The sequence below is a fragment of the Paraburkholderia unamae genome (assembly GCF_003268775.1).
In the GTDB taxonomy this organism is placed as follows: Bacteria; Pseudomonadota; Gammaproteobacteria; order Burkholderiales; family Burkholderiaceae; genus Paraburkholderia; species Paraburkholderia unamae.
In genome coordinates this window covers 336881-394551 of record NZ_QLSU01000004.1, presented here as the reverse complement: position 1 = coordinate 394551, position 57671 = coordinate 336881, and the positions used below count along the sequence as shown (strand labels likewise).

General features: G+C 66.6%; 48 protein-coding genes and 1 pseudogene (1 of these 49 cut by a window edge). 33 read left to right on the top strand and 16 right to left on the bottom strand.

Features of this window, described 5'->3' with window-relative positions; genetic code table 11:
- The first annotated feature begins 191 nt into the window (after nucleotides 1-191).
- Nucleotides 192-1433: a PepSY-associated TM helix domain-containing protein gene (locus C7401_RS09230; protein WP_112171132.1), complete on the top strand. Its 1242-nt coding sequence runs from the start codon at nucleotides 192-194 to the stop codon at nucleotides 1431-1433.
- A 101-nt stretch (nucleotides 1434-1534) separates the two neighbouring features.
- Here the strand turns inward: C7401_RS09230 and C7401_RS09225 are convergent, their stop codons facing one another.
- Genes C7401_RS09225 through aepX form a run of 3 tightly spaced genes read right to left on the bottom strand, consistent with a single transcriptional unit; the run spans nucleotide 1535 to nucleotide 5488 of the window.
- Nucleotides 1535-2602, bottom strand: a complete 1068-nt coding sequence (locus C7401_RS09225; RefSeq protein ID WP_112171131.1) for a 2-aminoethylphosphonate aminotransferase — start codon at nucleotides 2600-2602, stop codon at nucleotides 1535-1537.
- A 10-nt stretch (nucleotides 2603-2612) separates the two neighbouring features.
- Nucleotides 2613-3800: a phosphonopyruvate decarboxylase gene (gene aepY / locus C7401_RS09220; protein ID WP_112171058.1), complete on the bottom strand. Its 1188-nt coding sequence runs from the start codon at nucleotides 3798-3800 to the stop codon at nucleotides 2613-2615.
- Nucleotides 3797-5488 (bottom strand): phosphoenolpyruvate mutase, encoded by a 1692-nt coding sequence (gene aepX, locus C7401_RS09215; RefSeq protein ID WP_112171057.1) that lies wholly within the window; start codon nucleotides 5486-5488, stop codon nucleotides 3797-3799. The genes aepY and aepX overlap by 4 nt, the downstream gene beginning before the upstream one ends.
- A gap of 466 nt (nucleotides 5489-5954) precedes the next feature.
- Here aepX and C7401_RS09210 point away from each other — a divergent pair, with 466 nt between their 5' ends.
- Both C7401_RS09210 and C7401_RS09205 read left to right on the top strand, forming a co-directional pair.
- Entirely contained in the window at nucleotides 5955-7502 is a 1548-nt protein-coding gene (locus C7401_RS09210; protein WP_112171056.1) for a methyl-accepting chemotaxis protein, read from the top strand.
- 248 nt (nucleotides 7503-7750) lie between these two features.
- Nucleotides 7751-9508 carry a peptidoglycan D,D-transpeptidase FtsI family protein gene (locus C7401_RS09205; RefSeq protein WP_112171055.1) on the top strand — a complete coding sequence of 586 codons (1758 nt, stop codon included), beginning with the start codon at nucleotides 7751-7753 and terminating at the stop codon, nucleotides 9506-9508.
- A 110-nt stretch (nucleotides 9509-9618) separates the two neighbouring features.
- On the opposite strand, the gene C7401_RS09200 is transcribed toward C7401_RS09205, so the two are convergent.
- A complete protein-coding gene (locus tag C7401_RS09200; protein WP_224038374.1) occupies nucleotides 9619-9972 on the bottom strand; it encodes a DUF4148 domain-containing protein in 354 nt (117 codons plus the stop codon).
- A 179-nt stretch (nucleotides 9973-10151) separates the two neighbouring features.
- Nucleotides 10152-10949 carry a Crp/Fnr family transcriptional regulator gene (locus C7401_RS09195; protein ID WP_181565529.1) on the bottom strand — a complete coding sequence of 266 codons (798 nt, stop codon included), beginning with the start codon at nucleotides 10947-10949 and terminating at the stop codon, nucleotides 10152-10154.
- A 168-nt stretch (nucleotides 10950-11117) separates the two neighbouring features.
- On the opposite strand from C7401_RS09195, the gene C7401_RS09190 reads away from it, so the two are divergent.
- From C7401_RS09190 to C7401_RS09170, 5 genes are all read left to right on the top strand, one after another.
- A complete protein-coding gene (locus tag C7401_RS09190) occupies nucleotides 11118-12788 on the top strand; it encodes an acyl-CoA synthetase (protein ID WP_112171053.1) in 1671 nt (556 codons plus the stop codon).
- 339 nt (nucleotides 12789-13127) lie between these two features.
- Nucleotides 13128-13445, top strand: coding sequence for a hypothetical protein (locus C7401_RS09185; protein WP_112171052.1), 318 nt, complete (start codon nucleotides 13128-13130; stop codon nucleotides 13443-13445).
- A gap of 889 nt (nucleotides 13446-14334) precedes the next feature.
- Nucleotides 14335-14928, top strand: coding sequence for an IMPACT family protein (locus tag C7401_RS09180; RefSeq protein ID WP_112171051.1), 594 nt, complete (start codon nucleotides 14335-14337; stop codon nucleotides 14926-14928).
- Between the two features lie 169 nt (nucleotides 14929-15097).
- Nucleotides 15098-16537: a flagellar filament capping protein FliD gene (gene fliD / locus C7401_RS09175; protein ID WP_112171050.1), complete on the top strand. Its 1440-nt coding sequence runs from the start codon at nucleotides 15098-15100 to the stop codon at nucleotides 16535-16537.
- A gap of 392 nt (nucleotides 16538-16929) precedes the next feature.
- Nucleotides 16930-17178, top strand: a complete 249-nt coding sequence (locus C7401_RS09170) for a DUF2964 family protein (protein ID WP_112171049.1) — start codon at nucleotides 16930-16932, stop codon at nucleotides 17176-17178.
- Between the two features lie 73 nt (nucleotides 17179-17251).
- On the opposite strand, the gene C7401_RS09165 is transcribed toward C7401_RS09170, so the two are convergent.
- Both C7401_RS09165 and C7401_RS09160 read right to left on the bottom strand, forming a co-directional pair.
- Nucleotides 17252-17866 (bottom strand): hypothetical protein, encoded by a 615-nt coding sequence (locus C7401_RS09165; protein ID WP_112171048.1) that lies wholly within the window; start codon nucleotides 17864-17866, stop codon nucleotides 17252-17254.
- A gap of 59 nt (nucleotides 17867-17925) precedes the next feature.
- Nucleotides 17926-18291: a hypothetical protein gene (locus C7401_RS09160; protein WP_112171047.1), complete on the bottom strand. Its 366-nt coding sequence runs from the start codon at nucleotides 18289-18291 to the stop codon at nucleotides 17926-17928.
- Between the two features lie 851 nt (nucleotides 18292-19142).
- On the opposite strand from C7401_RS09160, the gene C7401_RS09155 reads away from it, so the two are divergent.
- Complete coding sequence (locus C7401_RS09155; RefSeq protein ID WP_112171129.1) at nucleotides 19143-19547, top strand: helix-turn-helix domain-containing protein; 405 nt, start codon at nucleotides 19143-19145, stop codon at nucleotides 19545-19547.
- Between the two features lie 63 nt (nucleotides 19548-19610).
- Here the strand turns inward: C7401_RS09155 and C7401_RS09150 are convergent, their stop codons facing one another.
- Entirely contained in the window at nucleotides 19611-21230 is a 1620-nt protein-coding gene (locus C7401_RS09150) for a GGDEF domain-containing protein (protein ID WP_112171046.1), read from the bottom strand.
- A gap of 209 nt (nucleotides 21231-21439) precedes the next feature.
- On the opposite strand from C7401_RS09150, the gene C7401_RS09145 reads away from it, so the two are divergent.
- On the top strand, nucleotides 21440-23038 hold the full coding sequence (locus C7401_RS09145) for an inorganic phosphate transporter (RefSeq protein WP_112171045.1): 1599 nt from the start codon (nucleotides 21440-21442) through the stop codon (nucleotides 23036-23038).
- A gap of 70 nt (nucleotides 23039-23108) precedes the next feature.
- On the opposite strand, the gene C7401_RS09140 is transcribed toward C7401_RS09145, so the two are convergent.
- From C7401_RS09140 to C7401_RS09120, 6 genes and pseudogenes are all read right to left on the bottom strand, one after another.
- Nucleotides 23109-23378, bottom strand: coding sequence for a helix-turn-helix domain-containing protein (locus tag C7401_RS09140; protein WP_372460308.1), 270 nt, complete (start codon nucleotides 23376-23378; stop codon nucleotides 23109-23111).
- A 4-nt stretch (nucleotides 23379-23382) separates the two neighbouring features.
- A complete protein-coding gene (locus C7401_RS45510) occupies nucleotides 23383-23499 on the bottom strand; it encodes a type II toxin-antitoxin system RelE/ParE family toxin (protein ID WP_244315042.1) in 117 nt (38 codons plus the stop codon).
- Between the two features lie 57 nt (nucleotides 23500-23556).
- Nucleotides 23557-23715 (bottom strand): type II toxin-antitoxin system RelE/ParE family toxin, encoded by a 159-nt coding sequence (locus C7401_RS45505; RefSeq protein ID WP_244315043.1) that lies wholly within the window; start codon nucleotides 23713-23715, stop codon nucleotides 23557-23559.
- Nucleotides 23716-23815: 100 nt separating this feature from the next.
- Nucleotides 23816-24763 (bottom strand): polyphosphate kinase 2, encoded by a 948-nt coding sequence (gene ppk2, locus C7401_RS09130; protein ID WP_372460312.1) that lies wholly within the window; start codon nucleotides 24761-24763, stop codon nucleotides 23816-23818.
- A gap of 172 nt (nucleotides 24764-24935) precedes the next feature.
- Nucleotides 24936-25316, bottom strand: a complete 381-nt coding sequence (locus C7401_RS09125) for a VOC family protein (RefSeq protein ID WP_112171042.1) — start codon at nucleotides 25314-25316, stop codon at nucleotides 24936-24938.
- A gap of 351 nt (nucleotides 25317-25667) precedes the next feature.
- Nucleotides 25668-26321 (bottom strand): annotated as a pseudogene (locus C7401_RS09120) (FadR/GntR family transcriptional regulator); the annotation flags it as partial.
- Nucleotides 26322-26495: 174 nt separating this feature from the next.
- On the opposite strand from C7401_RS09120, the gene C7401_RS09115 reads away from it, so the two are divergent.
- From C7401_RS09115 to C7401_RS09040, 16 genes are all read left to right on the top strand, one after another.
- Nucleotides 26496-27293: a (Fe-S)-binding protein gene (locus C7401_RS09115; protein ID WP_112171041.1), complete on the top strand. Its 798-nt coding sequence runs from the start codon at nucleotides 26496-26498 to the stop codon at nucleotides 27291-27293.
- Nucleotides 27290-28051 carry a LutC/YkgG family protein gene (locus tag C7401_RS09110; protein WP_258396944.1) on the top strand — a complete coding sequence of 254 codons (762 nt, stop codon included), beginning with the start codon at nucleotides 27290-27292 and terminating at the stop codon, nucleotides 28049-28051. The genes C7401_RS09115 and C7401_RS09110 overlap by 4 nt, the downstream gene beginning before the upstream one ends.
- Nucleotides 28048-29526 (top strand): LutB/LldF family L-lactate oxidation iron-sulfur protein, encoded by a 1479-nt coding sequence (locus tag C7401_RS09105; protein WP_112171040.1) that lies wholly within the window; start codon nucleotides 28048-28050, stop codon nucleotides 29524-29526. Before C7401_RS09110 ends, C7401_RS09105 begins: the two co-directional genes overlap by 4 nt.
- Before the next feature lie 99 nt (nucleotides 29527-29625).
- Nucleotides 29626-31344, top strand: coding sequence for a lactate permease LctP family transporter (locus C7401_RS09100; RefSeq protein ID WP_112171039.1), 1719 nt, complete (start codon nucleotides 29626-29628; stop codon nucleotides 31342-31344).
- A gap of 218 nt (nucleotides 31345-31562) precedes the next feature.
- Nucleotides 31563-32042 (top strand): carboxypeptidase regulatory-like domain-containing protein, encoded by a 480-nt coding sequence (locus C7401_RS09095; RefSeq protein ID WP_165842101.1) that lies wholly within the window; start codon nucleotides 31563-31565, stop codon nucleotides 32040-32042.
- Between the two features lie 687 nt (nucleotides 32043-32729).
- Nucleotides 32730-34241: an efflux transporter outer membrane subunit gene (locus tag C7401_RS09090; RefSeq protein WP_112171038.1), complete on the top strand. Its 1512-nt coding sequence runs from the start codon at nucleotides 32730-32732 to the stop codon at nucleotides 34239-34241.
- A gap of 14 nt (nucleotides 34242-34255) precedes the next feature.
- On the top strand, nucleotides 34256-35323 hold the full coding sequence (locus C7401_RS09085) for an HlyD family secretion protein (RefSeq protein WP_112171037.1): 1068 nt from the start codon (nucleotides 34256-34258) through the stop codon (nucleotides 35321-35323).
- Nucleotides 35323-38076 (top strand): ribosome-associated ATPase/putative transporter RbbA, encoded by a 2754-nt coding sequence (rbbA, locus tag C7401_RS09080; RefSeq protein WP_112171036.1) that lies wholly within the window; start codon nucleotides 35323-35325, stop codon nucleotides 38074-38076. Before C7401_RS09085 ends, rbbA begins: the two co-directional genes overlap by 1 nt.
- Nucleotide 38077: 1 nt before the next feature.
- A complete protein-coding gene (locus C7401_RS09075; RefSeq protein WP_112171035.1) occupies nucleotides 38078-39205 on the top strand; it encodes an ABC transporter permease in 1128 nt (375 codons plus the stop codon).
- 186 nt (nucleotides 39206-39391) lie between these two features.
- Nucleotides 39392-42193: a monovalent cation/H+ antiporter subunit A gene (locus C7401_RS09070; RefSeq protein WP_112171034.1), complete on the top strand. Its 2802-nt coding sequence runs from the start codon at nucleotides 39392-39394 to the stop codon at nucleotides 42191-42193.
- Nucleotides 42193-42525, top strand: coding sequence for a Na+/H+ antiporter subunit C (locus C7401_RS09065; protein WP_112171033.1), 333 nt, complete (start codon nucleotides 42193-42195; stop codon nucleotides 42523-42525). Before C7401_RS09070 ends, C7401_RS09065 begins: the two co-directional genes overlap by 1 nt.
- The gene (locus tag C7401_RS09060; protein ID WP_112171032.1) at nucleotides 42522-44174 is read left to right on the top strand and encodes a monovalent cation/H+ antiporter subunit D; all 1653 of its coding nucleotides are present in this window, start codon (nucleotides 42522-42524) and stop codon (nucleotides 44172-44174) included. The genes C7401_RS09065 and C7401_RS09060 overlap by 4 nt, the downstream gene beginning before the upstream one ends.
- Before the next feature lies 1 nt (nucleotide 44175).
- Nucleotides 44176-44670 (top strand): Na+/H+ antiporter subunit E, encoded by a 495-nt coding sequence (locus tag C7401_RS09055; RefSeq protein WP_112171031.1) that lies wholly within the window; start codon nucleotides 44176-44178, stop codon nucleotides 44668-44670.
- Nucleotides 44664-44939 carry a K+/H+ antiporter subunit F gene (locus C7401_RS09050; RefSeq protein WP_112171030.1) on the top strand — a complete coding sequence of 92 codons (276 nt, stop codon included), beginning with the start codon at nucleotides 44664-44666 and terminating at the stop codon, nucleotides 44937-44939. Before C7401_RS09055 ends, C7401_RS09050 begins: the two co-directional genes overlap by 7 nt.
- A gap of 12 nt (nucleotides 44940-44951) precedes the next feature.
- On the top strand, nucleotides 44952-45350 hold the full coding sequence (locus C7401_RS09045; protein ID WP_112171029.1) for a Na+/H+ antiporter subunit G: 399 nt from the start codon (nucleotides 44952-44954) through the stop codon (nucleotides 45348-45350).
- 347 nt (nucleotides 45351-45697) lie between these two features.
- The gene (locus C7401_RS09040) at nucleotides 45698-46483 is read left to right on the top strand and encodes a DUF4397 domain-containing protein (protein WP_112171028.1); all 786 of its coding nucleotides are present in this window, start codon (nucleotides 45698-45700) and stop codon (nucleotides 46481-46483) included.
- A 46-nt stretch (nucleotides 46484-46529) separates the two neighbouring features.
- Here the strand turns inward: C7401_RS09040 and C7401_RS09035 are convergent, their stop codons facing one another.
- Nucleotides 46530-47438: a LysR family transcriptional regulator gene (locus tag C7401_RS09035; RefSeq protein WP_112171027.1), complete on the bottom strand. Its 909-nt coding sequence runs from the start codon at nucleotides 47436-47438 to the stop codon at nucleotides 46530-46532.
- A gap of 148 nt (nucleotides 47439-47586) precedes the next feature.
- Here C7401_RS09035 and C7401_RS09030 point away from each other — a divergent pair, with 148 nt between their 5' ends.
- The 7 genes from C7401_RS09030 to C7401_RS09000 all read left to right on the top strand — a co-directional run bounded on the left by C7401_RS09030 (nucleotide 47587) and on the right by C7401_RS09000 (nucleotide 57447).
- Nucleotides 47587-49710 carry a 3-hydroxyacyl-CoA dehydrogenase NAD-binding domain-containing protein gene (locus tag C7401_RS09030; RefSeq protein ID WP_112171026.1) on the top strand — a complete coding sequence of 708 codons (2124 nt, stop codon included), beginning with the start codon at nucleotides 47587-47589 and terminating at the stop codon, nucleotides 49708-49710.
- A gap of 34 nt (nucleotides 49711-49744) precedes the next feature.
- A complete protein-coding gene (locus C7401_RS09025; RefSeq protein ID WP_112171025.1) occupies nucleotides 49745-50953 on the top strand; it encodes an acyl-CoA dehydrogenase family protein in 1209 nt (402 codons plus the stop codon).
- A 10-nt stretch (nucleotides 50954-50963) separates the two neighbouring features.
- Nucleotides 50964-52100: an acyl-CoA dehydrogenase family protein gene (locus C7401_RS09020; RefSeq protein ID WP_112171024.1), complete on the top strand. Its 1137-nt coding sequence runs from the start codon at nucleotides 50964-50966 to the stop codon at nucleotides 52098-52100.
- A 59-nt stretch (nucleotides 52101-52159) separates the two neighbouring features.
- On the top strand, nucleotides 52160-53374 hold the full coding sequence (locus C7401_RS09015) for a CaiB/BaiF CoA transferase family protein (RefSeq protein ID WP_112171126.1): 1215 nt from the start codon (nucleotides 52160-52162) through the stop codon (nucleotides 53372-53374).
- 23 nt (nucleotides 53375-53397) lie between these two features.
- The gene (locus C7401_RS09010) at nucleotides 53398-54147 is read left to right on the top strand and encodes an electron transfer flavoprotein subunit beta/FixA family protein (RefSeq protein WP_112171023.1); all 750 of its coding nucleotides are present in this window, start codon (nucleotides 53398-53400) and stop codon (nucleotides 54145-54147) included.
- A gap of 15 nt (nucleotides 54148-54162) precedes the next feature.
- Complete coding sequence (locus C7401_RS09005; RefSeq protein ID WP_112171022.1) at nucleotides 54163-55098, top strand: electron transfer flavoprotein subunit alpha/FixB family protein; 936 nt, start codon at nucleotides 54163-54165, stop codon at nucleotides 55096-55098.
- 231 nt (nucleotides 55099-55329) lie between these two features.
- Nucleotides 55330-57447 carry a VTT domain-containing protein gene (locus C7401_RS09000; protein WP_112171021.1) on the top strand — a complete coding sequence of 706 codons (2118 nt, stop codon included), beginning with the start codon at nucleotides 55330-55332 and terminating at the stop codon, nucleotides 57445-57447.
- Nucleotides 57448-57469: 22 nt separating this feature from the next.
- Here C7401_RS09000 and C7401_RS08995 read toward each other — a convergent pair whose 3' ends face one another.
- Nucleotides 57470-57671, bottom strand: partial view of a hypothetical protein gene (locus C7401_RS08995; protein ID WP_112171020.1) — the 3' portion only. The gene runs 71 nt beyond the window's last position; only the last 202 of its 273 coding nucleotides appear in the window; the start codon falls outside the window, past its right edge; it ends in the stop codon at nucleotides 57470-57472.

The window sequence follows — 57671 nt, the reverse complement described above, 5'->3', positions numbered from 1 at the left end:
ACGCCGCGCCGCCTGCCGCGCGCGGCGTACTGTCTTCCGTCCCCCAATCGAAGCCTTTCGTAAACCTTGCGCCCTGCGCCACCGATCCGTAAAATGCAAACGATTCCTATTTGCAGTATTTTATAGATCGCCGTGAACCCAATCGAGATCGCGTTCGCCCCCGCATGCCGGCCGGCGTGCCGGGTTGTCGCATGAGACCGCTGCTGGTGCGTCTGCACCGCTGGTTCGGTCTTGGCATCGCCGCCTTCCTGTTCGTCGCCGGACTCACCGGCGCGGTGATCGCGTGGGACCATGAACTCGACGGGATGCTCAACCCGTCGTTCTTCCATAGCGCGACCGAGGGTGCGCCGTTGCCCGCCCTCGAACTCGCAACGCGCCTCGAAGCCAAAGAACCGCACGCGGTCGTCACCTTCATGCCGCTGTCGGTCGAGCCGGGCCACACGTGGATCGCGCGCGTGGCGCCGCGCATCGACCCGCACACCGCACAACCCTACCCGCTCGACTTCAACCAGGTCGCGCTCGACCCCGCGACCGGCGAGGAGCAAGGCCGCCGCATGTGGGGCAAGGCCTCGCTCGCGCGCCTGAACCTGATCCCGTTCCTCTACCAGCTTCACTACACGCTGTTCCTGCCGACGAAGATGGGCATCGACTTCGGCGTATGGACGATGGGCGTGGTGGGCATGGTCTGGCTGCTCGACGGCTTCATCGCCATCGTGCTCGCGTTTCCGAGCCTGAAAAGCTGGCGCAAGTCGCTCGCCTTCCGCGTGAAGCGCGGCGGTTATGCGCTGACCTTCGACCTGCATCGCTCGGGCGGCGTGTGGCTCTGGGGCCTGCTGATCGTGGTGGCCGTCACGTCGATTTCGATGAACCTGGGCGCGCAGGTCGTGCGCCCCGTGGTGTCGGTGTTCTCGACGCTCACGCCCGACCCGTTCCGCAGCGTCGCGCCCGGCCCGGCGCTCACGCCCGCCGAAACCACGGCGGCGCGCGCGCGCATCGTCAGCGAAGCCGCCGAAGTCGGCCGCCGCGAAGGCATCACCGCGCCGCCGGGCGGCCTGTTCGCGGTGCCCGCGTTCGGCGTGTTCGGCGTGGGCTACTACGGTGCGGGCAACGATCATGGCGACGCGGGCCTCGGCAATCCGTGGCTCGTGCTGAACGCGCGCACGGGCCAGGTGCTCGGCAAGCAGATTCCCGGTCAGGGCAGCGCGGGCGACATCTTCATCCAGGCGCAGTTTCCGCTGCATTCGGGCCGCATCGTGGGACTGCCGGGGCGTATCGCCATCAGCTTCACCGGCCTCGCCGTTGCGATGCTCAGCGTGACGGGCGTGCTCATCTGGCTCAAGAAGGCGCGCGCACGGCGCAAGCCCGCGAAGCAGGGCAAGCAGGCGAAAGCGGCGGCCGGCACGGTGCGGACACGCGAGCGCGCGACGGGCTGAATCGACGGGTTGAAAACAACGCGAGGTAAAGCAGAAAGCCCTTGCAGCGATCGCTCGCTGCAAGGGCTTTTCGTTGGCGTCAGCCTGGAAGCTTCGAGGCCTTAGCGCGTCACTTCATCGAACGCGGCCAGCAGGCGTTCGACATCGGCGGCGTGAATGTCGCCCATCGTCGAGATGCGGAACAGTTCCGCCGACAAGCCGCCCTGCCCCGCGTAGATCACAAAGCCGCGCGCCTTGAGCGCGTCTTGCAACTTCGGATAATCGACGCCTGCGGGCAAGCGGAACGCGCGCAGCACCACCGACGATTCGTCCTTCGGCAGCACGCTGTCCATGCCGCGCGCGGCGAGCCCCGCGCGCACCTGCTCGGAGAGCGCCGCATAGCGCGCGTGACGCGCCTGCCAGCCGCCCTCGTCGGCGAGTTCGCGCAGCGCTTCGACGAGCGCGTAATACGCGTGCACGGAAGGCGTGAACGGCGTGTTGCGCTGATCCTGCAACGTGGCGAGACGCTTGAGGTCGAGGTAGTACGTGCGGCTATGCGCCGGTGCCAGCGCCGCGCGGCGCACCACCACGAAGGCCGCGCCGGGCACGCCGTGCAGGCACTTGTTCGCCGTCGCGGCCACCGCCGCGATGCTCGTGTCGCCGAAGTCGATCGCTTCGGAACCGAAGCTGCTCACGCCGTCCACGAGCATCTGCACGCCGCGCGCGCGGCATGCCTCGCCCAGCGCGCGCAGGTCGTTCAGGCGGCCCGTGGTGGTTTCGTGATGGATGATCGCAACGTGCGTGATCGACTTGTCGGCATCCAGCGCGGCGGTGATGCGCGCGAGGTCCGGCGCCTGCATCCAGTCGTGCTTCACGACTTCATGCGCGATGCCGTACTGCTTCGCGATGGCCGTGATGCGCTCGCCGTACACGCCGTTTTCGACGATCAGCAGCTTGCCGTCGGCGGGCACGAGCGTCGAGATCATGCTTTCGACGGCGGCCGTGCCGGAACCCGTCATGAGCACGGCCTGCCACTGCGCGGGATCGAGTTCGTAGACGCCCACGAGACGCGTGCGCGCCTCTTCCTGCACGTCGAAGAACTCACTTTCGCGATGGCACAGGTCTTCCTGAAGCAGGCTCTGGCGCACGCGTTCGGTGAGCGTGACCGGGCCGGGATTGAGCAGCAGCATCGACATATCCTTATTGTGCGAGCGCGCCGATGTGGCGCATGAGACGCGTCTTCACTTCGGGCGGCGTGATCGTGGGGCGCGGCAGGCCATCGGGCGTGCCGCGACGAATCGTCAGGCGTACGAAGCGCGTGCCTTCGACACCCGAAGCGCCCTTTGCGCGTTCGCGCGCGGCGGCGAGCACGCTGTCGAGCGTGGCGAGATCGTCGCCTTCCACGGCGTCGGCGTAGCCGCAGGCGGCGGCCACGTTGGCGAACGACACTTGCGACGACACGGTGGCCTGGCCACCCGTCGAATCGTGCGCGCCGTTGTCGAGCAGCACGTGCGTGAGGTTCGCGGGGCCATAGGCGCCGAGCGTGGCGAACACGCCCATGCGCATGAGCGCCGCGCCGTCGCCGTCGAGCGCGACCACGTTCAGGTCGGGCCGCGCAAGCGCGAGGCCGAGCGCGAACGGCGTGACGCAGCCCATCGAGCCGACCATGTAGAGCTGGTTCGAGCGGTCGTCGAGCGCATAGAGTTCGCGGCCGCAGAAACCCGTCGAGGCGACGACCACGGTCGACTCTGCGGGCGTCGCCGCGATCACGCGTTCGAGCGCCTGCTGGCGCGTGGGCAGTTGATCAGGAGTCCGTCCAGTCCACTTTGCCTGCGCAACGGGCAGTGCGTGCTTTGCCGGCATCGCGCCGCCGCCCTTCAATTCGTACGGCGCGACGCTGCCCTTTTGCATCACGAGCGCATACGGGCGGCCCGTTTCGTCCATGTGCTTGACGGCGCGTTCGAGCGCCGCGGCGATCTGGTCGGCTTCCGTGGGGAACGTCTCCCACGGAATTTCCATCGTCTCCAGCATTTGCGGCGTGACCGGGCCCATGAGCGCGTGCTGCGGCTCGTCGGCCACGCCCGGCTGGCCGCGCCACGTCACGATCAGCAGTTGCGGCAGGCGGAACGTCCACGTGAGCGAGGTGAGCGGGCTTACGGCGTTGCCGAGGCCCGAGTTCTGCATCATCGTGATGCCGCGCTTGCCCGCGAGCGCCACGCCCGCGATCACCGCGACCGCGTCGCCTTCGTTCGCCGCGCTCACGTAGTGCAGCGAATCGTCTTGCAGCACGTAGTTGATGAACGGTGTGAGGTACGAACACGGCACGCCCGCGTACCACTCGAAGCCGCGCGCACGCGCCGCTTCGACAAACTGTGCGGCTTCGATCACGCGTTGCCCTCCGCGCCCAGCGGCGTTTGGGAATGCGCGAAATCCCCCGCGCGGCGGAAGTCTTCGAGGTCGTTCACACCGCGCCAGTGGCCATGCACGTATTGCACTTCGATCTTCTCGCCGTCCGCGATCAGCGCGTTGAGCAGCGCGGGCATGTCGAGCGTGTCGAAGTCGGCGCGCGTTTGCAGTTGCGCGAGCTTCTTCGCGAGCTTCGCTCGGCCCGCGCCCCGCACGTTCACGAGACCGATCCAGCGGCCGTGCGCCGCCACGCCGTTAGCGGCGGGTTCGCTCGCCACGCGCTCGAGGAACACCTTGCTGCCGAACAGATCGCGCTCGTCGGCGGCCGAGCACCATGCGAAGTCGCGCGTGCTGCTGTTCTCCGACTCGGGCGACGAATCCACCACCACGCTGAAGTCCGCTGCGCTTTCCACGAGATCGCGAAGAATGTAGCTGCGGAACACCAGGTCGCCGTACGAGATCACCGTGTCGTTGTCGAGCGCGCCAACCGCGCACGCGAGCGACGCGAGTTCGTTCGTTTGCGCGAAGCGCTCGTTGCGCACGAGCTTGATGCCCGCCGTGTCGATGGCTTCGGCCTTGTAGCCGCCCACCACGGTAATGTCGTTGACCGACTGCTTCTTGAACGCGTCGACGAGCCAGCGCAGGAGCGGCTTGCCCGCCACGGGCAGCATGACCTTGGGCTTGTCTTCGGTGTAGGCGTCGAGGCCCGAACCACGGGTCGCGGCCAGCACGATGGCCGAACCTGCTCCGCGCGACGTCGCGGAAAGGTAGCGGTCTTCGGCTTCCGAGTATTCGTCGGCGTCTTGCAGGCGGAAAATTTCGTTGACCGTAGCAATGCGGTCTTCGACGTCGACGAGCGTCTGCGTTTCGTAGATCGTCTTCGTCACGGCCTGCATGGCCGAAACGGCCGCGCGGATCTGGTGGTTCGCCCAGATCACCGTGCTGATGCCCGCCTTGCGGAACACGTCGGTCGGCGTGCTGTAGTACTTGGTCGGCACGATCACGAGCGGGCCGCGGCCGGCCCATTCGCGCGCGAACGTGAGGATCTCGTCAGCTTTCGAGAGCTTGCTGTGGATGAGGATCGCGTCCGCGCCCGCCTGGCGATACGCCTCGGCGCGCTTGAGCGCTTCGTCCATGCCCCAGCCCGCGATCAGCGCCTCCACGCGCGCGACGATCGAGAAGTGCTCGTCGGTCTGCGAGTCCTTGCCCGCCTTGATCTTGCCGCAGAATTCGTCGATGTCGGCGAGCGGTTGCGCTTCGCCGCCGATGAAGCTGTTGGTCTTCGGGAACACCTTGTCTTCGATGCAGACGCCCGCAATGCCGCGCTGCTCCAGCTTGCGCACGAGACGGCGCACGTTGTTGAAGTTGCCGTAGCCGGTGTCGCCGTCGAGCAGGATGGGCAGGTCGCTCGCGTCGGCCATGAATTCGAGGTTGTCGACCACCTGGGTCCAGCTCGCCTCGTTGTTGTCGCGCACGCCGAACTGCGCGGAGATCGAGAGGCCCGAGCCCCAGATCGCCTTGAAGCCCGCTTCGCGCGCAATGCGTGCGGAGAGGCCGTTGTGCGCTTCCATCAGGAATTCGAGTTCGTTGCTGGTCAGCATCTGGCGCAGCCGCGCGCTGCGCGACGTGGCAACAGCGGCGGGGATCAGAGCGGGTTCGCGTGCGTTCATTCTTCTTCACTCCAGTGGACGTCGCGAAGGCGGCAGCACCTGCTGCGCCGCGCGCGTCGCATCGTTGGGAAATCCATCGGGACCCCGGGGCCAGCGGCCTTTGTGGGGCCGTGAGAGAAAGGCCTCGGAAAAAAACAGGCGCTCAAAACTGGGCGCCGGCGGGGCCGAAGCCGCGACTATAACGGAAACGATTCTTATCCGCAGTCGATCACCGCAAATAGTGGCAAATCATGGAGTTGCAGTGAAAATTGTGGCTTTTATCGGTGGTTTCGCGTGCATTTCAGCGCGGCGTCATACGCGCCGCCGTAGTGCCACGCGTGGTCGTCGCTTTTGTCTGACGAATACTTGCCTGGGCAGGGTTCCTCCTGGGTCTCGCGCACGTTTGCGCACGCCGTAAACACAGGCTGGCGGCAACGTTTCGCCAGCCGTACAGCCCCTGTGAAATACCCGACCGACCATGCAGACGATGACACTCAACAAGAAGCTCCGCTCGATGATCGCGATCCTCTGGATCGGCCTGCTGCTCATCGTCGCCTTTGGCGCCTGGCAAAGCCGCGACGCCATGATCCGCGAACGACGCGCGCAGCTCACCTCGCTCGTCGAGGAAGCGATGAGCATCACGAACTACTACTACGGTCTCTCGCAACGTAACGCCCTCACCGAAGCCGACGCGCAGAAGCAGGCGCTCGCCGTGATCGGTTCGATCCGCTACGGCGCCGACGGCTATCTGAGCGTCAACAACTCGCAGTCGGTCATGCTCATGCATCCGATCAAGCCCGAGCTCGACGGCAAGAAGCTCACCGATTTCACCGATCCCGCCGGCACCCACGTGTTCAGCGAGCTCGTGAACGCCGCGAGCGGCCCGAACGGCGGCTTCCTCGACTACCTGTGGGCCAAGCCCGGCCACAGCGAGCCCGTGCCCAAGACGAGCTACGGCCGCCGCTTCGCGCCGTGGGACTGGGTCATCGTGACGGGCATGTACATGGACGACGTGCGCGCCGAGTTCTACGACAGCCTGTTGCGCTGGCTGGGCGTGACCTTCCTGCTGGGCGCGGCGGCCACGGCCGTGATGGTGCTCGTGGTGCGCAGCGTGCGCCGGAGCATCGGCGGCGAACTGGAAGGCGCGGTGGACGCGGCCAACCGCATCGCCGAGGGCGACCTCACGCTGCGCGTGCAGGTGGAGGGTCCGAGCGAGCACAGCCTCATGCGCGCGCTCGCGACGATGCAGGGTGCGCTCGTGCAGACCGTCTCGCGCGTGCGCAGCGGCGCGGAGAACATCAACGTGGGCGCAAACGAGATCGCGGCGGGCAACACCGACCTGTCGCAGCGCACCGAGCAGCAGGCGGCGGCGCTCGTGCAAACCGCGTCGAGCATGGACCAGATGACGGCCAACGTCCGCCAGAACGCGGACAGCGCGCAGCACGCCGCTACGCTCGCGAGCCAGGCCGCCGACGTCGCCACGCGCGGCAGCGCCGTCGTGGACGACGTGGTGCGCACCATGGGCGACATCACGACGAGTTCGCAGCAGATCGGCGACATCATCGGCGTGATCGACGGCATCGCGTTCCAGACCAATATCCTCGCGCTGAACGCGGCCGTGGAAGCGGCACGCGCGGGCGAGCAGGGCCGTGGGTTCGCGGTGGTGGCCGCCGAGGTGCGCAGCCTCGCGCAGCGCTCCGCCACCGCCGCCAAGGAGATCAAGGCGCTGATCGAAAAATCGACGGGCACGGTGAGCGAAGGCCAGCAACTCGTGACCAATGCGGGCACGACGATGACCGAGATCGTGCAGTCGGTGCGCCGCGTGCACGAGATCCTCGAAGAGATCAGCCACGCCTCGCGCGAGCAGAGCGCGGGCATCGAGCAGGTCAACCGCGCCGTGGGCGAGATGGACCAGGTGACGCAGCAGAATGCGGCGCTCGTGGAAGAAGCCGCCGCCGCCGCGCACTCGCTCAAGGATCAGGTGAGCGTGCTGCGCGACTCGATTGCGAGCTTCCAGTTGCCGGCGCACGCATAAGGGCTCGTAAAAGCGGACCCTCGCCGGCTGCGCGCCGGCTTCGCTTCATCCCTGCCGGGCCGCATTCGCGGCCCGGTTCGCTTTGCGGCCGTTCTTCCCCTCGGCCGGACCTCCCCTCCTGGCACCGCTCGCGGTGCATGACCACGCGCAACGCGCGCCCAATCGACGTGCCGTCCCGCGCACCCATCATTTCAATTCAATTACATCATGTTTACAATATAACTCTGCCAAGCCACCCCGCCTTGCTCATGATCCGCTCCAGGAAACCGCCGCGCGACCCGCACGCGGCCGCGACCCGTCACCCGATGCTCGCCCCGAGCCTGCCCGCATGGCGTTCGAAATTCATCGTGTTCGTCACCTTCGCGGCCTTCGCGGCGCTCGCCGGACGCGCGTTCTGGGTTCAGGTCGCCAATCACGGCTTCTACGTGAAGCAGGGGCAAAAGCGCTACCAGCGCACGCTGGAGCTCGACGCCATGCGCGGGCGCATCGTCGATCGCAACGGCGCCCTGCTCGCCGTGAGCCTCGCGACCTTCGAAGTCTGGGCCAACCCCAAGGTGCTCGACGCCGCCGCGCACGCGCCGCTCGCGCGCCTGCTCGACATGCCGCTCGCGGAACTGGACCGGCGGCTCGCGGGCAACCGCAGCTTCGTGCTGCTCAAGCGTCAGGTGGATGCCGAAAGCGCCGCGCACATCGACGAAATGGCCACGGGCGGCATCACCCTCATCGCCGACTCCAAGCGCTACTACCCGGAAGGCGAATCGGCCGCGCACGTGGTCGGCTTCACCGACGTCGAAGACGCGGGCCAGGAAGGCGTGGAGCTCGCCGCGAACACGCGCCTGCGCGGCACACCGGGCCAGCGCGAAGTGATCCGCGACCGGCTCGGGCGCGTCGTCTCGGAGCCGAGCGAGCGCGTGCAGCCGCGCAACGGCGACACCGTGCAGCTCACCATCGACCGCCGCGTGCAACAGCTCGCCTATACGCAGCTCAAGGCGGCGGTCGCCAGGCACCATGCTGAAGCGGGCAGCGTTGTGGTGCTCGACGCGCACAACGGCGAAATCCTCGCGCTCGCGAACTGGCCGTCGTTCGATCCGAACGATCGCGCGCGGCTAACGGGCAAGCAGTTGCGCAACCGCGCCGTGGTCGACACGTTCGAGCCCGGCTCGACCATCAAGCCGGTGGTCGTCTCGCTCGCGATGGACCTGCGCAAGGTCAACGCCAACTCGATCATCGACACGTCGCCGGGCACGTACCGCATCGGCCCGGCGACGATCCACGACACCTCGAACCACGGCCGCATGACCGTGGCCGAGGCCATCCAGAAGTCGAGCAACATCGCGCTTGCGAAGCTGGCGCTGAATCTTCCCGCGCAAACCATCTGGGACAAGTATCAGGAGTACGGGCTCGGGCAGAAGCCCGGCGTCACGTTCCCGGGCGTGGCGCCGGGCCGTGTGCGGCCGTGGGCGCGCTGGCGGCCCATCGAGCAGGCGACGATGGCGTACGGCTACGGTCTTTCGACATCGCTCCTGCAAATGGCGCAGATCTATACGGCCTACGCGGGCGACGGCATGCTGCACCCGGTCACGCTGCTGCGCGATGCCCAGGGAAACACAGGCGCCGCCGCGGCCGCGCCGCGCGCGGTCACCACGCCGGCCACGGCCGCGGCCATGCGCAAGATGCTGGAAATGGCGACGAGCGAAGGCGGCACGGGCCGCGCGGCCAACGTGGACGGCTATCGCATAGGAGGGAAAACGGGCACCGCGCGCAAGCAGGTCGGCGCGGGATACGCGAAGAACCGCTATCGCGCGCTGTTCGTGGGCATGGCGCCGATGAGCGAGCCGCGCGTGATCGTGGCGGTGATGATCGACGACCCGGCGGGCAAGGCGTTCTATGGCGGGACCGTTGCAGGGCCGGTGTTTTCGGGCGTGACGGCCGGCACGCTACAGTTGCTCGGCGTGCCGCCGGACAGCGTTCAGGTTGTGGCCGATGGACGGGCCAAGGGCACTTGAACGCGCTGTTGGTGTCGCTTGCGCCTTTTGTGCGGCTCGCACGTTCTCTCAATCACTGAGCGGCGCGAGCCCACACGTCACCATGCGTCACCACACGGCACAAGCGATGCTTAATTGCTGCCGCCCGACACGGCGGCCGGCGCCCCCGCTTCGCCGTTCGCCGCAGGCGGCGCGCCATAACCCGATTGCGCAACCTGCCCCTGCTGCTGACGCTCCTGCGCAAGGCGCGCTTCCTTCGCGCGCTTTTCGGCGAGCAGACGCATGGCTCTTTGCGCGTCTTCCGGATACGTGACATCGTTCGCCGATGCCGGGTTATAGCCCACCGACTCCAGATCGACCAGCTCCTGCACGACCTGCGCGCGCGTGACCGGGCCATTGTTGTTGCTCACGGACTGGGCAAACGACATCGCCGGGACGATCGCCATCATCGAAACCAGCGCCGTGCGTACCATTGCGTTCTTCACTGTGCTCTCCATTCAGGACTCGCGGCCATGCGCCAGGCGAGTCGATGGGGAAAGTTTACGCAGCGAAGCGGCGCTAAAAAACGGGCGCAATCGGTAGGGACTCTTCTATTCCTCGCAAGATTGATAAGGACTTCTGCTGGCCCGTCCTGCACGGCAGCACGGCCGAGGGGCCGGGCACCTCAAATCTGGTCGCGGCCGAACGCGCGCAGGCCGTTGAGATCGAGCACATCCACGCGGTTGTACGAAAGCGCGACCAGGCCGTGGCGCTCGAGCGTCTGGAGCGCCTGATTGATCCGCTGCCGCGACGCGCCCGCCAGCATGCCGATCTCTTCCTGCGAGATGTCGAGCGCGTGGCCCGACTCGGGATAGAGATCGGGATTGAACATCTGCGCGAGCGACTGCGCAACGCGCGCGTCCACGTCGAGCAGACGGCTGTTCTGGATCAGCGCGATGAACTCGCCCATGCGGTTGTTGAGCTGATGGATCACGAAACGATTGAACGGCAGGCTGCAATCCATGAGCCGGTGGAACGTGTCGGCGGGCACCGCCATCACGAGCGACGGTTGCAGCGCGATCACGTCGTAGCGGCGCGGTTCGCGCTTGATGACGCTGCCCTCGCCGAACCAGCCGCCGTGCGGCACGCCCGAAAACGTGCAGCCGCGCCCCGAGGCGTTGAAGATCGCGAGCTTCACGAGCCCCTTGCTCACGCCGAGCCACCAGTCCGAGGGCGCCTCGCGCGCGGCGACGATCGCACCCGCCGCATAGCCTTGCGCATGCGAGGAAGCCAGCACCCACTCGCGATGCTCGGGCGCAAGCGCGCGAAACCAGGCGCAGCGCTCGAACAGCGCCGCAAGGCGCGGCGCGTTCGTGGCGTCGATACGCTCGCCCTCGCGCCACGCGTCGCGCAGGGTCGTGGGAGAGCCGGCCGGAGCGTGCTCGGGCCGGGCCCCGTGCGGGGGCATAATGGACTGCGACATCGCGCTTTCCTGGGTTAAATCAAGGGTTTCGCTCGGGATCGTTCGCGGCGGCCCGCTCTGTCGCGCCGGCGACAGACTGGCGCACGCGGTCCTGCTACGGTAGCGCGAATCATACCTATAAATGGATAACCGGCCGCCACGGCCCTGCGATCGTCTGGAGACACCGCCATGTTGCACCCGTACGAAGAAGGTCTCGCGCAACGCGAAGCCAATTATGTGCCGCTCACGCCCATCGACTTCATCGCCCGCGCCGCCGAGGTCTACGGCGACCGGCTCGCGATGGTCCACGGCGACGTGCGCCGCAACTGGCGCGAAACGTATGCGCGCACGCGGCGGCTCGCGAGCGCGCTCGCCCAGGCGGGCATCGGCCGCGGCGACACGGTCGCGGTGCTGCTGCCCAACATCCCCGCGATGGTCGAGGCGCATTTCGGCGTGCCCATGCTCGGCGCGGTGCTCAACACGCTCAATACGCGGCTCGATGTCGCGACGATGTTGTTCATGCTGCGTCACGGCGAGGCCAGGGCGCTGATCGTCGACACCGAATACGCGGCGCTCGCGCAGCGCGCGGCGCTGGAATTTCCGCAACTGAAGATCATCAGCGTGGCCGACGTCGCGCCCGCCGACCCCGAGTTCTTCCCGCGCGCAACCGATTACGAAACCTTCCTCGAACAGGGCGACCCCGAGTTCGCCTGGGCGCCGCCGCGCGACGAGTGGGACGCCATCGCGCTCAACTACACCTCGGGCACGACGGGCGACCCGAAGGGCGTGGTCTATCACCATCGCGGCGCGTACATGAACGCGGTGAGCAACATCCTCGAATGGGATCTGCCCAAGCACGCCGTCTACCTCTGGACGCTGCCGCTCTTTCACTGCAACGGCTGGTGCTTCGCGTGGACCATCGCCGCGCGCGCGGGCGTGAACGTCTGCCTGCGCAAGTTCGACGCGAAGCTCGTGTTCGACCTGATTCGCAACGAGCGCGTCACGCACTACTGCGGCGCGCCGATCGTGCAGGGTGCGCTCGCCGACGCGCCGGCGGAGTATCGCGAGGGCATCTCGCACACGGTGCGCACGATGGTGGCCGGCGCGCCGCCGCCGCCCGCCGTGATCGCGAAGATGAAGGTGATCGGCATCGAGCTCACGCACGTCTACGGCCTCACCGAGGTGTATGGCCCCGCCGCCGTGTGCGCGGTGCAGGAGCGCTGGAAGACGCTGCCCGACGAGGAGCAGGCGCGCCTCGCCGCGCGCCAGGGCGTGCGCTATCACCTGCAAAGCGGCGTGAGCGTGCGCAACGCCCAGACCATGGAGCCTGTGCCTGCCGACGGCGAAACGCTCGGCGAGATCATGTTCCGCGGCAACATCTGCATGAAGGGCTACCTGAAGAACGAGCGCGCGACCGAAGAGGCGTTCCGCGGCGGCTGGTTCCACACGGGCGACCTCGGCGTGATGACGCCCGACGGCTATGTGCGCATCACCGACCGCAGCAAGGACATCATCATTTCAGGCGGCGAGAACATCTCCAGCATCGAAGTCGAGGACACGCTGTATCGCCACCCGGCCGTGGCGCTCGCCGCCGTCGTGGCGATGCCCGACCCGAAGTGGGGCGAAGTGCCTTGCGCATTCGTCGAGCTGCGGCCCGGTGCGAGCGCGACCGCGGAGGAGATCATGGCGCACTGCCGCCTCTTCCTCGCGCACTACAAGGTGCCGCGCGCCGTGAGGTTCGGCGAGCTGCCGCGCACGGCCACGGGCAAGATCCAGAAGTATGAGTTGCGCACGCAGGTCGGCTCGCAAAGCGCCATCGACCTGAGCAGCGCGCAAACGCCGCCGAAACCGGCGCAGTAAGGCCGGCGAAAGGCCGTTGCGTGACGTGGCATGAACGCAGCGGCCTTGAATGCGCCTCGAATTGCACCTCGAATTGCGCCTCGATCGCCCCCGAATGTAACGCCAATTGACAACCCGACCCTCCCGGGCATGTGGACAACTGTCATGCGCCCCGTTTAATCCGTTCTCCATCAAGGGCCAACTGTCAGATCGGCCTCTTTCGTGTGACGGATGCTGTGAAACGAAAGCTTACAAGTGCTCACGTATTCCTTTCCTCACGGCCGATAAGCTTTGAACCGTGGTCGCAACACAAGGCACTCCGATGCCGCGTGACGACGAAACCGAAGAGGAGGTAACCACATGAATACGAAGAGCTGGAAGACCCCCGCCCGCGCTCTCGCTGCCGCGCTTATCGCAGGCGGCGCATTGCTGGGCGCGACGAGCGCCTTCGCGCAATCCTCGCCGTACGGGCTGCGCGCCAACTCGGCGCCGCAATATGGCGAGCCGCACATGATGCCGGTGGATGCGCGTATTTCGATCGGCTGGCACGACAACCGTTACTACGACGGCCACCGTTACTGGGAACACGACGAGTGGATGCATCACCATCCGCACGATCCGGGTCCCCCGCACTACCGTGACGACGACCGTCGTCCGCCGCCCCCGCCGCGTTACTGATCCGGGCGTGCTTCACATGTGACCCGCATGTGACCCACCTGTGATCGACAGGGCAAACAGGGCAACACCGAGGCCGGTCCTCCCCCACGGGGAGACCGGCCTCGGCGCATTTCCACGTCTTACTTCGCGCGCTTTCGATCCTTTCGCCAACTTCCTCAGCAATCCGAATCAAAATGGCGACAAGGCCCGCCACACGGCGTGTCCGGCGCAGCGGCGCCCGGCTCCGGCAGGCTTCGAAAGCCGGACGTCAGTAATCGCAGGTAATGTGCAAGCGTTGCCCGTGGCGCGTCGCGCGGGTAACGTTATTGGGCGTTTCGTTCCCCGGAGCGCACGGTGTATTCTCATTGCCCGGCCAGCGATGGCCGGGATTTTTTTGGGCGCGACGAAACGAATGCGCCCGTAAGTGCCGGGCAAACGATCGGCCCGAACCTGGTTTTTTTTCCGATTGCCGAGTCAATTTTGCGGACGTAAGGTGGTGTCGCCTCTTGAGAACAGGCGAGCCTTGTGACCCCCGGTCGTGAGATCTTGCGACCGGGGATTTTTTTGCCCCTGATTTGCGTGGGACCGCGGCGGTCTGCCGGGATTCGCGTATGCCGGAACGGCGCCGCGAGGGAATGCGAGGGGAGGAAGAGAAGGCGGAAAACATGACGGATCACCGAATGAGGAGTTCGGCGTCGCTCCAGCCAGAGCTAGATCCGTCATGTGATGCATTATCAGGCCTGGCAGACTGGGCGTCACTAGCATCTGACGCAAGAAACCGTTACGTAATTTGTGAGGATATGGGGACGGACGTCGAAGGCGCCCCGCCCGCATCGGTTAACATGACGGTTTCCCCCGGCGGCGCCGCGCGCCGAGCCGCCCCGCTTTGCCCACCGCGTCGCCCACTGTTTTGGCCACCTTTACGCTCGCCCACACTGTCAGCGCGGATCTGGAGATCCGCAAGAGCCGCTTCATCGCGCATGCGATTCCCGTCGCCGACCGCGAAGCGGCCATGGCCGAACTGCGCCGCCTGCGCGAAGAACACCCTGCCGCCACGCACGTCTGCTGGGCGCTGCTCGCGGGCGGCCAGTCGGGCATGTCCGACGACGGAGAACCCTCCGGCACCGCCGGACGCCCGATCCTCGAAGTGCTGCGCCATCACGACCTGGACGGCGTGCTCGCCGCCGTGGTGCGCTACTACGGCGGCGTGAAGCTCGGCGCGGGCGGCCTCGTGCGCGCCTACACCGACGCCATCGCGAGCGCCCTGCAAGGCGCCACGCGCATCGAGCGCATCGCGCAGGCGCGCCTCACCGTCGAAATGGGCTACCCCGACGAAACACGCGTGCGCCACTGGATCGAGCAGGCGCAGTTCACGCTCGTGGACAGCCAGTACACGATGACCGTGCGCCTCACGGTGCAGATGCCCGCCAGCAACGTGGAAAACGCGCGTGAGGAACTGCGCGACCTCACGCAGGGCCGCGCGGGCTTCCCCGAGCACGTGTGAAAGCGTCGAAAAGCAACTGAAAGCGGCGGCCGGCGCCATGTCGGCCAAACTTTTCAATTTCTTTTCGATTCTTACATAAAGTTTCATGAAAGCTTGCCGTAATGAAAGAAAGTCCACGCTTTAAGCGTGTCCTGTCGATCCGACGCACCAGAACGAACGGACTTCTTTCATGGCAAGCACGATCACGAACACCACAGCCAGCGCGAACAGCGTCCTGAGCGACGCCGCGCAATCGATCATCAGCGGGGCGACCAACTCCGCGCTCGACGTCAACCAGCTCGTCAAGGCGCTCGTCAACGCGAAGATGGCGGGACCGAGCGCCGCCCTCGCCGCGAGGCAAACGGCCAGCAACACGACGCTTTCGGCGTTCGGCACGCTCAAGTCGTCGCTCGCCTCGCTGCAAACCGCGCTCGAACCGTTCAAGGACGGCGCCGCGCTCCAGCGCTTCACGGTCACCGCCAGCGAAAAGGACAAAGGCCTGAGCGCCGTGGCCGGCAAGAGCGCCGTGGCCGGCAGCTACACGGTCGAGGTGGATCACCTCGCAACCGCCCACAAGCTCGCCTCCGACGGCTTCGACACGGGCGCGACGCTCGGCACGGGCGCGCTCGACATCTCGATGGGCGGCAAGTCGATGCACCTGACGATCGCTGCGGGCAGCAACAAGCTCTCCGACATCGCGGCGGCCATCAACCGCGCGGCGGACAATCCTGGCGTCACGGCCTCGATCGTGAACGGCACCGACGGCCAGCACCTCGTGCTCAGCTCGACCAAGACGGGCGCGGCCAATGCGATCGAAGTGAGCGCAGACGCGGGCCTCGACGCACGCCTTGGCTCCGCGCAGATGCGCGAAGTCGTGCCGGCCGGCGACGCCGAACTGCATATCGACGGCACCCGCGTGACGAGCGCGAGCAACACGCTCGAAGGCGTGGTGAGCGACCTCACGATCAAGCTCGAGAGCGCCTCGGTCGGAACGAAGCAGACGCTCACCATCGCGCCGGACATGACGGCGACGGGCACGGCCATCCGCGACTTCGTGAAGGCCTACAACAGCTACGTGGACGCAATGAGCGGGCTCACCTCGTTCACGGCCGGCACCGACTCGTCCAGCTCGCACTCGGGCGCGCTGCTCGGCGACTCGGTCGCGCGCATGCTCTCCGAGGCGCTGCCGGCCGTCATCGCGAACGGCGTGAAGGGCGGCGACGGCGTGCGCCATTCGCTGGGCGAGATCGGCATCAAGCTGGACAAGACCGGCAAGCTGGAGATCGACGACAAGACCTTCGACAAGGCGCTCCAGCCGGATAACCGCGCGATCGCCACGCTGTTCGGCAGCGGCGGCATCCCCGCGAAGCTCGATGCCGCCATCAAGCCTTATGTGCAGTCGAGCGGCATCATCGAGCGGCGCACCGACGCGCTCAACAAGGAACTCAACGACATCAAGCAGCAGTCGACCACGCTCGAAGCGCGCGCGGCGCTGCTCACCACCAAGTTCAATCGCCAGTTCACGGCGCTCAACACGCTCATGACGACGATGAACAACAACGCGCAATACCTCACGCAACTCTTCGGCGGCGCGAACAGCGCGGGCGCACTCGCGACCAACCACAAATAAGCCGTGTCGAAGACGTGAACCGGCGCGCCTGCACGAAACAGGCGCGCCGGTTTTACGTTGGCGTGGCGATGCGCGGGAATGAATGCCCGATCGATAATCGCAGGCAAAAAAAAGCCGCCGAACGCATCGGCGGCCAACAGGGGACGTGAAGAACAACCGCGAATCGAACTATCGAATCGACCCGACGCACCCATCATGGCGACGCAAAATTAAGCCAGACTTAAACGCGCGCAAAAAACGGTGAAGAATTCCGCGAAGACCGCGTTGGGCAGTGAAAGAACGCGCAATAATGGGCTCGCTATAATGAATTCGGGCTAGGTGCTCGCTGTATTGTGTTCGCGTGACCGCCTTTCCAGTTCTTTCCGTCCTTTACTCAACCCGGAAGAGCCACCATGTTTTTCGACAGACTGCATCGGTTTATAGAAGGCGCCGGTCCCGCGCGGCGCCATCGCGTATGGAGCAAGGTGCGCATCTTCGTTGCAGCCATGGGCACGCTCGGCTCCGCGGCAGGCATCGCCATCGCCGTGATCGGCCTCCTTAATTTCGATCACCGGAAGGTCATTACCGGCGTGGCCATCATCATTGTTTGCACGGTGATTTACGTCTCGATCCTCGTGCGCGACCGCAATCGCGTCGATTAGCGCGTCAAAGCGCCGACGCGCGGCGGCAAGCCGCGCATCGGCATCATGCGTTCATCGCTCGCCGGCCCTCGACTCACTCCACGCGCTGGCCGTTGCGCGTCACCTGGACAGCGGTCGCGCCCACATAGTCGGCGCGAATGCTGTCACCCACCTTGAGCGAACCGATCGGCACGTCCTGGGGCACGGCCACCACCACCGTGTGACGCGGCCCGCGCAACGTCACCTTGCGGTTCTTGTGGTCGATCTTCTGCACCGTGGCGACCACCTGAATGGCGCGCGCCTTGGCCACCACACCCTCCGAAGCCGGCGAGGTTGCCACCGTTTCGACACGCGAGCGTATGCCCTTCGTGCTCACCTTGTCGGCGCGCAGCAGCACTGCCTCCCGGTAGAGAATGTCCAGCTTGTCGCCGGGCGCGAGCTTGCTCACGTTGCCCACCGCCGGATCGACCGAGATCGTCTCCTGCTTGCCGTTATCGCCGCGCAGCGTGACCGCGTTGTTCGCCGCGTCGATACTCACCACCGTGGCCGTGCCCGAAATCTCCCCGACCTGTAGCAAGCCGCCCGGCGCGCTGGCAGGCGCGGCCTCCGATGCGGTTTGCGCATAAAGCGGCACGAGAGGCGAGGCACCAAAAGCGAGAACAAGAACGGCGCCGAGCAGCGGCGCGGACGTACGGTAACGCATGGACATGGACAGGCTCCTTCTCCGGATCGTGGATGACAACACAACGCAGGCGCGCGGCGCGCGCCTCATACGCCGTCCGCGCAAGCCGCTTCGGCTACGCAGCGTCGATAGTGGGCATACACGCGTTCGCGCTCGTCGCTCGCGAGCTGGCGCTTTTCGACCAGCCTCAGCATGCGATGGCGGTCCGCGCCAAGCGTCGCGTAGTAGCGCTCGGCATGCAGACGCCGCAAGCGCTGGTAGAAGTCCGGCCCGGGCAGACCCGAGTCGGTCGCGAGCAACGACGCATAGTCGGCTTCGCCCGGCTCGCACAACGCCGCCGCGGCCGTCTCCAGTTTTTCATAGCGCTCACGCAGCGGCACGTCGCCTTCAAAGAGTGCGTGAAACGCTCCATACGGCACCAGCGAGCGACGGCTCGCGGCGCGACGCAACAACCTGCTTACCCTTTCATCAATTTCTCTATGCATCCCCACGACCAGGAAATGGGCCGACGCCTATGCTGCACGGCGCTTGCAAAAGGCACGCACGCACATGGCGGCCCGGCAGGATTCAAGGAACCGTTTCATTTCGCAACGCGAAGCGAATCCGGCAATCGCCATTCGTTTCATTCCAATCCAATCCGCATTGAAATCAACCTGGAATGTTTGCGAAAAGTATTCTGCACAAAAAAATCATTTCGCTCCCTGAAATTGCACGGCCGACGAAAAACGTCCGACTATGGAGAGCGACGTCGAAATACGGGAAATGCTATCGGCGATACGCTAACAAACGTCTCAAGGCGCGCTTCGATATTTGATTTGCATTGTTTCGGCAACATTGGCGCCTATCGAAAGACCCATGATTACTCATACGAAACAATGCGCAATGCCCGGCCGCATCTTGCTCCGAGTAATTGAGTAAAAAAGTCAGGCTATTCGCCACAGATGGCGGAAACGACCGCATTGCAGCATCCGCGCGAAATGGCGGCCATCATTGTTGAGCAATCCGAGTCGGTTGTTTTTTCTCATTAGTTCAGGATTATCCACAAGTCAAGCAGACTATTTTTCCGCTGACTATACACATTCCCTACAAAAACAATTATTAATATCCGCTGCGGAACACCGAGGCGTTTCGCTATACGCGCCCTTCACCGGGCGTCGATTTCGCCGTCCGCCATGGCTTTCGCGTCACCGCACCCGGCGCGGGATTCATGGCAAGCGAGAAGACCCGCATGCAGGAAGAGGGTTACAGGTGCGGCACATCCGCAATGCCGCATGACCGGAATCTTTCGTCGACGAGTGAACACATGCTTACCCGAACCGAGAACCTGCCGAGCGTCGCGAGAAGAATGGCCGCCGGCCAGATGTTGATGGAAGGCGCGACCGTGAATAGCGTCGCCGACTCACTTCACCTTTCCGCCCAGACGGTGAGGCGCTACAAATCGATTGTCGAAGATGGCGGTCTCGCCGCGCTCAAGCAGATGAGCGTGGGCGGCCGGCCCTCGGTGCTCGACCAGGCCGCGCTGGGCTGGATCGCAACCGCCCTGCATGGCTCGGCGCGGGACCATGGCTTCCCGAGCGACGCATGGACCAACAGCCGCGTGCGCGAGCTGATCGGCCGCCAGTTCGGCGTGCACTATTCGCGCGTCTATACCTGGCAGATCGTCTCGAACCTCGGACTTGGCCACCGGCTGTCGAAATCGGCACGCTAAGCGGCATGCACCGGCACCGCACGCCCCGCGGCGCATAGCGGGCGCGCGGCAAGCCGGATTGCGTCAGCTCGCGGGCGCGTCGCGGCCTCGGGTTCCGGCTTCGGAATCCACCACCGGCTCCGCGCCCTCGTCGGTCCATTGTTGCGAGCGGACCTGATTGCGGCCGGCATCCTTGGCCTCGTAGAGCAGGCGGTCGGCTTCGGCAAGCAGCTTCGCCCCGCTGCCGCCGACCGGCGGATTGCAGCTCGCGCACCCCACGCTGACCGTCACGCACCCGTGGTGCGTACCGTTCAGCGTGAGATTCGCCGACTCGATGCGTTGGCGGATCTTCTCCGCAATGCGCGTTGCGGCCTCGAGCGCCGTACCCGGCAGCACCACCGCGAACTCCTCGCCGCCAAAGCGCGCGGCGAGATCCGTCGCGCGCCTCGAACCGGCCGCGATGCGCCCGGCCGTGAAGGTCAGCACCTCGTCGCCGGCGCTGTGTCCGTAGGTGTCGTTGAAAAGCTTGAAGTTATCGATGTCGAAAAACAGCACGGAAAGCGGCGTGCCGTCGCGCACCGCGTGCTGCCATTCCTCCACGAGGCGCCGGTCCAGCGCACGCCGGTTCGCCAGTCCCGTGAGCGGGTCGGTCACGGCGAGGCGCAGCAACTCGCTCTCGGCCACGACCTTGTCGCGCAGCGCGAACGCGAGCACCCAGGACACCGCGACCCACGCGCCGCCGAACACCGTCGTCATGACCAGCGCGATGTAGCTGCGCCGCCGCCAGCCCGCGAGCACGTCCGCCACGGCAGGCGCCACGACGACGATGAGCGGCGCGTTTTTCACATGCGCATAGGTGAAGATGCGCTCCACGCCGTCGAGCGCCGAATGGGCCGTGAAGGAGCCCGCGTCGTGGTGCGAAAAAATCGCGTAATTCGGTAGATCGCCATAATTCGCCCCCGCACCGCGCAGCGAGGCGGGCTTGCTCGCGAGCAGCGTGCGGTCGTGCATCATGATGAACAGACGTCCGCCCTGCCCGACGTCGATCCGCTCCAGGAGCTGCTGGAAATAATCGAGGCGCACGCCGAGCAGCGCCACGCCCGCGAAGGAGCCGTCGGGCGCGTTGATGCGGCGCGAAAGACCGATGCTGGGTATGCCGCCGCGCAAGCGCGAGCGGTACGGCTGAGAAAAATAGAGGCCTGCCTGCGGGTCGCGTTGCTGCGCGATGAAGTAATCGCGATCGGCGAACGAAAGACCCGCCGCCCCGGCTCGCACGAGCGCGTTCTGCGACGCCCTCACGTGGCCCGTGGCGTCGATCACATAGGCGCCGCCCAGGTTCGACGCCGCCGTCGCGCGGTCGAACAGCACGCGCTGGCGCAGCGCCTCGGGCATGAGCCAGGTTTGCGGCTGCTGCGCCGCCATGACCACGGCCTGTAGCGACAGGTCGTAAATCTCCATGTTGCGCGCGATGTCGTTGCTGATGAGCTGCACGAGGTTGCGCGAGTTCTCGGCCGCGTGGCGCAGTTCTTCGGCGCGGCCCTCGTAGAGCGCCGCGTAGGTCAGGATCGCCATCACCGTCGCGACGAGCGTGCCCGAGAGCGCCGCGAAGAACGGATAGTGACCGATCAGGCGCGTCGCCCGCTTCGCCTGCGCGTGCGCCCATCGACGCACCCGAAGATGCGGCGAAAGAAACCCTCGTGGCATCTGCGCAATCCTCCGTCAGTCGGCGGGCCGCGTTGCAAGGCCCGAATCCGGCCACCGAAATTCAGCGTTTGCCTCACACGCCGCAGGGTGGGCTACGGCGATTTATAGGGCATGGCTGGCACAAATCCGTCATCAAACCGAAACCTGCGCGGTTCACGATCGAAGGCGAAACCTCTGCCTTCCCTCCATCCCCCAGGAGCGTGCCCGTCATGCCAGATCTTTCCCTGTCACCCCAACCGGGCGCCGCCCAGGCGCGTGGGCGCAATGCGAGCCTGCTCGCCTTCCTCATTGTCATCGCGGCAGGCGCCGTGTACGTGGGAATGCATCTCGCCGACGACCTCTCGCCGGTGCGCGAAAGCTCCGCGCTGCCCTGGCTTCTGCTTGGCATCGCGCTCTTGATCGCGCTCGGCTTCGAATTCGTGAACGGCTTCCACGATACCGCGAATGCGGTTGCGACCGTCATCTATACGCACTCGCTTTCGCCCAACATCGCCGTGATCTGGTCGGGTGCGTGGAATTTTCTCGGCGTGCTCACGTCCACCGGCGCGGTGGCCTTCGGCATCCTGCAACTGCTGCCCGTCGAGCTGATTCTCCAGGTGGGCAGCAGCGCGGGCTTCGCCATGGTGTTCGCCCTGCTGATCGCCGCGATCATCTGGAATCTGGGGACCTGGTACTTCGGCCTGCCTTCGTCGAGCTCGCACACGCTGATCGGCTCGATCATCGGCGTGGGTCTCATGAACCAGCTCATGCACGGCGCGAATGGCGCTACGGGCACGAGCGGCGTGGACTGGAGCCAGGCGCTCGGCGTGGGCAAGTCGCTGCTGTTTTCGCCGATCGTGGGCTTCCTGCTGGCGGGGCTGCTGCTGCTCATCCTCAAGGCCGTCGTGCGCGTCCCCGCGCTCTATTCGGAGCCGAAGGGCAAGGAGCCGCCGCCGTTCTGGATCCGCGCGCTGCTGATCCTCACCTGCACGGGCGTCTCGTTCGCGCACGGCTCCAACGACGGCCAGAAAGGCATGGGCCTCATCATGCTGATCCTGATCGGCACGGTGCCCACCGCCTACGCGCTGAACCGCGCCGTGACGGCCGAGCAAACGCAGACCTTCGTCGCCGTCGCGCACGACGCCACGCGCGCGTTGGAGCGCTACACGAACGGCGTGGCCGCGCCCGCCGATTCGCGCGCCGAGGTGCAGCGCTTCATCGGCTCGCGCAGCCTCTCCAGCACGACAGTGCCCGCGCTCGCCGCGCTCTCGAACCAGGTGGCCGACCAGGTGCACGGCTACGGCTCGCTCGCGGCGGTGCCGCAATCGGTCGTCGACAACGTGCGCAACAACATGTACGTGATCTCCGAGGCGATCCGCCTGATCGACAAGCAAAAGGCGGTGGCCTTCTCAGCCGACGATGCGAAGTCCATCGATAACTTCCGCGGCCAGATCGACCACGCGACGAAGTTCATTCCGACGTGGGTGAAGGTGGCCGTCGCGATCGCGCTCGGCCTCGGCACGATGGTGGGCTGGAAGCGCATCGTGGTGACAGTGGGCGAGCGCATCGGCAAGCAGCACCTGAGCTATGGCCAGGGCGGCTGCGCCGAGGTCGTGGCGATGGTGACGATCGGCGCGGCCGACGTGTACGGCCTGCCGGTTTCGACGACGCACGTGCTCTCCTCGGGCGTGGCGGGCACGATGGCCGCGAACGGCTCGGGCCTGCAATGGAACACGGTGCGCAGCCTGGTAATGGCCTGGGTGCTGACGCTGCCCGCCTCGATCGTGCTGGCCGGGGCGCTTTATTGGGTGTTCAAGCACCTGTTTTGAGCGCGAACGGACGAGAAAAAAGCCGCGCTCCCGTGAGGGAGCGCGGCTTTTTTGCATTAGGCGTTTGGGTTCAGACGATCGATATCTTCAACGTTTTGCCGCACGCCTGCGCGTATTTGCGCAATGTGTCGATAGAAGGCGAGTGCTCGCCCGAGGCAAGCGCGCGTTCGAGCCGCGTTACCGCCGGCGCTTTTGTACCCATGCGCTCGGCCACCTGCGCCTGGCTGAGTCCCGCCTTGTGGCGGGCGGCCAGCATCTGGTCGAGCAGCGCAAATTCTTCCCGGTTCAACCGGTCGTATTCCGCCCGCGCCTCGGGATCAGCGAGAACTCGCTCGCGCATTTCCCTAAAGGTTCCCACTCTTGACCTCCTCGTGCCGCTTACGCGCAATGTCCAGTTCCTTGCGCGGCGTGTGCTGCGTCTTTTTCACAATGCAGTGAAGCATCACGACACGACGATCCACGATTGCGCAGTAGAACACCCTCGCGATGCCTTCCGCCCCTTTGAGCCCAAGTTCGAACTAGCCGTCACCCATCGCTTTGGTGTGCGGCTCTCCAAGGTTCGGCCCGTGCTGCTCCATACGTTCGGCAAGCGCCACGAAGCGCACCGCGAGCATTTTCGGCAGCGCATAGATGCTGCGTTCGACACGTTCGCTGTAGAAGTCGATCCGGTATCCCATGGCGATTATAGTAACAAATATGTTACTGCGCCACGGGCATCCCAGAATCGCCGCGTTTGTCCTCGATCAGGTCAAAATCAGGTCAAAGGCGGCCACCCGCTCAATAAATCTCCGGAATGACGATCTCGTCCGGCACCGGCTGGCGAATATAGTCGGGATGATGCACGCGCGCGGGCAGCGTCACCTGCGGGTGCTCGATCTCGTGATACGGCACCTGGCTCAGCAGATGGTGAATGCAGTTCAGGCGCGCGCGCTTCTTGTCCACGCCCTGCACCACCCACCACGGCGCTTCGGGAATGTGCGAGCGTTGCAGCATCACTTCCTTCACGTGCGTATACGCTTCCCAGCGGCGGCGGCTTTCGAGGTCCATCGGCGAGAGCTTCCACTGCTTGAGCGGGTCGTCGATACGGCTCTGGAAGCGCACTTCCTGCTCGTCGTCGGTGATCGAGAACCAGTACTTGACGATCTGGATGCCGCTTCGCACCAGCATCTTTTCGAACTCGGGCACCGAGCGGAAGAATTCCTCATATTCGTCGTCGGTACAGAAGTTCATCACGCGCTCCACGCCCGCGCGGTTGTACCAGCTCCGGTCGAACAGCACCATTTCGCCGCCCGCCGGCAAATGCTGCACATAGCGCTGGAAATACCACTGCGTGCGCTCGCGGTTGTTCGGCGCGGGCAGCGCCGCCACGCGGCACATGCGCGGGTTCAGGCGCTGCGTGATGCGCTTGATGACGCCGCCCTTGCCCGCCGCGTCGCGCCCTTCGAAGATCACGATGAGCCGGTGCCCCGTGCTCACGATCCAGTCCTGCAACTTCACGAGCTCGCCCTGCAAGCGGATCAGCTCGCGGAAATAGACGCGGCGCAGCGCGCGCGCCTCGTCGGTGAGATGCAGGCCGCTCTCCTGCAACCGGTCGTCCACCTCCATTTCGAGCTCTTCGTCGTAGGCGTCGATGAGCTCCTCGTCGAGACGGCGGCGGCGATGCAGCTCGGCCTCCCGCTGTTCGGCGTCCTGCGGTTCGTCGGCCCGTTGTTCGGCGTCGCGCACTTGCGCGTCCGCCTGGCGGTCGAGTTCATTCATGGCGACTTCTCTCCTGGTTCGATCAGCTGGCATCCCGTGTCGCGCCGCCTTGCGCCTTGCAGCTCGCGCAGGCGGACGCGGCCTCGCGCCACTATCGGCGCGCCGAGTGTCACGAATATTTCAAATGCATCACAACCGCTCACGCGAGCGGTCTGGCGAAGCTCAACTCGTGGCCGTCGGGGTCGAGGAGATGAAAATAGCGCTCGCCCCAGGGCGCGTCGCGCGGCGCGAATTCGGGCGTCGCCCCGGCCGCCAGTGCGTGCGCGTAGAACGCGTCCACGTCGGCGACGTAGAGAATCACGCGGCCCCAGCCGCCCACCGCCCCGTGCGGTCCCTCCAGCAAGTTCAGATAGCAGGCGCCCGCCGCGCCCGCGAGTTCGAATGACGCAAAGCCCGGCACCGCCGGCCCGGCCTTGTGCACGAAGCCGAGCGCCTCATAGAAGGGCGCGGAGCGCGCGATGTCGCTGACAGTCAGCGTCACGGCACTCAACGATACGATCTGCGCGGCGCGCTCGTTCATGGTTGCCTCCCGCGGTATGGCCCGCTGTTATCTCTCGTCGCCTGGCGACCGGTTCCGACGACTTTAGCAGCGTTCGCACGCGCCGGGCGGCAAGGGCGTCTGCGCTCAGGTCTGCGCTGAGGTCTGTGCTCAGGCCTGCCCGTCCGGCGCGCGGCGGCGCGTGCGCGCCGCGCCTGCCGCCTTGCCCGCGCCCGCGCCGCGCTTTTGCGCACTCGCGCCGGAGCCGCCCTGCGCGCTTTTCCCGCGCCGCGCGGCCCCGGCGGGCGCACCTTGCGCGCCGCCGCCCCAAACCGGGGCGCTCGTTTTGACAGCACTGGTCGGACCACTTTCCGGCCAGCCGATCTCATCGCCAACCCGCGTGCGCACGAAGTCGATATGCGTCTGCATCGCCGTGCGCGCCTCCTCGGGACGCCGCGCGACGATCGCGTCGCACAGCGTGCGATGCTGCTGGAGCAGCAGATCCGGCGCGTCCTCGTTCTGCACGCGCAGCCCCGTGCCGTTGATCGTGATGTGCTCGCGCAGCACGCCCAGCACGCTCGTATGCAGGTGCAGGAACATGGCGTTGTGCGAGGCCTGCGCGATCACCTCGTGCAGCTTCGCGTCGGCGTCGGCCTCCGCTGCCTTGTCGTCCACTTCGCGCGTGCGCTCCAGTTCCAGCATCAGCGCCCGGATGCGCGCGAGGTCGTCGTCGCTTGCGCGCAGCGCCGCGAAATACGCGGTCGCGCCTTCCAGCACGCGGCGAAACTCCAGGATGTCGTCGCGCAAGGCCGGGTGATCGGACACGAGCTGCCCCCAGGGCGACGCGAAGCCCGTGCGCAACTGGTCGGTGACGAACACGCCCGCGCCCGGCCGGCTCTGCACGAGGCCGCGCGCGGCGAGCCGCTGGATCGCCTCGCGCACCGTATTGCGCGCCACCTCGTATTGCTGCGCGAGCACGCGCTCGGAGGGCAGCTTCGCGCCCGCGCGCCAGGTGCCGTCGAGCAGCGACGTCTCCATCTGCCGCATCACGGTTTCCACGCGCCCGCGCGTGAGCGCCCTGTCCCTCATTGCCATCCCCGAGTCTCGTTGTGATGTGCGGCATGTGCGGCGAGCGGTCCAACCAGTTTGAACCACTTGCCCGAACCGGGAATTATGCGCCCAAACCAGCGCACCACGCGGCACAACGATATCCAGCGAGACATGAATCCACGGCACTACTCCACCGGCCAGGCAACGCCAGCGCGGCCCACCGACGTCTATCTGTTCGCCACCTGCCTCGTCGACCTGTTCGTGCCGCAAGCCGGCCTCGACGCGGTGAAGCTGCTCGAACGCGAAGGGCTCACGGTCCACTTCCCGCGCGGCCAGAGCTGCTGCGGTCAGCCCGCGTACAGCAGCGGAAACCCGCGCCAGGCGCGCGAAGTCGCGCTCGCGCAGCTCGACCTGTTCGACAAGCCCTGGCCCGTGATCGTGCCTTCCGGGTCGTGCGCGGGCATGATGCGTCACCACTGGCCCGCCCTGTTCGAAGGCGACGCGCAAAACGCGGCGCGCGCAAGCGAACTGTCGGAGCGCATCTATGAGCTGACCGAATTTTTCGTGCGCGTGCTGAAGGTGGATTTCGGCGCGTATGGCAGTCCTGCGCAACCCGAAGAACGCGTCGTGCTGCACACCTCGTGCGGCGCGCGGCGCGAGATGGGCACACGCGTGCACGGCGTGGAAGCCGTGGACGCCCTGCCGGGCGTCACGCGCATCGAGCACGAGCGCGAGTCCGAATGCTGCGGCTTTGGCGGCACGTTCTCGCTCAAGCACCCCGACATTTCCGGCGCGATGGTCGCCGACAAGATCGCCTCCGCCTGCGCGACGGGCTGCGAGCGGCTCGTTTCCGCCGATTGCGGCTGCCTCCTCAACATCGGCCACGCGGCCGCGCACAAGGGCGCGCCGCTCGCCGTAGAGCACCTCGCGTCGTTCCTGTGGCGCCGCACCGGCGGAGACACCGCATGAGCCTCGATACGATGAGCGCGCGTGCGCGCATGCTCGGGCGCTTGCGCGGCCATGCCCCCGCCGCGCCCGCCACGCCGGTCGAAGCGCTCGATGCGCGCATCGACGCGCATTTCGCTGAACGCCGTGCCCACGCGCCGCTCGCGTTGAACGAAAGCCTCGCGCAGTTCGAACGCATGCTCGAAGCTGCGCACGCCGAAGTGATCCGCGCGAGCGCCGCAACGTGGGCCGCCGATCTCGCGCAGCGGCTCGAAGCCGCGGGCGTGCGCCGCCTGCTGCTCGACCCCGCAAGCACCGAGGGCCAGGCGCTCGCCGCAGCGCTTCCCGCCGCCGTGCAGGCGCGCGGCTACGCGCAGCCCATCGAGCAATGGAAAAGCGAGTTGTTCGACACGATCGACGCGGGCTTCACGGTCGCGCGCTCGGGCCTCGCGGCCACGGGCACGCTGGTGGTCGTGCCCGACGCGAACGCCCCGCGCACGGTTTCGCTCGTGCCGCCGCTGCACGTCGCGCTGATCCACGCGCGTACGCTGCACGCCGACCTGCATGCGGCCGTGGCCGCGGAGCGCTGGCGCGACGGCATGCCCACGAATCTCGTGATGATCTCGGGGCCCTCGAAGACCTCGGATATCCAGCAGACCACGGCGTACGGCGCGCACGGCCCGCGTGCGCTGTGGGTTGTCGTCGTGACCGACGACGACGACGCAACGAACGCAACGAACGCATCGAACAAGCCCACCGAAGCGCAGGAAACCGCCCAATGAGCACGACCACGCAGACGCCCAGCGCGACGGCCCAGGAAAGCGCGCTCCACTTCGTGCCGACGGCCGAATTCCGCCAGCGCGCACGCACGGCGCTCGACGATCCGCAATTGCGCAAGAGCTTTCGCGGCGCGATGGACTTCCTGCAAGGCAAGCGCGCCGCGCAGTTCCCCGAAGCGGACGAACTCGAAGCGCTGCGCGACCTCGGCGAAGCCGTGCGCCAGCACGCGCTCGCCCGCCTGCCCGAACTGCTCGAACAACTGGAAACGAAGCTGCGCGCCAACGGCGTCCAGGTGCACTGGGCCGAGACCGCCGACGAGGCGAACCGCATCGTCCACGCCATCGCGCAGCGGCACGCCGCCACGCGCGTGATCAAGGGCAAGTCGATGGCGAGCGAGGAAATCGAGCTCAACCATTACCTCGCGGAACGCGGCGTCAACTGCATCGAATCGGACATGGGCGAGTACATCGTCCAGCTCGCGGGCGAAAAGCCCTCGCACATTGTGATGCCCGCCATCCACAAGACGAAGGGCGACATCGGGCATCTGTTCGAAGCACATATTCCGGACACACCCTTTACCGAAGACGTCGACACGCTCATTCAAACGGGCCGCCGCGCGCTGCGCCGCGCCTTCGTGGACGCGCAGATCGGCCTCTCGGGCGTGAACTTCGCCGCCGCCGACACGGGCACGCTGTGGCTCGTGGAAAACGAGGGCAACGGCCGCCTGTCCACCACGGTGCCCGACGTGCACGTCGCGATCATGGGCATGGAAAAGGTGGTGGCGAAGCTCGAACACATCGTGCCGCTTTCGAGCCTGCTCACGCGCTCGGCCACGGGCCAGCCGATCACGACGTATTTCAACCTGATCAGCAGCCCGCGCCGCGAAGGCGAAAAAGACGGTCCGCGCGAAGTGCATCTCGTGCTGCTCGACAACGGCCGCAGCCAGGCCTACGCCGACGAGCAACTGCGCGCCACGCTGCAATGCATCCGCTGCGGCGCATGCATGAACCATTGCCCGGTGTACACGCGCATTGGCGGGCACGCTTACGGCACAACGTACCCGGGCCCGATCGGCAAGATCATTTCGCCGCATCTGCTCGGGCTCGACGCCACCGCCGATCTGCCCACGGCTTCGAGCCTGTGCGGCGCGTGCGGCGAAGTGTGCCCCGTGCGCATTCCGATTCCGCAACTGCTCGTGCGCCTGCGCACCGAAGCGAACCGCGACCCCGAGGAAAGCGTGGCGCATCCGCTGCGCGGCCAGGGCGCGAATCACAGCCGCAGCGAGCAGTTCATCTGGCGCTTCTGGAGCGGCGCGTTCGCGCACCCGCGCGCGTACCGCGCGCTGCGCTGGGCCGTCACGCGCCTGCGCGGACTCGCGCCCTCGCAGCAAATGGGCTGGACACAGCACCGCGTGCCGCTCAAGCCCGCGCCGCGCAGCCTGCACGACCTGCTGCGCGAGCGCAACCAGCCGCAATAGCGCAATCGCGCTCAAGTCATCAGGCATGCGAAATAACCAGCAAAGCGTGTCTGACGGCTTCACATAAATTTTCTACCCGCATCATCGGAGGAGACCGTAGTGCAACCCTGGCATCAGATCTACACCCCACTCGGCAGTCTGTGGCTATCCGCGCTCGTGGCCGCCGTTCCCATCCTGTTCTTCTTCGTCGCGCTCGCCGGACTGCGCATGAAGGGCCACGTAGCCGCCGCGATCACGCTGTTGCTCGCGCTCGCCGTGGCGATCTTCGAATACGGCATGCCCGTGCGCCAGGCGCTCGTCTCGGCGGGCTTCGGCTTTGCCTACGGCATCTGGCCCATCGCGTGGATCATCGTCACCGCGGTGTTTCTCTACAAGATCGTCGTGAAGACGGGGCAGTTCGAAGTCATCCGCGCCTCCGTGCTCTCGATCACCGACGACCAGCGCCTGCAACTGCTGCTCATCGGCTTCTCGTTCGGCGCGTTCCTGGAAGGCGCGGCGGGCTTCGGCGCGCCGGTGGCGATCACGTCGGCGCTGCTGGTCGGCCTCGGCTTCGAGCCGCTTTACGCCGCGGGCCTGTGCCTGATCGCCAATACGGCGCCGGTCGCGTTCGGCGCGATGGGCATTCCCATCATCGTGGCGGGCCAGGTGACGGGCATCGACCCGTTCCTGATCGGCGCGATGGCGGGCCGCCAGTTGCCGCTGCTCTCGCTCTTTGTGCCGTTCTGGCTCGTGTTCATCATGGACGGCAAGCGCGGCGTGAAGGAAACGTGGCCCGCCGCGCTCGTCGCGGGCGGCAGCTTCGCGGTGACGCAGTACTTCACGTCGAACCACATCGGGCCCGAACTGCCGGACATCACCTCGGCGCTCGTGAGCCTCGTCGCGCTCGCCGCGTTCCTCAAGGTGTGGCAGCCGCGTCGCGCCGCGCAAGGTGCGAACGTGCAAATGAGCGGCGGCGCCGCCACGCTCGGCGGCTTCGGCGGCGGTGCGGGCGGTTCAGGCGGCGCGCGCATGGGCGCTTCGAGCCGCCAGGCTTCGCCGTACAGCATCGGCCAGACCGTGCGCGCATGGTCGCCGTTCATGCTGCTCACGGCCATCGTGACCGTGTGGAGCATCAAGCCGTTCAAGGCGCTCTTCGCGGCCAAGGGGCCGCTCGCGGGCACCATCCTGAGCCTGCACGTGCCGGGCCTCGACCAGCTCGTCGTGCGCACCGCGCCGATCGTCGCCTCGCCCAAGCCATATGAGGCCGTGTTCAAGCTCGACTGGCTTTCCGCCGTGGGCACCGCGATCATGATCACCGCGATCATTTCCGCGATCCTGCTGCGCATGAAGCCGCGCGCCGCCGTGACCGCGTTCTTCGAAACGCTCGGCGAACTGCGCCGCCCCGTGCTCTCGATTGGCCTCGTGCTCGCCTTCGCGTTCGTGGCGAATTACTCGGGCATGTCGTCGACGCTCGCCCTCGCGCTTGCAGGCACCGGCGCCGCGTTCCCGTTCTTCTCGCCGTTCCTTGGCTGGCTCGGCGTGTTCCTCACGGGCTCCGATACGTCGTCGAACGCGCTGTTCTGCTCGTTGCAGCACACCACGGCGCACCAGATCAACGTGTCGGACACGCTGCTCGTCGCGGCCAACACCTCCGGCGGCGTAAGCGGCAAGATGATCTCGCCGCAATCGATCGCCGTGGCATGCGCGGCAACCGGACTCGTCGGCAAAGAGTCGGCGCTGTTCCGCTTCACCGTGCGCCACAGCCTGTTCTTCGCGGCTGTCGTGGGCCTGGTGACGCTGATCCAGGCTTACGTGCTTACCGGCATGATCCCGCAGTAACGGCGCGCAGTAGCGTTGTAATCGCTGTCGCAGCACGCAAGGCCGTTGCCCGCTCCACGCAGGCAACGGCCTTTTTGCATGGGCAGCGAAAACACGAAATCCCGCTGCTTTAAGGGACTTTTAAGCCGCGCTGCCTACGCTGGATTCGTCCGGAACGCACTCGCGCGCGAAAACGCGGCGCAGGCCGGACCCGATAAACGAATCGATGGAGGTCGACAATGAAAGCACGCTCAACTCCGTGGATCGGCGCGGCACTCGCGCTCGCCGTCATGATCGGCGCGCCCGGCGCGTGGGCGGCCACTCCAGCCACTCCGGCCAGTAGCGCGGCAAGCGCGACAGGCAGCGTCGGCGTCCTGCCGCCCGCCCAGCACAAGGGCGACATCGCGTATGTGTCCGGCGGCATCGGCAGCGACCAGTCGGGGGCGTTCAAGGCGGCGATGCACCAGTACCCGCTCTCGCTGGAATTCGCGCGGCAATCGGCTGACGGCAACGAATACCTCGCGAACGTGCCCGTGAAAATCGCCGACATGCACGGCACGCCGCTCCTTTCCACGCGCACGCGCGGCCCGTTCATGCTCGTGTCGATTCCCGACGGCCGTTACGTCGTGAGCGCGAGCCACGGCGGCAACACCGAACGGCGCACTGTCGACATCGGCAAGACCACGCGCGCTCACGAAACCTTCGTCTGGCCGATGTGACGGCCGCAGCGCCACGTCTTTGCGGCGGTTGCGTTGCGTGCGCAACGGTTTTACGCGGCGCATAGCGCCGCACGTCACTCACCTGCGAGGCGAGACACACGCCTCGCACGCCTACCATCTTTCACCGCTTCGTCATTGCGCAGCGCACCTGGCCGTCACGACTTTTCCGGTTGTGCCAGGATCGATCGGTAACCGGGCCATATCGTGACATCACATGGCACTGCCGGCCCGGATTCGATGCGCGACGCATTCCGCGGTTCGCGCGTCGCACGCCTGCCGCGAACCCGAGATGACGACGACGCAACACGCCCCCCGCACGCGCGCACCGTTCCCGTGCGCAACCGATCCTGCCGCGCGCCTTGCTGCGTCCTCGCGCCACATACCCCCGCAATCCGCTTGCGCCGCGCGCCTGGATGCCGGTCATCCATCCCGCGCTTTCTCGACTGAGGGCGTCACTGCGCCGCAGTCCACGGCACTTGTCGCACCCGACTCCGTCACACATATGGCTGAGCCGGCCAGCGGCCGCCCTGCTTCGTGCAGCGCGCGCTAACGCGCCGGCGTCCGCACGCGGCCTTTCTTTTGCGGCTTTTTTTGCGCTTGCGCGCCCGCACGCCGCACACATCGAGCGAAACGCCCGTCGTTGCGGCAGCCGTTTTACACCACGCCCGCCAAGAGGAGAGCTTTGCCATGATCCACCGCCCCGACTTCGCCGCCCTCACCGCGCGTCGACTGCCTCTGGCGGTGCTCGTCGCCCTGCTGGCGGGCTGCGTTTCGCTCGCGCCGCCCTATGAGCCGCCGCCCATGCCCGTGCCGGCAACCTTCCCCGACGCGAGCGGCAACCCCGCCACCGGCGGCGAACATACCGCCAACGCGGCCTTGATCGGCTGGCAGGACTATTTCACCGATCCCACGCTGCAAACGCTCATTGCCGACGCGCTCGACTACAACCGCGATCTCCGGCTCGCAATCCAGCGCGTGGACGAAGCGCGCGCCATGTACGGCATTCGCCGCGCCGACCAGTTTCCGACCATCGGCGTGGAGGCCGATCTGGCGCGCGCACGCGTGCCCGCAGACCTCTCGGGCGTGGGGCGGTCCGTCACCGGAAACCAGTTTCAGGTGGGCGTGGGCCTCGCAAGCTGGGAACTGGACTTCTGGGGCCGCGTAGCGAACCTCAAGGAAGCGGCGCTGCAAAACTATCTCGCGAGCGACGCGGCGCGCCAGGCCGTCACGCTCACCGTGATCGAGCAGGTCGCCAACAGCTACCTGAGCCTGCGCGAACTCGACGAGCGCATCATGCTCATGAACGAGACCATCGCGAGCCGCGAAAAGTCTTACCGCATCTTCAAGCGCCGCTACGAAGTGGGCTCGACGTCCAGGCTCGATCTCAAGCAGGTCGAAACATTGTGGCGTCAGGCCGTCGCCCTTGGCGCACAGCTTCAGCAGCAGCGCGCCACGCGCGTGAACGCGTTGCAGGTGCTCGTGGGCAAGCCGGTCGAACTGCCGCACGAAGACATCCGGCTCGACGACAACGCCGTGATGGCCGACCTCCCGCCAGGCCTGCCCTCCGACCTGCTCGTGAACCGCCCCGACATCGTCGCCGCCGAATTCCAGCTACGCGCGGCCAACGCCAACATCGGCGCGGCGCGCGCCGAGTTCTTCCCGAAGATCACGTTGACAGGCTCGTTCGGCACCGCCAGCGCGCAGCTCGACAGTCTCTTTACAGGGCCGAGCCGCGCGTGGAGCTTCGGGCCGACCGTCTCGCTGCCCATCTTCGACATGGGCCGCCGCGAGGCGAATCTCGACGCCACGAAGGCGCAGCGCGACCAGGCCGTGACGTCGTATGAACTGGCCGTGCAATCGGCATTCCGCGACGTGGCCGACGCCATCGCCGCGCGCCAGTGGCTGGCCGAACAGGTCGATGCGCTGCGCGCGACCGAAAAGGCCCAGGCCGAGCGCGCGCGCCTCGCGCAAATGCGCTACGACCATGGCGCCTCGCCGTTCCTCGAAGTGCTCGACGCGCAGCGCGACCTGCTCGCCGCGCAGCAGCAGCTCGTGGAAACGCGCCGCGCGCTGCTTTCCAGCCGCGTCGCGCTCTATTCGGCGTTGGGCGGCAGCGGCTTCAGGAACGATGTCGCCACGCCTTCGGCCACTCCCGTCAACCCCGCCGCGCCCGCCGCCGGCGTACAGAATCCATCCTGATCGAGGTCCCCGTCATGCAGATTTCAGCCCGCAAACTGATCCCCGTCGTCATCGTGATCGCGCTCGCGGCGGGCGGCTATTTCGGCTGGCGCATGCTTTCCGACCGTGGTCCGGGCGCCGGTTTCGTGAGCGGCAACGGCCGCATCGAGGCGACCGAGATCGACGTCGCCACCAAGCTCGCGGGCCGCGTGCAGGACGTGCTCGTGCGCGAAGGCGATTTCGTCACCGCGGGCCAGGTGCTCGCACACATGCAGATCGACACGTTGCAGGCGCAACGAAACGAAGCTGTGGCGCAGCATCAGCAAGCCGTGAACACCGAGGCGAGCGCGAAGGCGCAGGTTGCGCTGCGCGAAAGCGACCAGCGTGCCGCCGAAGCGGGCGTCACGCAGCGCGAAAGCGAACTCGACGCCGCGCGGCGACGTCTCGCGCGCTCCGAAAAGCTCTCGAAGGAAGGCGCCTCGTCGATGCAGGAGCTCGACGACGACCGCGCCCGCGTGCGCAGCGCCCAGGCCGCGGTTGCCGCCGCAAAGGCGCAAGTCACCGCGGCAGCCGCGGCCGTGACCGCCGCGCGCGCGCAGCAAACGGGCGCGGCCTCGGCCATCGCGGCCGCGCAGGCCACCATCGACCGCGTTCAGGCGGATATCGCCGACAGCGATCTGCGCGCGCCGCGCGCGGGCCGCGTGCAGTTTCGCGTGGCGCAGCCGGGCGAAGTGCTCGGCGCGGGCGGCCGCGTGCTCAACATGGTCGATCTCGCCGACGTCTACATGACCTTCTTCCTGCCCACCAGCGCGGCGGGTCGCGTGGCGCTCGGCCAGGACGTGCACATCGTGCTCGACGCCGTGCCGCAATACGTGATTCCCGCGCGCATCACCTTCGTTTCGTCCACGGCGCAGTTCACCCCCAAGACCGTGGAAACGCAGAGCGAGCGCGAAAAGCTCATGTTCCGCGTGAAGGCGCAGATCGACCCCGAACTGCTGCAACAGCACCTCAAGTACGTGAAAACCGGCCTGCCGGGCGTGGCGTGGGTCAAGCTCGACGCCGACGCAGACTGGCCCGCCAACCTCCAGGTGCGGGTGCCCTGATGAGCGAGCCCGCCGTTCGCATCGAACACGTCAGCCTGCGCTACGGCAAAACCGTCGCGCTGCGCGACGTGACGCAAGACGTGCCCGCCGGACTCATGGTCGGCTTGATCGGCCCGGACGGCGTGGGCAAGTCGAGCCTGCTCTCGCTCGTGGCCGGCGCGCGCGCCGTGCAGGAAGGCACGGTGTGGGTGCTCGGCGGCGACATGGCCGGCAAGCAGCACCGCGACGAGGTGTGCCCGCGCATCGCCTACATGCCGCAAGGCCTCGGCAAGAATCTCTACCCGACGCTTTCAGTCGAAGAGAACCTGCAATTCTTCGGCCGCCTGTTCGGTCACGACGAAAGCGAGCGCCGCCGCCGCATCGACGCGCTCACGCGCAGCACCGGCCTCGATCCTTTTCTCGCGCGGCCCGCGGGCAAGCTTTCCGGCGGCATGAAACAGAAGCTCGGCCTGTGCTGCGCGCTGATCCACGACCCCGACCTGCTGATACTCGACGAGCCCACCACGGGCGTCGACCCGCTCGCGCGCGCGCAGTTCTGGGACCTCATCAACGGCATCCGCAAGGAGCGCCCTTCGATGAGCGTGATCGTCGCGACCGCGTATATGGACGAGGCACAGCGCTTCGACTGGCTGATCGCAATGGACGACGGGGCGATTCTCGCGACCGGCACGCCCGCCGAACTGCTTGCGCGCACAACCACCGAATCGCTCGAGGAGGCGTTCATCGCGTTGCTGCCCGAAGCGAAGAAGCGCGGCCACGAGCTGGTCAGGATCGTGCCGCTGCAAGCCGACGCGCACGCGGAAATCGCCATCGAAGCGAAAGACCTGACCATGCGCTTCGGCGACTTCGTCGCCGTCGATCATGTGAGCTTTCGCATCCGGCGCGGCGAGATATTCGGCTTTCTGGGTTCGAACGGCTGCGGCAAGTCCACCACCATGAAGATGCTCACGGGCCTGCTGCCCGCGAGCGAAGGCAAGGCCTGGCTCTTCGGCCACGAGGTGAACCCGCGCGACCTCGACACGCGCCGCCGTGTGGGCTACATGTCGCAGGCGTTCTCGCTCTATGGCGAGCTGACTGTGCGGCAGAACCTCGTGCTGCATGCGCGGCTCTTTCACGTCCCCGAAGATCAGATCGAAGCGCGCGTGAACGAAATGGTCGACCGCTTCGATCTGGCCGAGGCGCTCGACACGTTGCCCGAAAGCCTGCCGCTCGGCGTGCGCCAGCGCCTTTCCCTGGCAGTGGCGATGGTGCACAAGCCGGAACTGCTGATCCTCGACGAACCGACTTCGGGCGTGGACCCGGTGGCGCGCGACAACTTCTGGCGTCTGCTCATCGCCCTCGCGCGCGAAGATCACGTCACGATCTTCATCTCCACGCACTTCATGAACGAGGCCGGCCGCTGCGACCGCATCTCGCTCATGCACGCGGGCCGCGTGCTCGTGAGCGACACGCCCGAGGCCATCACGCAAAAGCGCGGCGCGGCGACGCTTGAAGAAGCGTTCATCGCGTATCTCGTCGATGCGGGCGCGGGCACCGAAGCCAGCGCAACCGGCGAGCTTGCGGCGCTTGGCGAAAACGCCACCGCAAACGCCGACACCCACGCAAGCGCCGCGCACGCGCAACAACGCGGCTTCAGCTTCCAGCGCGCATTCAGCTATATGTGGCGCGAAGCGCTGGAACTGCGCCGCGACCCCGTGCGCGCCACGCTCGCGCTCGCGGGCTCGCTGCTGCTGCTGTTCGTCATGGGCTTCGGCATCAGCATGGACGTGGAGGACCTGCGCTTCGCCGTGCTCGACCACGACCAGACCACGCTTTCCCAGAACTACGAACTGAATCTCGCGGGCTCGCGCTACTTCGTCGAACGGCCGCCCCTCGCGAACTATGCGGACATGGACCAGCGGTTGCGCAGCGGCGAGCTTGCGGTCGCGCTGGAGATTCCGCCGGGTTTCGCGCGCGACGTGGCGCGCGGGCGCCCCGTGCAGATCGGCGTGTGGATCGACGGCGCGAACCCGCAGCGCGCGGAAACCGTGCGCGGCTACGTGCTCGGCATGCACCAGGGCTGGCTGCTGCAACAGGCCACGCAGCGCCTCGGCACGAGCGCGCACGCCGCGGTCTCCGTCGAAACGCGCTTTCGCTACAACCCCGACGTGCGCAGCCTGCCCGCCATGGTGCCGGCCGTGATTCCGGTGCTGCTGCTCATGATGCCCGCCATGCTCACCGCGCTCGCCGTGGTGCGCGAAAAGGAACTGGGCTCGATCATCAACCTCTACGTGACGCCGGTTACGCGCCTCGAATTCCTGCTCGGCAAGCAGGCGCCTTATGTGCTGCTCGCGCTGCTGAACTTCCTGCTGATGACGCTCGTCGCGGTGACCGTGTTCGGCGTGCCGGTCAAGGGCAGCTTTCCCGCACTGCTCGGCGCGGCCGTGCTCTACAGCCTGTGCGCGACAGCCATCGGCCTGCTCGCCTCCACGTTCACGAAAAGCCAGATCGCGGCGCTCTTCTTCACGATGATCGGCACCATGGTGCCCTCCGTGCAGTTCGCGGGGCTGCTCACGCCGGTTTCCTCGCTGGAGGGCGCGGGGCGCGTGATCGGCCAGCTCTATCCGGCCACCTACATGCTCACGATCAGCCGCGGCGTGTTCAACAAGGCGCTGGATTTCCACGACCTCTGGCAGTCGTTCTGGCCGCTCGCGCTCGCCACGCCTGTCGTGATCGGCGTGACCGTCGCGCTGCTCAAGAAGCAGGAGTCCTGACATGGGCCGCCATCTCGCCAACATCTACCGCCTCGGCGTGAAAGAGCTCTGGAGCCTCGCGCGCGACCCCATGCTGCTGCTGCTCATCGTCTTCTCGTTCACGGCGATGATCTATTCTTCGGCGACCTCGCGGCCCGAATCGCTGCACATGGCGCCCATCGCCGTGATCGACAACGACGTCTCGCCGCTTTCGCAGCGCATCATCGAAGCGTTCTTCCCGCCGCATTTCCTCGTGCCGAAGCACGTCACGCCCGCCGAAGCCGACGCGGGCATGGACGCAGGCCGCTACACCTTCGTGCTGAGCATTCCGCCCAATCTCCAGCGCGACGTGCTCGCGGGCCGCGCCGCCGAAGTGCAACTGAACGTGGACGCCACGCGCATGACCCAGGCGTTCACGGGCAGCAGCTACATCCAGCAGATGATCGGCGACGAAGTGAGCACCTTCGCGAACCGCTACCGTGCGTCCACGGAGTCGCCGGTCGATCTCGCCGTGCGCATGCGCTTCAACCCGAACCTCACGCAGGCGTGGTTCGGCTCGCTCATGGAGATCATCAACAACGTGACGATGCTCTCCATCATCCTCACGGGCGCGGCGCTCATCCGCGAGCGCGAGCACGGCACCATCGAGCACCTGCTCGTCATGCCCGTCACGCCCACCGAGATCATGCTCGCCAAGGTCTGGTCGATGGGGCTCGTGGTGCTCGTGGCCGCCGCGTTCTCGCTCACCTTCATCGTGCGCGGCGCGCTGCACGTGCCCATCGAAGGCTCGGTCGCGCTGTTTCTCACGGGCGCGGCGCTCCACCTCTTCGCCACCACCGCGATGGGCATCTTCATGGCCACGCTCGCGCGCAGCATGCCGCAATTCGGCATGCTGCTCGTGCTCGTGCTGCTGCCGCTGCAAATGCTCTCGGGCGGCAACACGCCGCGCGAGTCCATGCCCCAGTTCGTGCAGAACGTCATGCTCGCCGCGCCCACCACGCACTTCGTCGAACTGGGCCAGGCCATTCTCTTTCGCGGCGCGGGCATCGACGTGGTCTGGCGGCCGTTCCTCTGGCTTGCCGTGATCGGCAGCGTGCTGTTCGCCCTCTCGCTCATGCGCTTTCGCAAGACCCTCAGCCAGATGGCCTGACGCGCCGCCACCTTGCGCAAAGCCTGGCATGGCGTGGCGCACGACGCCTTCATGCCACATGAATGAACTCCGGCCCCGTTTGCGGCTATGATCGTGAACTGCGGCGCGCCGGCTCCCCGGCCTCGCATTCCGTGCAGCACCCCGCAACGCAAACCCGCCGCCCGGCGGATTCCCGGAGTGTGTCGAATGGCAATGGGCTGGCTCGTCGTAATACCGTTCGTCGCCGCGGCGCTCATCGCGTTCGCGGGCCGGCGCGCGCCGGCCGCCGGCACCTGGGTTGCGTTTGCCGCCGCGCTCCTCGGCCTCGGGCTGCTGACAAGCGAACGCGTGGGCATGCCCACCTACGGCGTGCTGCAATGGCACGCCGACTGGATTCCGCAGCTCGGCCTGTCGTTTTCGCTGCGCCTCGACGGCCTTTCGTTCATGTTCGCGCTGCTCGTGCTCGCGATCGGCCTGCTCGTTTTCATCTACGCGCGCTACTACCTCGCGGGCAGCGAATCGCTGCCGCGCCTCTACGCGCTGCTGCTGCTCTTCATGGGCGCGATGCTGGGCGTCGTGCTGTCGAACAACCTGCTGCTGCTCGTGATCTTCTGGGAACTCACGAGCATCGTGTCGTTCCTGCTGATCGGCTTCTGGCCTTCGCGCCCGGAGGCGCGGCGCGGCGCGCGCATGGCGCTCACCATCACGGGCGCGGGCGGTCTCGCACTGCTTGCCGCCGTGCTGCTGCTCGGCCGCGTATGCGGCAGCTACGACCTGAACGTCGTGCTCGCGCATGCGGGCGAGGTGCAGCGCAATCCGCTCTACCCCGCCATTCTGCTGCTCATCCTCTTTGCCGCGTGCACGAAGTCGGCGCAGTTCCCGTTTCACTTCTGGCTGCCGCATGCGATGTCGGCGCCCACGCCGGTTTCGGCCTACCTGCATTCGGCGACCATGGTGAAGGCGGGCATCTTCCTCATTGCACGCTTTTACCCCGTGCTGGAAGGCACCGGCTGGTTCTTCTACGTGACGAGCCTGATCGGCCTCGTCACGCTCACGGGCGGCGCCGCCATGGCGCTCGTGCAGCGCGATCTCAAGGGGCTGCTCGCGTATTCAACCATCAGCCATCTCGGGCTGATCGTGCTGCTGTTCGGCCTCGACACGCAGCTCTCCACCGTCGCCGCGCTCTTTCACACCTTCAATCACGCGGTGTTCAAGGCTTCGCTCTTCATGGCCGCTGGCATCATCGACCATGAAACCGGCGCGCGCGACCTGGGCCGCCTGCGCGGGCTGCGCCGCTTCATGCCGCATACCGCCGTGCTCGCGAGCGTGGCCTCGCTCGCCATGGCGGGCGTGCCGCTGCTCAACGGCTTTCTCTCGAAGGAAATGTTCTTCGGCGAAACGCTCGCGCAAGACCTGCTCGGCGACTTCAACTGGATCATTCCCGCGCTCGCCGTGGTGGCCGCCGGGCTTTCGGTGGCGTACTCGCTGCGCTTCGTGTGGGGCGTGTTCTTCGACGGCGAAACGCCGCACGACCTGCCGCACTATCCGCCGCACGAGCCGCCGCGCTTCATGAAGCTGCCCGTCGAGATTCTGGTGGTGATTTGTCTGCTGGTTGGGCTCGTGCCGCAGCAAACCATCGGCGGGATGCTCGAATCGGCGGCGTGGTTCGCGCTCGGCGGTGTTGTGCCCACGTACAGCCTGAGCTTGTGGCACGGCATCCACGTGCCGCTCGTCATGAGCGGTCTGTCGTTCGTGGGCGGCGCGCTGCTGTTCTTCTTCCGCCGCGACGCCTTTCGCCATCATCGCTCGCGGCTCTCCGAAATGAACGCGAGCGAGGGCTTCGACCGCTTCGTCCAGCAACTGGAGAAAGCGGCCGGCGCCGTGGTCAATCTCTTCGAAACGCGCTCGCTACCGTCCTATCTTTCGTGGATGATCGCGGCCATGCTGATCGTGCCGGGCGCGGCGCTCGTCGCACTCACGTCGCTCGACGGCGCGTACCGCTCGGTGCCGCCCGACTCGCTCACGCTGATCGGGCTTGCGCTGGTGGCGCTGTTCGCCGTGGGCGTCGTGCTCGTGCGCGCCAACACGCTCTACGCGCTCGTGCTGCTGAGCACCTGCGGCCTGCTCGTCACGCTCGCGTTCGTGCGCTTTTCCGCGCCCGATCTCGCGCTCACGCAAATCTCCGTGGAAGTGGTGACGGTGCTGCTGCTCGTGCTCGCCATTTACTTCCTGCCCGTGGTGCAGCGCGCGGTGCAGCCGGTGCCCACACGGGCGCGCAACGCCGTGCTCGCGCTCGCGGGCGGCGCGCTGATCGGCAGCGTGGCGTACGCGGTCATGACGCGCGCGCCGGTGGCCGGCGTCGGCGCGTACTTTCTCGCGAACGCGCTGCCGGGCAGCGGCGGCCATAACGTCGTGAACGTGATCCTCGTGGACTTCCGCGGCTTCGACACGATGGTCGAGATCAGCGTGCTGGTGGTCGCGGGGCTCGCGGTAAAGGCGCTGCTGCGCGGCCTGCGCCTGAAATCGCCCGACACGGGGCCGGGCGGCCTGCCGTGGTCGTCGCAATCGCATCCACTGCTGCTCTCCATTCTCGCGCGCCTCATGCTGCCGCTCACCGTGCTCGTCGCCATGTTCATCTTCCTGCGCGGCCATAACCTGCCGGGCGGCGGCTTCGTGGCTTCACTCGTGGTGTCGATCGCGCTGCTGCTGCAATACGTGGCGAGCGGCGTGCTGTGGACGGAGTCGCGCATTCGCATCAACTACCGCGCGCTCGCGGGCTTCGGCATTCTCGTTGCGGGCGCAACGGGTCTGGGCGCCATCGTGCTCGGCCAGCCGTTTCTCACGAGCGCGTTCGGCCACCTGCATGTACCGCTGATCGGCGAGATCGAACTGAGCACGGCCATGCTGTTCGACCTCGGCGTGTTCGGCGCCGTGGTGGGCACGACGCTCACGATCGTCTCGCACCTGGGCGTGCGCGACAAGGACATGCAATCCGTGGAGAAAAGCTGATGGAAGCCGCCTTCGCCATTACGCTCGGCGTGCTTTGCGCATGCGGCATCTACCTCATGCTGTGCGCGCGCGTGCTGCCCGTGATCCTCGGCATCACACTGTTCTCGTACGCCATCAACCTCTTTCTGCTTGGCATGGGACGGCTCTCCACCGGCAAGCCGCCCGTGATCGCGGCGGGCGCGCAGTACGCCGACCCGGTGCCGCAGGCGCTCGTGCTCACCGCCATCGTGATCGGCTTTGCGATGACGGCCTTCACGGTCGTGCTCGCGCTGCGCGCGCTCGCGATAGACGGCACCGACCACGTGGACGGCAAAAAGGCACTCGGCGAATGAATCACGCTCTCATCCTCCCGATCCTGATTCCGCTCTTCGCGGCCGGCGCCATCGTCGCGCTGCCGCTGCGCGCCAAGCGCCTGCAACGCGCGATCAACGTGATCGCTACGCTGGCCCTGCTGCCGATCTCCGTGGCGCTCGCCGAGCATGCGGCACAGGGCGAAATTGCGAGCTATGCCCTCGGCGCGTGGCCCGCGCCCTTCGGCATCGTGCTGCAACTCGACCGGCTCGGCGCGCTCATGCTCGTGCTCACCGCGCTGCTCGCGTGCTGCTGCCTGCTCGGCACGACCAGCGCGGACGTGCGGCGCGGGCGCTACTATCGCGCGCTCGTGCAGTTCGAGCTGATGGGCTTGAACGGCGCGTTTCTCGCGGGCGATCTCTTCAATCTGTTCGTGTTCTTCGAACTGCTGCTGATCGCCTCTTACGCGTTGTTGCTGCATGGCGGCGGGCGGCGACGCGTGCGCAACGGACTGCATTATCTGCTGCTGAACCTCGTGGGCTCATCGTTCTTTCTGATCGCGATAGGCGTGCTGTACGGCCTCACGGGCACGCTCAACATGGCCGACATGGGCGAGCGGCTCGCGCATCTGGACCCCGCCTCGCTGCCGCTCGCACAATATGCGGGCGCGACGCTCATGCTCGTTTTCGGCCTGAAGGCCGCCGTGTTTCCGATGTCGTTCTGGCTGCCACAGGCGTATCGCAGCGCCATCGGGCCGGTGGCCGCGCTGTTCGCGATCATGACGAAGGTGGGCATCTACGCGATGCTGCGCTGCGACGCGCTCGTGTTCGGCGGCCCCGGCGGCGTGCTCGACGCGTTCATGCACGATTGGGCGTGGTGGCTCGCCATCGCGACGATCATCTATGGCGCGCTCGGCGCGCTCGCCGTGTCGAGCCTCAAGACCACCACGGGCTTTCTCGTGCTCGTCTCGGTGGGGCTGCTGATCGCGGCCGTGACTTTCCAGACCGTGCTCGCATGGAGCGCGCTGCTCTACTACCTCATCAGCACGACGCTGTGCACGGGCGCCCTGTTCCTGCTCGCCGATACACTGGAGTCCGAATCAACGGAACCGGTGGCGGTGCCGGCTCTGCCCGAAGCCCGCGAGCCCGCCTCGCTCGAATCGCTCGACGACGCCAGCGCGCCCGCCATCACGCCCGAGGCCGACGGCGAGCCCGTTGCCGTCGCCGTTGCCGCTCTAGCCGCACCGGCAAGCGTCAAGCCGTCGTCCGGGCCGTGGCCTTCGAACACCGCCGGCGTGCTCTATCTCGCGGCCGCCGTGGGCGCGGCAGGCCTGCCGCCGCTTTCGGGCTTTCTCGGCAAGGCGATGGTGCTCGCAGCCGCGCCGCTCTCGCAAGCGGTCGTGCTCTGGCCCGCCGTGCTGATCTCGGGGCTGCTCTCCATCGTCGCGTTGAGCCGCACCGGCACGCGCCTGCTTTGGGCGATTCCCGCCTCGCACGCCTTTGCGCATACGCCGGTCGCCGCGCCGCGCGGCAGCCGCGCGAAACTCGCGGCCTGCGCGTTGCTGCTCGCGGGCGTGGTGGCCGCCACGCTGCTGGCGGGTCCGCTCAAGCAGTATCTCGACGCCACCGCCGCGCAACTGCTCGATCGCGAAGCCTACGTCCACGCGATCGTGCCCGCGCAGGGGAGCTGACATGCTGAAAAGGCTCTTTCCCCACCCCTGGCTCACGGCCGTGCTGCTCGTCTGCTGGGTGCTGCTGATGAACGACATTTCGCCGGGCAATCTGCTGCTCGGCCTCGTGCTCGGCACCGTCATCGCCTTCGCCGTGGGCGAAGGACTGTGGCTTGCGCCCGTGCGTTTCGGCAGGCCCTGGCTGCTCGTGCGGCTCCTCGCGCACGTGCTCTACGACATCGTCGTGGCGAACCTCGAAGTCGCGCTGCTCGTGCTCGGCCCGACCCGGCGCCTGCGGCCCGCCTTCATCGAAGTGCCGCTCGACAGCACGCACGAAATCGCGCTTTCGGCGCTCATCAGCATCGTTTCGCTGAGCCCCGGCACGCTGTGCGCCGAGCTTTCCGACGACCGCACGCGCCTCGCCGTGCACGTGCTCGATCTCGAAGACGAAGCCGCGCTCGTGGCTTTGATCAAGTCCCGTTACGAAGCCCCGCTGATGGAGATCTTCGCATGCTAGCCATCGTCATTCCGGTGTCCTTCGCGATCCTCGGGCTCGCGTTCCTGCTCACGCTCGTGCGCCTCGTGCGCGGGCCGTCGCTGCCCGACCGGCTCGTCGCGCTCGACACGCTCAACATCAACGCCATTGCGCTGATCGTCGTCTACGGCATCATGCTGCGCTCCACCGTGTTCTTCGAAATCGCGTTGCTGATCGCGGTGATGGGGTTCGTCGCCACCGTCGCGCTCACGAAGTATCTGCAACGCGGCGACATCATCGAACTCAACTAGCCGGGCCCCGCCATGCAAACCGTCATCGAAGCGATTGTCTGCGTGCTGCTGCTGCTCGGCAGCGCATTCACGCTGATCGGCGCGATCGGCCTCGCGCGCCTGCCCGACTTCTACATGCGCCTGCACGGCCCGACCAAATCGACCACGCTCGGCGTGGGCGGCGTCGTGCTCGCCTCCGTGGTCTACTTCAGCACGCACAACAATTTCGCGAGCCTGCACGAACTGCTGATTCCGGCGTTCCTGTTCCTCACCGCGCCCATCAGCGCGCATATGCTCACGAAGGCGGGCATTCAGCAGCGCGTGCGGATTTCGCCGGTCACGCGCGGCAGGCCGCCGGAAACCGGCGCTTGCGCGAGCAACGATAGTGCGCAAGGCGCGCACCCGGACGAGAAGCCCGCGCGCGATGCGTAACTAGCCGGCAACACTGATCGGCAGTACGGATATTCCCTTCTCACGTAAAAGCTGCCATCGAACGGTGTAAAGGTGGCGGCTTTCACGCGCCTCGATTCTCCCCGCTCCCGCATCCCGCCTGGTCTCTCCCGCCCGTTATCCACGCCCACGCCACGCCAATGCCGCGCCGCTCGACACGCGCGGCACACCGATTGCTGAACATGCTCGCCCGAATGGAGCGCCGCGAGGCTGTCACGCCTTGCGAGCGGACACCACTGAAGCAACGGGAGCAATAACAACGTAACAACGCGCGGTCGCGGTGATCGCCGCGCGCCCGAACAGCCAGAACGAAACCGGAGAGGCAAACGATGAAGACAATTCGCACCCTGGTCGCCTTTGCGAGCGCGGCGGCCTTGCTGAGCGCGTGTGGAGGCGGCGGCAACGACGTAGGCAAGGAACTCGGCCTGCAAAACCCCTTGATCCATTTCGTGCATGCCCTGCCGGGCGGCCCCAGCGTCGATTTCCTCGTGAACGGCAGTCCGTTGCAGAGCAATATCGGCTACAAGCAGGTGACCAACTTCGCCAACATCAACACCGGCAACACCAACGTGGCCTATGCGAACACCGGCTCGACCACGGCGATTGCGAGCGGCAACTTTCCCGATGTCGCGAAGGGTCACGAGTACACCGTGCTCGCGCTGCCCGCGCTCACGGGCGGCGACATCGGTCTGATCGACGATCCGTTCGACAAGGGCCTGCTCTCGAACGACGCACGCGTGCGCGCCTTCAACGCCACCGTCAATGCGCAGAACCTCGACATCTACATCGTCGCGGCCGGCACCAATATCGCCAACGTATCGCCCACGATGGCCGGCGTGGCGTTCAAGAATGCCGTGCCCGCCAGCGGGCAGGACTCGAATTACCTGAGCGGCGGCACCTATGTGGCGATCGTCACCGTTGCGGGCAGCAAGACGCCGATCTTCCAGTCCGACACTTTCAACCTCGCGAATAACGCGGACTGGCTCATCACGACCGTACCGATCGGCGGCACGCTCTCGCAACTCGCGCCGGGACAGATTCACCTGCTCGTCGCGCAGGGCGGCAACACCTCGCAGCCGGCCGTGGAACTCAGCAACACGCTCACGAACCAGTAACCGGTAATGCGTTGTGTGCGCAACCAGTACGCCGCGTGAAAGCGCTTCACGCGGCGGCGCCGCGCCCGGTCTTGCGAGCCTCGCCCAGCACGTAGTCGATGAAGGTGGATGCCGCGCGCGTGTGGTGGCGGTTCGGCATATAAAGCATGTACATATGCGTGCCGAAGATGCTCAGGCGCCACGCGTCGAGCGACGTGACGGCCGCGCCCTGGCGAATGTCGTCGTGCATCACGTAGTCGGGCACGATGCCCACGCCCAGCCCCGCGAGTATCGACTGACGCAGAAATAGAAAGTTTTCCGAAATAATCGAGGGCTCCAGCAACACCTCGTGGCGTTCTTCGCCCAGATATCCCGCAAGCCGCAGTTGCCGCCCCACCACCGTTGCCGTAATCACAGGCGCGCGCGCGAGGTCTTCCAGCGTTTGCGGCATGCCGTGCTTCCCGGCCCACTCCGTGCACGCGCACGCAATGTACTTCACGGGCCCCATGTCGCGCGCCACGAGATTTTGCGGCGGCTCGTGCATCACGCGCACGGCGATATCCACTTCGTCGCGCAGCAGGTCTTCCACGCGATTTTCGAACATCACGTCGAGCACGATGCCGGGGTACAGGCGCTTGAACTGGATGAGCCAGTCCGACATCACGAGTTGCCCGTAGCCGCTCGGCACCGAAAGCCGCACGCGCCCTTGCAGGCTTTGCCCGAGCGTGGACACCGACTCGCGCGCGGCGAGCAGCGCATTCTGGATCGCCCGGCCGTGCTCGTAGAGCTTCAGGCCGATCTCGGTCGGCTCGACGCGGCGCGTGGTGCGGCGCACGAGTTGCAGGCCGATCGACTTCTCCAGGTGATTGAGGTGATAGCTCACGTTCGCGCGGCTCATCTTGAGCCGGCGCGCCGCCTCGCTCAGGTTGCCCGCGTCGAGGATCTCGACGAGCAGGGTCAACGCATTGACGTCCATGGCCAGTCCATTGTCAAAAATACTTTGACAGTCTGTCAACGAGCCATGGGATTGTCAATTCCCCCTGACGCGCTGAGAATCGACGCCAACATAGAACACCTGCCGCCTGCCCCGCCAGTCCGGCCCTCATTCTGGAGACAGCATCCTCATGGCATCCGAAAGCGTCAACGCGTCCCCCGTCACCCACGAACTGCGCGGCAAGGTGCTGCTCGTCACGGTCGACAATCCGCCCGTCAACGCGCTGGGCGTCGATGTGCGCCGCGGCCTCGCCGCCGCCATCGAGCACGCCGAGGCGAACGACGCCGTGCAGGCCGTGCTGATCGTCGGCGCGGGGCGCAACTTCATCGCCGGCGCGGACATTCGCGAGTTCGGCAAGCCGCCGCAGCCGCCCGCGCTGCCCGACGTCCTGAACCGCATCGAGGCCTGCCACAAGCCGGTGATCGCCGCCATTCACGGCGCGGCGCTCGGCGGCGGCCTCGAAGTGGCGCTCAGCGCGCACTATCGCCTCGCCGTGGCGGGCGCGAAGCTCGGCCTGCCCGAGGTGCAACTGGGCCTGCTGCCCGGCGCGGGCGGCACGCAGCGCGCGCCGCGCCTGATCGGCGCGGAAGCCGCGCTCTCGCTCATGCTGAGCGGGCGCCATGCGAGCGCGCAGGAAGCGCTCAAGCTCGGCCTCGTCGATCGCGTGGGCGCGAGCGACGACATCCTCGCCGAAGGCCTCGCCTACGCACAGGAACTGCTCGCGAGCCACGCTCACGTGCGCCGCACGCGCGACGCCCAGGCGCTCGCCGACCGCACGCAAGCGCAAGCCGCCATCGACGCCGCGCGCGCCGACACCGGGAAGAAGTCGCGCGGCCTGTTCTCGCCGTTGAAGATCGTCGACTGCGTGCAGGCCGCGCTCGACCTCTCCTTCGAGGAAGGCCTGCGCTTCGAGCGCAAGCAGTTCCTGGAGTGCCTCGAAAGCCCGCAGCGCGCGGGCCTCGTGCACGCGTTCTTCGCCGAGCGCGAAGTGCAGAAAGCCCCTGAAACGAAGAGCGCGAAGCCGCGTGCGATCGAAACCGTGGGCGTGATCGGCGGCGGCACGATGGGCGCGGGCATTGCCGTGGCCGTGCTCGACGCGGGTCTGCCCGTGACGATGATCGAGCGCGACGACGCCTCGCTTGCGCGCGGCCGCGCACATGTGGAAAAGGTCTATGACGGCCTGATCGCCAAGGGCCGCATGAAGCCCGAGGCCAAGGAGCAGATTCTCGCGCGCTTTAGCGGCAGCACCTCGTACGACGCGCTCGCGACCACCGATCTCGTGATCGAAGCCGTGTTCGAGGACATGGCCGTGAAGCAGGCGGTGTTCGCCGAACTCGACCGCGTGTGCAAGCCCGGCGCCGTGCTCGCGACCAACACCTCGTATCTCGACATCGACGCCATTGCGGGCAGCATCAAGCGAGCGCAAGACGTGGTGGGCCTGCACTTCTTCTCGCCCGCCAACATCATGAAGCTGCTCGAAATCGTGGTGCCGAAGGCGGTGAGCGCCGACGTCGTGGCCACGGCGTTCGAGCTGGCGAAGAAGCTGCGCAAGGTGCCCGTGCGCGCGGGCGTGTGCGACGGCTTCATCGGCAACCGCATTCTCGCCGTGTTCCGCACGGCCGCCGATCATCTGATGGAAGACGGCGCCTCGCCGTACCAGATCGACAAGGCCGTGCGCAACTTCGGCTTCCCGATGGGCCCTTACCAGGTGGTCGATCTCGCGGGCGGCGACATCGGCTGGGCCACGCGCAAGCGTCGCGCCGCCACGCGCGACCCGAAAGCGCGCTACGTGCAGATCGCCGACCGCATTTGCGAGCGCGGCTGGTTCGGCCAGAAAACGGGCCGCGGCTTCTACCTCTACCCCGACGGCGCGCGCACCGGCACGCCCGACCCGGAAGTCGAATCGATCATCCGCACCGAGCGCGAGCGCGCCGGTATCGAGCCGCGCAGCTTCAGCGACGAAGCCATCATGCGCCGCTACATGGCCGCGATGGTCAACGAAGGCGCGAACGTCGTGCACGAGAAGATCGCGCTGCGCCCGCTGGACGTGGACGTGACGCTGCTTTACGGCTATGGCTTCCCGCGCTATCGCGGCGGCCCGATGAAGTACGCCGATACGGTGGGCCTCGCCAACGTGCTCGCCGATATTCGCGAGTATGCGAAGGAAGATCCGCTGTTCTGGCGCCCCTCGCCGCTGCTCGTCGAACTCGTCGAGCGTGGTGAGAATTTCGCGAGCCTCAATCAATCGGCCTGAAATGCAATAAGGGTGCAATAAGGAGCAACGACACATGGACCTGAAATTCACCGCCGAAGAAGAGGCATTTCGCAGCGAAGTGCTGGACTTCCTCAAGGAGCGCCTTCCGCAGCGCCTCGCCGACAAGGTGCGCAACGGCAAGCACCTCACGCGCGAGGACATGGCGCAATGGCACGCCATCCTCAACGAAAAGGGCTGGCTTGCGAATCACTGGCCGCAGGAATACGGCGGCCCCGGCTGGAACCCCGTGCAGAAGTTCATCTTCGAGAACGAATGCGCGATTGCGGGCGCGCCGCGCATCGTGCCGTTCGGCGTGAACATGCTCGGCCCCGTGCTCATCAAGTACGGCAGCGAAGCGCAAAAGCGCTATTGGCTGCCGCGCATTCTCGACGGCGCGGACTGGTGGTGCCAGGGCTATTCGGAACCCGGCGCGGGCTCGGACCTCGCTTCGGTGCGCACGACCGCCGTCCTCAAGAAGGACAGCGACGGCGACCACTACGTGGTGAACGGCCAGAAGACGTGGACCACGCTCGGCCACTACGCGAACATGATCTTCTGCCTCGTGCGCACCGCCACCGACGTGCGCAAGCAGGAGGGCATCAGCTTCCTGCTGATCGACATGAATACGCCGGGGATCGAAGTGCGCCCGATCGTCACGCTCGACGGTGAACACGAAGTCAACGAAGTGTTCTTCACCGACGTGCGCGTGCCGGCCGTGAATCTCGTGGGCGAAGAGAACAAGGGCTGGACCTACGCGAAATATCTGCTCACGTATGAGCGCACGAACATCGCGGGCGTGGGCTTTTCCGTGGCCGCGCTCGCGCGCCTGAAGCGCGCCGCGCAGAAAATCACGCGCAACGGCCAGCCGCTCGCGCAAGACCCGCAGTTCGCCGCGCGTCTAGCGAAGGTCGAAATCGATCTGGAAAACATGAAGACGACCAACCTGCGTGTGATCGCCGCCGTGGCGGGCGGCGGCGTGCCGGGTGCCGAAAGCTCCATGCTGAAGATTCGCGGCACCGAGATCCGCCAGGAGATTTCCTCGCTGCTGCGCCGTGCGATGGGTCCGTATGCGGCGCCATTCGTCGAAGAAGCGCTGGAAGAGGGTTACGCGGGCGAAGCCGTCGGCCCGGACGAAGCCGCCAGCGCCGCCGCGCAGTACTTCAACAACCGCAAGCTGTCGATCTTCGGCGGCTCCAACGAAATCCAGAAGAACATCATCTCCAAGATGATTCTCGGTCTTTGAGAGGCGCGTCATGAATTTCCAGCACACTGAAGACCGCCGCATGCTTGCGGATACGCTGAACCGCTTTATCGCCGAGCAATATGGCTTTGCCGCGCGCGATGCCATCGCGCGCTCCACTGAAGGCTTCAGCGCCGACATGTGGCAACGTTTCGCCGAACTCGGCGTGATCGGCGCGCTGTTCGACGAGGCCGACGGCGGCTTCGGCGGCGCGGGTTTCGATGTGGCCGTCGTGTTCGAAGCGCTCGGGCGCGGCCTCGTGGTCGAGCCGTTTCTCGACACGCTGATCGTGGGCCGCGCGCTCGCGCATGCGGGCAGCGAAGCGCAGCGTGCGCGCATCGCATCGTTGATCGACGGCTCGCTCGTGGCCGCCCTCGCGCACGACGAGCCGGGCTCGCACTACGAAGAGGCGCGCGTAACGACGCGCGCCGAAAAGCACGGCGACGGCTGGGTGCTGCAAGGCGCGAAGGGCGTCGTGCAACACGGGGAACACGCGGACGCACTGCTCGTTTCGGCTCGCACCGCAGGCAACGAATTCGAGGAAGCCGGCATCTCGCTCTTTCTCGTGCCGCGCGACGCAGCGGGCGTGAGCGTGCGCGGCTACGGCAAGATCGACGGCGGCCGCGCGGCGGAAGTGACGCTCGATAACGTGGCGGTGAATGCCGACGCGCTCGTTGGCGCACAGGGCGGCGGCTTCGCGACGCTGGAACACGCGCGCGGCTACGGCCTCGTGGCGCTCGCGGCCGAAGCGCTGGGCGCGATGGATGTCGCGCGCGACTTCACGCTCGAATACCTGCGCACGCGCAAGCAGTTCGGCACGCCGATCGGCAGCTTCCAGGCGTTGCAGCATCGCATGGCGGACGTACTGCTCGAAATCGAGCAGGCGCGCTCGGCGGTCATCAACGCGGCGGCGGCCGTCGATGCGCCACGCGCGCAGCGCGAGCGCGCGCTTTCGGCCGCCAAGTACACGATCGGGCGCACCGGCGCACGCGTGGCCGAAGAGGCGATCCAGTTGCATGGCGGCATTGGCATGACGTGGGAATTGCCGCTCGCGCACTATGCGAAACGACTCGTGATGATCGATCATCAACTGGGAGATGAGGATCATCATCTCGCACGCTATATTGCGTTGGCGCGCGTAGCGGCCTGAGCCAGTATGAGGAGGCGAAGGCGCACCCTTCCCTCCAAAACGAACCAGGAGACATGCTCATGCAAAGCGACAACCCAAGCCTGCCGCTGTCAGGCGTACGCGTCCTCGATCTTTCACGCGTGCTGGCCGGACCGTGGAGCGCGATGGTGCTCGGCGACCTCGGCGCGGAGGTCATCAAGATCGAGCATCCCGACCGCGGCGACGACACGCGCGACTGGGGCGTGCGCGTCGGCAAGACCGAGACCGCGTACTTCAACAGCGTGAACCGCAACAAGCGCTCGATCACGCTCGATCTGCAAACGCCCGAAGCCCAGCAGATCGTACGCGATCTGGCGAAAACGAGCGACATCGTCGTTCAGAATTTCAAGTTCGGCGGCGCGGAAAAACTCGGGCTCGGCTATGCCCAGTTGAGCGCGGAAAATCCGCGCCTCATCTATTGCTCGATTTCGGGCTACGACCGCACCGGCCCCGAAGCGAAGCGCCCCGGCTACGATCTCGTGGTGCAGGGCGAAACGGGCCTCATGGCGATGAACGGCGAGGCCGACCAGCCGCCGCTCAAATTCGGCGTGGCGGCCGTCGATCTTTTCACCGGCATGTATTCGGCGCAGGCCATGCTCGCGGCGCTCTACGAGCGCGAGCGCACGGGCCGCGGACGCCACATCGAAATGGCGCTGTTCGACTGCGGCCTCATGATCACCGCGTACTACGGGCTCGAAGCGTTGCTGATCGGCGAAGACCCGCCGCGCTTCGGCAACGCGCATCCGTCGATCGTGCCGTATGGCGTGTTCGATGCGGCCGATGGTCCGATCGTCATCACCGTCGGCAACAATGCGCAGTTCGAGCGCTTTTGCCGCGAAGTGATCGAGCGCCACGACCTCGCCGACGACGCGCGCTACAAGACCAATATCCTGCGCGGGCAGAACCGCGAGACGCTCGTGCCCGAACTCACGCGCGAGCTGGCGAGCCGGCCTCGCAAGCTGCTGCTGGAACGCCTGGCGGGCGCGGGCATTCCGTGCGGCGAGGTGGCGGGGCTGCGCGAAGCGCTGCTCTCGCCGCGCGCCACGCAAGGCGGGCTTGTCACGCAGCAACCGCACCCGCATACCGAAAGCGGCACGACGCCGGTGCTCGCGCCGCCGTGGCGCTTCGACGGTGAGCGCATGCCCGTGCGCCGCGCGCCGCCGCAACTGGGCGAAGGCACGCGGGAAGTCTTGCAGGAAGCGCTCGGCTATTCAGCGCAGAAACTGGCCGAGTTGAAGGACAAAGGCGTTATCTAATTCAATGTGGATGGAGGGATGCAGTGAAGATTCTTGTACCTGTCAAGCGCGTGGTGGATTACAACGTGAAGGTTCGCGTGAAGTCGGACGGCACGGGCGTGGATATCGCCAACGTGAAGTTCTCGATGAATCCGTTCGATGAAATTGCCGTTGAAGAAGCGGTGCGGTTGAAGGAAGCGGGTGTCGCCACCGAGGTGATCGCGGTTTCTTGCGGTCCTTCGCAGGCGCAGGAAACGCTGCGCACGGCGCTCGCTATCGGTGCGGATCGCGCCGTGCTGGTCGAGTCGAACGAGGATCTGCAACCGCTGGCCGTGGCGAAGCTTTTGAAGGCGCTGGTCGATAAGGAACAGCCATCGCTCATCATCCTGGGCAAGCAGGCGATCGACGACGATTCGAACCAGACCGGGCAGATGCTCGCCGCCCTGGCGAACCTGCCGCAAGCCACGTTTGCTTCGAAGGTTGTTGTTGCCGATGGCAAGGCCACCGTGTCGCGTGAAGTGGATGGCGGCGCGGAAACGCTCGCACTCACGCTGCCCGCAGTCGTCACGACCGACCTGCGCCTGAACGAACCGCGCTACGTCACGCTGCCGAACATCATGAAGGCGAAGAAGAAGCCGCTTGAAACGGTCAAGCCGGAAGACCTGGGCGTTGACGTTACGCCGCGCCTGAAAACGCTGAAGGTCGCGGAACCGGCCAAGCGCAGCGCGGGCGTGAAGGTGCCCGACGTTGCGGCGCTGATCGACAAGCTGAAAACCGAAGCCAAGGTGCTGTAAGGGAGCGATTTGAAAATGACGATTCTGGTTATTGCCGAACACGACAACGCGAGCGTCAAAGCCGCGACGCTGAACACTGTGGCTGCCGCGCAGAAGATGGGTGGCGATGTTCACGTGCTGGTTGCTGGTCACAACGCGCAGGCCGCAGCCGATGCCGCAGCGAAGATTGCTGGCGTTGCGAAGGTGCTGCTGGCCGACGCGCCGCAACTCGAACAGGGTCTCGCTGAAAACGTCGAAGCGACGGTCATCAGCATTGCGAAGCAATACTCGCACATCCTCGCGCCGACCACGGCGGCGGGCAAGAACGTCACGCCGCGTATCGCCGCGAAACTCGACGTTGCACAGATCAGCGACATCACCGCTGTGGTCGCGTCCGACACGTTCGAACGTCCGATCTACGCTGGTAATGCAATTGCAACGGTCCAGTCCAACGATCCGGTCAAGGTCATCACCGTCCGCACGACCGCGTTCGACGCCGTCGCAGCCGAAGGTGGCAACGCCGCCATCGAAAAGCTCGAAGCCGCAGCGGACAGCGGCCTGTCGCAGTTCGTCAGCCGCGAAGTCACGAAGCTCGATCGCCCGGAACTCACGAGCGCGTCGATCATCGTCTCAGGCGGTCGCGGCCTTGGCAGCGGCGAGAACTACACCAAGGTTCTGGAACCGCTCGCGGACAAGCTCAACGCAGCCCTGGGCGCCTCACGCGCGGCCGTGGACGCGGGCTACGTGCCCAACGACTATCAGGTCGGCCAAACCGGCAAGATCGTCGCTCCGGGGCTTTACGTTGCCGTTGGCATTTCCGGCGCGATCCAGCATCTGGCGGGCATGAAAGACTCGAAGGTCATCGTCGCGATCAACAAGGACGAAGAAGCGCCGATCTTCAGCGTGGCCGACTACGGCCTCGTGGGCGACCTGTTCACGGTCGTGCCCGAACTCGCGGGCGCGCTCGGCTAACTCGCCGCGCCCCCGCCAGCCGCGTCGCCGCCGCGCGACGCGGCCCGCCTCCCCCAAACGGCGCCGATGCGCGCCGCATTTCCCGCTCCCGGCACGCCGTGACGCCCCGCCGCGCGCACTTGCGCGCGCCCGGTTATATTGCGCGTGAGGCCATGCGCGCCGTTTCCGGCAACGCACAGGCCGACAGCCGTTCCCCCTCGCGCGAGCGCCCCGAACGAACCCGTCCCGCTGATGGAGCACGCCTACGATCATTTGCTGCACCTGCTCGCCGCGCATGCCACGTGGACGCTCGCCTTTGTCGTGGTCGCCGCGTTCCTCGAATCGCTCGCCTTCATCGGCACGTTCATTCCGGGCAGCACGGCGATGTTCATCGCAGGCGCGTTCGCGGCCACGGGCACGATCAATCTCGGCTGGCTCTTTGTCTGCGCCATCGCGGGCGCCGTGGCCGGCGACGGCGTGAGCTTCTGGATCGGCCATCGCTACCGCGGCTCGCTCACCCAGATGTGGCCGTTCAGCCGCCACCCCGGCATTCTCGAGCGCGCACAGGCGTATTTCGTGAGCCACGGCACGCGCAGCGTGATCCTCGCGCGCTTCATCGCGCCGCTGCGCGCCGTGGTGCCCATCGTCGCGGGCATGGCCGGCATGGCGCCCATGCGCTTTTTCATGATGAACGTGATCTCCGCGCTCATCTGGGCGCCCGCGCATATCGTGCCGGGCGTGGTGTTCGGCGCCTCGCTCCAGCTTGCGGGCGCGGTGTCGTTCCGGCTCGTCGTCATCCTCGGCATCGTCGCGCTCGCGGTCTGGCTGATCTGGCGTTTCGTGCGCATGCTGCTCCTGCACATCGACAACTGGGCCAGCGCATCGCGGCGCAGCGCCGCCGAGTGGGCGGCGCAACATCCGGGGCGCGCCTCGCGCCGCCTCGCCCGTCTGCTCGACCCGGCGCAGCCCGCGCTTGGCGCGATCATCGTCATCACGGGCCTCGTGCCCGTGTGCGCGGCCGTGTTCTCCTATGTGCTCGACAACGTGCTGCGCGGCGCGCCGCTCGTGCAGCTCGACCAGTCGGTGCGCCAGTTCCTCCAGTCGATCCGCTCCACATGGGCCGACGAAGCGCTCGCGCGCGTGGAAACGCTCGGCAGCGGCTGGACGCTCGCGGCGCTCATCGCGACCGCGGCCGTGTGGATGGCGTTCGAGCGGCGCTGGCGCACCATTGCCTACTGGATGCTCGCGGCGAGCGTGTCGCAACTGCTCATCGTGATCCTGCGCTTCGTGATCCATCATTCGGCGCCGGACGGCGAGAGCGTCGAGGCTTACGTGTTCCCGAGCGACCGCGTGGCAACGATGGTGATCGTCTACGGCTTCGTGATGTTCCTGCTCGTGCGCCGCGCGAGCATGCTGGAGGCCGCGCTCGTGGCCGCGCTCGGCAACGCGATCATCGTTTCCGTGGCGTTCGCGGGGCTCTACTTCGACCGCTTCCTGTTCTCCGACGCCATCGGCGGCGCGGCCTTCGCCTCGATCTGGGTGGCGGCGGTCGTGCTCACCTCGCTGTGGCGCTACCCGCAGCGCCCGCCGCAGCGCGCGTACATGCCGCCCGTCGTGCTCATCGTGCTGGTCGTCTCGATTCTGCTGCAAACGGTGCCGCCGGGGCGCACCCCGGCGCCGCCGGCCAGCGCCACGGTGGCCTCGCGGCCGCCCGTGGTCATCTCGCAGCTCCAGTGGAGCGATGGCTTCTGGAAGACGTTTGCCTGCTACCGCTTCGACATGAAAGGCACGCGGCGCGAGCCGATGACGATCCAGTGGGCCGCGAACGCCGACGACCTGCGCGCCGCGCTGCGCGACGCGGGCTGGAGCGAAGGCCCGCAGTTCTCGCTGCGCAGCGTGCTCTCGCTCGTCGCCCCGCATGTGGATGTGATGTCGCTGCCGCTCCTGCCGAAGCTGAACAACGGCCTGCCTTCGCCGCTCGTGTTCTCCCGCGCGCGCCTCACGGGCGAGACCGGAGCACCCGGCAGCCGCCGCGACGTGCTGCGCTTCTGGCCTTCGGGCTACGCGCTCGCGCCGCGTGGCGGCAGCGGTGCGAATGGCGCGAATGGTGCGAATGGCGCAAATGGCAGCGCGGCCCTTGCGGGCATTGCGAACGGCCACGAGCCCACGCCGGTCTGGGTCGGCTCGTTGATCCACGAGCGGCTGCGGCGCGGCTCCTGGCCGTTCAACGCGATCGCGACCTACCCCGACGCCGACGCCACCGACCTCGCCGCCCCCGGCCAGCCGCCCGGCTGGCGCACGCTCACGCTGCCGGGCGCGGTAGGCTGCGAAGGGCGGCCCGTCAAGCTGATCGTCCAGGCGGGCCGCTAGGGACACGCTCGCGAGGGGCGTTTCAGGCCGTGCTTTCGGCCCAGCTTCCGGTGGCGTGGAAGCGGTCGATGCGCTTGCGCGCGTCCGCGTAGGCGGCGTCGAGAGCGGCGTCGGAGCCCGTGTAGTTGCGCATCATGTCGTGAAAGCGCACGCTGCGCCCTTCGACATGGGCGTCGGCGCCGTGGCGGCAGATATAGCCGCTGTAGTGGAACAGCGGCTCGGGC

Coding starts and splice junctions, on each gene's coding strand:
- C7401_RS09230 (WP_112171132.1), top strand. CDS start 192: ATGAGACCGCTGCTGGTGCGTCTGCACCGCTGGTTCGGTCTTGGCATC.
- C7401_RS09225 (WP_112171131.1), bottom strand. CDS start 2,602: ATGCTGCTGCTCAATCCCGGCCCGGTCACGCTCACCGAACGCGTGCGC.
- aepX (WP_112171057.1), bottom strand. CDS start 5,488: ATGAACGCACGCGAACCCGCTCTGATCCCCGCCGCTGTTGCCACGTCG.
- C7401_RS09210 (WP_112171056.1), top strand. CDS start 5,955: ATGACACTCAACAAGAAGCTCCGCTCGATGATCGCGATCCTCTGGATC.
- C7401_RS09205 (WP_112171055.1), top strand. CDS start 7,751: ATGATCCGCTCCAGGAAACCGCCGCGCGACCCGCACGCGGCCGCGACC.
- C7401_RS09195 (WP_181565529.1), bottom strand. CDS start 10,949: ATGTCGCAGTCCATTATGCCCCCGCACGGGGCCCGGCCCGAGCACGCT.
- C7401_RS09190 (WP_112171053.1), top strand. CDS start 11,118: ATGTTGCACCCGTACGAAGAAGGTCTCGCGCAACGCGAAGCCAATTAT.
- C7401_RS09185 (WP_112171052.1), top strand. CDS start 13,128: ATGAATACGAAGAGCTGGAAGACCCCCGCCCGCGCTCTCGCTGCCGCG.
- fliD (WP_112171050.1), top strand. CDS start 15,098: ATGGCAAGCACGATCACGAACACCACAGCCAGCGCGAACAGCGTCCTG.
- C7401_RS09170 (WP_112171049.1), top strand. CDS start 16,930: ATGTTTTTCGACAGACTGCATCGGTTTATAGAAGGCGCCGGTCCCGCG.
- C7401_RS09165 (WP_112171048.1), bottom strand. CDS start 17,866: ATGTCCATGCGTTACCGTACGTCCGCGCCGCTGCTCGGCGCCGTTCTT.
- C7401_RS09155 (WP_112171129.1), top strand. CDS start 19,143: ATGCTTACCCGAACCGAGAACCTGCCGAGCGTCGCGAGAAGAATGGCC.
- C7401_RS09150 (WP_112171046.1), bottom strand. CDS start 21,230: ATGCCACGAGGGTTTCTTTCGCCGCATCTTCGGGTGCGTCGATGGGCG.
- C7401_RS09145 (WP_112171045.1), top strand. CDS start 21,440: ATGCCAGATCTTTCCCTGTCACCCCAACCGGGCGCCGCCCAGGCGCGT.
- C7401_RS09140 (WP_372460308.1), bottom strand. CDS start 23,378: ATGCGCGAGCGAGTTCTCGCTGATCCCGAGGCGCGGGCGGAATACGAC.
- C7401_RS45505 (WP_244315043.1), bottom strand. CDS start 23,715: ATGGGATACCGGATCGACTTCTACAGCGAACGTGTCGAACGCAGCATC.
- C7401_RS09125 (WP_112171042.1), bottom strand. CDS start 25,316: ATGAACGAGCGCGCCGCGCAGATCGTATCGTTGAGTGCCGTGACGCTG.
- C7401_RS09115 (WP_112171041.1), top strand. CDS start 26,496: ATGAATCCACGGCACTACTCCACCGGCCAGGCAACGCCAGCGCGGCCC.
- C7401_RS09110 (WP_258396944.1), top strand. CDS start 27,290: ATGAGCCTCGATACGATGAGCGCGCGTGCGCGCATGCTCGGGCGCTTG.
- C7401_RS09105 (WP_112171040.1), top strand. CDS start 28,048: ATGAGCACGACCACGCAGACGCCCAGCGCGACGGCCCAGGAAAGCGCG.
- C7401_RS09095 (WP_165842101.1), top strand. CDS start 31,563: ATGAAAGCACGCTCAACTCCGTGGATCGGCGCGGCACTCGCGCTCGCC.
- C7401_RS09090 (WP_112171038.1), top strand. CDS start 32,730: ATGATCCACCGCCCCGACTTCGCCGCCCTCACCGCGCGTCGACTGCCT.
- C7401_RS09085 (WP_112171037.1), top strand. CDS start 34,256: ATGCAGATTTCAGCCCGCAAACTGATCCCCGTCGTCATCGTGATCGCG.
- rbbA (WP_112171036.1), top strand. CDS start 35,323: ATGAGCGAGCCCGCCGTTCGCATCGAACACGTCAGCCTGCGCTACGGC.
- C7401_RS09075 (WP_112171035.1), top strand. CDS start 38,078: ATGGGCCGCCATCTCGCCAACATCTACCGCCTCGGCGTGAAAGAGCTC.
- C7401_RS09070 (WP_112171034.1), top strand. CDS start 39,392: ATGGCAATGGGCTGGCTCGTCGTAATACCGTTCGTCGCCGCGGCGCTC.
- C7401_RS09065 (WP_112171033.1), top strand. CDS start 42,193: ATGGAAGCCGCCTTCGCCATTACGCTCGGCGTGCTTTGCGCATGCGGC.
- C7401_RS09060 (WP_112171032.1), top strand. CDS start 42,522: ATGAATCACGCTCTCATCCTCCCGATCCTGATTCCGCTCTTCGCGGCC.
- C7401_RS09055 (WP_112171031.1), top strand. CDS start 44,176: ATGCTGAAAAGGCTCTTTCCCCACCCCTGGCTCACGGCCGTGCTGCTC.
- C7401_RS09050 (WP_112171030.1), top strand. CDS start 44,664: ATGCTAGCCATCGTCATTCCGGTGTCCTTCGCGATCCTCGGGCTCGCG.
- C7401_RS09045 (WP_112171029.1), top strand. CDS start 44,952: ATGCAAACCGTCATCGAAGCGATTGTCTGCGTGCTGCTGCTGCTCGGC.
- C7401_RS09040 (WP_112171028.1), top strand. CDS start 45,698: ATGAAGACAATTCGCACCCTGGTCGCCTTTGCGAGCGCGGCGGCCTTG.
- C7401_RS09035 (WP_112171027.1), bottom strand. CDS start 47,438: ATGGACGTCAATGCGTTGACCCTGCTCGTCGAGATCCTCGACGCGGGC.
- C7401_RS09030 (WP_112171026.1), top strand. CDS start 47,587: ATGGCATCCGAAAGCGTCAACGCGTCCCCCGTCACCCACGAACTGCGC.
- C7401_RS09025 (WP_112171025.1), top strand. CDS start 49,745: ATGGACCTGAAATTCACCGCCGAAGAAGAGGCATTTCGCAGCGAAGTG.
- C7401_RS09020 (WP_112171024.1), top strand. CDS start 50,964: ATGAATTTCCAGCACACTGAAGACCGCCGCATGCTTGCGGATACGCTG.
- C7401_RS09015 (WP_112171126.1), top strand. CDS start 52,160: ATGCAAAGCGACAACCCAAGCCTGCCGCTGTCAGGCGTACGCGTCCTC.
- C7401_RS09005 (WP_112171022.1), top strand. CDS start 54,163: ATGACGATTCTGGTTATTGCCGAACACGACAACGCGAGCGTCAAAGCC.
- C7401_RS09000 (WP_112171021.1), top strand. CDS start 55,330: ATGGAGCACGCCTACGATCATTTGCTGCACCTGCTCGCCGCGCATGCC.